The 55,141-nt window shown below is 65.6% G+C and carries 58 protein-coding genes (2 of these 58 running past the window's edge); 25 read left to right on the plus strand and 33 right to left on the minus strand.

What is annotated here, in order from left to right:
* Both truA and LDH66_RS09100 read left to right on the plus strand, forming a co-directional pair.
* Nucleotides 1-437 carry the 3' portion of a tRNA pseudouridine(38-40) synthase TruA gene (truA, locus tag LDH66_RS09095; RefSeq protein WP_226480736.1) on the plus strand. Its footprint begins 427 nt before the window's first position, so 437 of the gene's 864 nt are visible here — the last part of the coding sequence; its start codon lies beyond the left edge, outside the window; the stop codon is at nt 435-437.
* 84 nt (nt 438-521) lie between these two features.
* Nucleotides 522-758, plus strand: a complete 237-nt coding sequence (locus LDH66_RS09100; protein WP_226480737.1) for a hypothetical protein — start codon at nt 522-524, stop codon at nt 756-758.
* Nucleotides 759-778: 20 nt separating this feature from the next.
* On the opposite strand, the gene LDH66_RS09105 is transcribed toward LDH66_RS09100, so the two are convergent.
* Both LDH66_RS09105 and LDH66_RS09110 read right to left on the minus strand, forming a co-directional pair.
* On the minus strand, nt 779-2,206 hold the full coding sequence (locus tag LDH66_RS09105; protein WP_226480738.1) for a M28 family metallopeptidase: 1,428 nt from the start codon (nt 2,204-2,206) through the stop codon (nt 779-781).
* A gap of 72 nt (nt 2,207-2,278) precedes the next feature.
* Entirely contained in the window at nt 2,279-3,388 is a 1,110-nt protein-coding gene (locus LDH66_RS09110; protein WP_226480739.1) for an oxidoreductase, read from the minus strand.
* A gap of 234 nt (nt 3,389-3,622) precedes the next feature.
* Here LDH66_RS09110 and pepF point away from each other — a divergent pair, with 234 nt between their 5' ends.
* On the plus strand, nt 3,623-5,425 hold the full coding sequence (gene pepF / locus LDH66_RS09115) for an oligoendopeptidase F (protein WP_226480740.1): 1,803 nt from the start codon (nt 3,623-3,625) through the stop codon (nt 5,423-5,425).
* Between the two features lie 163 nt (nt 5,426-5,588).
* Entirely contained in the window at nt 5,589-6,821 is a 1,233-nt protein-coding gene (gene pan2, locus LDH66_RS09120) for a proteasome-activating nucleotidase Pan2 (protein WP_226480741.1), read from the plus strand.
* A gap of 111 nt (nt 6,822-6,932) precedes the next feature.
* Here pan2 and LDH66_RS09125 read toward each other — a convergent pair whose 3' ends face one another.
* Nucleotides 6,933-8,102: an outer membrane protein assembly factor BamB family protein gene (locus LDH66_RS09125; protein ID WP_226480742.1), complete on the minus strand. Its 1,170-nt coding sequence runs from the start codon at nt 8,100-8,102 to the stop codon at nt 6,933-6,935.
* Between the two features lie 145 nt (nt 8,103-8,247).
* On the opposite strand from LDH66_RS09125, the gene LDH66_RS09130 reads away from it, so the two are divergent.
* On the plus strand, nt 8,248-8,733 hold the full coding sequence (locus LDH66_RS09130; RefSeq protein ID WP_226480743.1) for a pyruvoyl-dependent arginine decarboxylase: 486 nt from the start codon (nt 8,248-8,250) through the stop codon (nt 8,731-8,733).
* 54 nt (nt 8,734-8,787) lie between these two features.
* Nucleotides 8,788-9,186, plus strand: a complete 399-nt coding sequence (locus LDH66_RS09135; RefSeq protein WP_226480744.1) for a DUF5811 family protein — start codon at nt 8,788-8,790, stop codon at nt 9,184-9,186.
* Nucleotides 9,187-9,275: 89 nt separating this feature from the next.
* Here the strand turns inward: LDH66_RS09135 and LDH66_RS09140 are convergent, their stop codons facing one another.
* From LDH66_RS09140 to LDH66_RS09150, 3 genes are all read right to left on the minus strand, one after another.
* Nucleotides 9,276-9,698: a DUF6276 family protein gene (locus LDH66_RS09140; protein ID WP_226480745.1), complete on the minus strand. Its 423-nt coding sequence runs from the start codon at nt 9,696-9,698 to the stop codon at nt 9,276-9,278.
* Nucleotides 9,699-9,756: 58 nt separating this feature from the next.
* Nucleotides 9,757-10,503 carry a V-type ATP synthase subunit D gene (locus tag LDH66_RS09145; RefSeq protein ID WP_226480746.1) on the minus strand — a complete coding sequence of 249 codons (747 nt, stop codon included), beginning with the start codon at nt 10,501-10,503 and terminating at the stop codon, nt 9,757-9,759.
* Nucleotides 10,504-10,613: 110 nt separating this feature from the next.
* A complete protein-coding gene (locus LDH66_RS09150; protein WP_226480747.1) occupies nt 10,614-10,817 on the minus strand; it encodes a zinc ribbon domain-containing protein in 204 nt (67 codons plus the stop codon).
* A 63-nt stretch (nt 10,818-10,880) separates the two neighbouring features.
* Here LDH66_RS09150 and LDH66_RS09155 point away from each other — a divergent pair, with 63 nt between their 5' ends.
* Nucleotides 10,881-11,171: a DUF8143 family protein gene (locus tag LDH66_RS09155; protein WP_226480748.1), complete on the plus strand. Its 291-nt coding sequence runs from the start codon at nt 10,881-10,883 to the stop codon at nt 11,169-11,171.
* 41 nt (nt 11,172-11,212) lie between these two features.
* Here the strand turns inward: LDH66_RS09155 and LDH66_RS09160 are convergent, their stop codons facing one another.
* The 14 genes from LDH66_RS09160 to ahaH all read right to left on the minus strand — a co-directional run bounded on the left by LDH66_RS09160 (nt 11,213) and on the right by ahaH (nt 25,831).
* Nucleotides 11,213-12,232, minus strand: coding sequence for an ABC transporter ATP-binding protein (locus tag LDH66_RS09160; protein ID WP_226480749.1), 1,020 nt, complete (start codon nt 12,230-12,232; stop codon nt 11,213-11,215).
* 88 nt (nt 12,233-12,320) lie between these two features.
* Complete coding sequence (locus LDH66_RS09165; protein WP_226480750.1) at nt 12,321-13,364, minus strand: ABC transporter permease; 1,044 nt, start codon at nt 13,362-13,364, stop codon at nt 12,321-12,323.
* 1 nt (nt 13,365) lies between these two features.
* Complete coding sequence (locus LDH66_RS09170) at nt 13,366-14,286, minus strand: ABC transporter permease (protein ID WP_226480751.1); 921 nt, start codon at nt 14,284-14,286, stop codon at nt 13,366-13,368.
* Nucleotides 14,287-14,295: 9 nt separating this feature from the next.
* Nucleotides 14,296-15,441 (minus strand): extracellular solute-binding protein, encoded by a 1,146-nt coding sequence (locus LDH66_RS09175; protein WP_226480752.1) that lies wholly within the window; start codon nt 15,439-15,441, stop codon nt 14,296-14,298.
* Nucleotides 15,442-15,600: 159 nt separating this feature from the next.
* Nucleotides 15,601-17,265 carry an AMP-binding protein gene (locus LDH66_RS09180; protein WP_226480753.1) on the minus strand — a complete coding sequence of 555 codons (1,665 nt, stop codon included), beginning with the start codon at nt 17,263-17,265 and terminating at the stop codon, nt 15,601-15,603.
* A 103-nt stretch (nt 17,266-17,368) separates the two neighbouring features.
* Nucleotides 17,369-17,623, minus strand: a complete 255-nt coding sequence (locus LDH66_RS09185; protein ID WP_226480754.1) for a hypothetical protein — start codon at nt 17,621-17,623, stop codon at nt 17,369-17,371.
* Between the two features lie 190 nt (nt 17,624-17,813).
* A complete protein-coding gene (locus LDH66_RS09190) occupies nt 17,814-19,223 on the minus strand; it encodes an ATP synthase subunit B (RefSeq protein WP_226480755.1) in 1,410 nt (469 codons plus the stop codon).
* A 2-nt stretch (nt 19,224-19,225) separates the two neighbouring features.
* Nucleotides 19,226-20,989 (minus strand): ATP synthase subunit A, encoded by a 1,764-nt coding sequence (locus tag LDH66_RS09195; RefSeq protein WP_226480756.1) that lies wholly within the window; start codon nt 20,987-20,989, stop codon nt 19,226-19,228.
* 3 nt (nt 20,990-20,992) lie between these two features.
* Entirely contained in the window at nt 20,993-21,325 is a 333-nt protein-coding gene (locus LDH66_RS09200; RefSeq protein ID WP_207271565.1) for a V-type ATP synthase subunit F, read from the minus strand.
* Nucleotides 21,322-22,374 (minus strand): V-type ATP synthase subunit C, encoded by a 1,053-nt coding sequence (locus LDH66_RS09205; protein WP_226480757.1) that lies wholly within the window; start codon nt 22,372-22,374, stop codon nt 21,322-21,324. Before LDH66_RS09205 ends, LDH66_RS09200 begins: the two co-directional genes overlap by 4 nt.
* Nucleotides 22,371-22,952: a V-type ATP synthase subunit E gene (locus tag LDH66_RS09210; protein ID WP_226480758.1), complete on the minus strand. Its 582-nt coding sequence runs from the start codon at nt 22,950-22,952 to the stop codon at nt 22,371-22,373. Before LDH66_RS09210 ends, LDH66_RS09205 begins: the two co-directional genes overlap by 4 nt.
* Before the next feature lie 22 nt (nt 22,953-22,974).
* Nucleotides 22,975-23,244: a hypothetical protein gene (locus LDH66_RS09215; protein ID WP_425492911.1), complete on the minus strand. Its 270-nt coding sequence runs from the start codon at nt 23,242-23,244 to the stop codon at nt 22,975-22,977.
* A 9-nt stretch (nt 23,245-23,253) separates the two neighbouring features.
* The gene (locus tag LDH66_RS09220) at nt 23,254-25,512 is read right to left on the minus strand and encodes a V-type ATP synthase subunit I (RefSeq protein WP_226480759.1); all 2,259 of its coding nucleotides are present in this window, start codon (nt 25,510-25,512) and stop codon (nt 23,254-23,256) included.
* Nucleotides 25,499-25,831, minus strand: a complete 333-nt coding sequence (gene ahaH / locus LDH66_RS09225; protein WP_226480760.1) for an ATP synthase archaeal subunit H — start codon at nt 25,829-25,831, stop codon at nt 25,499-25,501. Before ahaH ends, LDH66_RS09220 begins: the two co-directional genes overlap by 14 nt.
* A 157-nt stretch (nt 25,832-25,988) precedes the next feature.
* Here ahaH and LDH66_RS09230 point away from each other — a divergent pair, with 157 nt between their 5' ends.
* The gene (locus LDH66_RS09230; protein ID WP_226480761.1) at nt 25,989-26,612 is read left to right on the plus strand and encodes a methyltransferase domain-containing protein; all 624 of its coding nucleotides are present in this window, start codon (nt 25,989-25,991) and stop codon (nt 26,610-26,612) included.
* Between the two features lie 51 nt (nt 26,613-26,663).
* On the opposite strand, the gene LDH66_RS09235 is transcribed toward LDH66_RS09230, so the two are convergent.
* Both LDH66_RS09235 and LDH66_RS09240 read right to left on the minus strand, forming a co-directional pair.
* The gene (locus LDH66_RS09235) at nt 26,664-27,173 is read right to left on the minus strand and encodes a type IV pilin domain-containing protein (RefSeq protein ID WP_226480762.1); all 510 of its coding nucleotides are present in this window, start codon (nt 27,171-27,173) and stop codon (nt 26,664-26,666) included.
* A 102-nt stretch (nt 27,174-27,275) separates the two neighbouring features.
* A complete protein-coding gene (locus LDH66_RS09240; protein ID WP_425492912.1) occupies nt 27,276-28,502 on the minus strand; it encodes a DUF7096 domain-containing protein in 1,227 nt (408 codons plus the stop codon).
* A 169-nt stretch (nt 28,503-28,671) separates the two neighbouring features.
* Between LDH66_RS09240 and LDH66_RS09245 the strand changes: the two genes are divergently transcribed.
* Complete coding sequence (locus LDH66_RS09245; RefSeq protein ID WP_226480764.1) at nt 28,672-29,979, plus strand: DUF7345 domain-containing protein; 1,308 nt, start codon at nt 28,672-28,674, stop codon at nt 29,977-29,979.
* Between the two features lie 37 nt (nt 29,980-30,016).
* Here LDH66_RS09245 and LDH66_RS09250 read toward each other — a convergent pair whose 3' ends face one another.
* Together LDH66_RS09250 and LDH66_RS09255 are read right to left on the minus strand one after the other, a co-directional pair.
* Nucleotides 30,017-30,796, minus strand: a complete 780-nt coding sequence (locus tag LDH66_RS09250) for a hypothetical protein (RefSeq protein WP_226480765.1) — start codon at nt 30,794-30,796, stop codon at nt 30,017-30,019.
* A 295-nt stretch (nt 30,797-31,091) separates the two neighbouring features.
* Complete coding sequence (locus tag LDH66_RS09255; RefSeq protein ID WP_226480766.1) at nt 31,092-32,087, minus strand: radical SAM protein; 996 nt, start codon at nt 32,085-32,087, stop codon at nt 31,092-31,094.
* Between the two features lie 126 nt (nt 32,088-32,213).
* Between LDH66_RS09255 and LDH66_RS09260 the strand changes: the two genes are divergently transcribed.
* Together LDH66_RS09260 and LDH66_RS09265 are read left to right on the plus strand one after the other, a co-directional pair.
* Nucleotides 32,214-34,121 (plus strand): PAS domain S-box protein, encoded by a 1,908-nt coding sequence (locus tag LDH66_RS09260; protein ID WP_226480767.1) that lies wholly within the window; start codon nt 32,214-32,216, stop codon nt 34,119-34,121.
* Nucleotides 34,122-34,327: 206 nt separating this feature from the next.
* Complete coding sequence (locus LDH66_RS09265; protein ID WP_226480768.1) at nt 34,328-35,443, plus strand: DUF373 family protein; 1,116 nt, start codon at nt 34,328-34,330, stop codon at nt 35,441-35,443.
* Between the two features lie 109 nt (nt 35,444-35,552).
* On the opposite strand, the gene LDH66_RS09270 is transcribed toward LDH66_RS09265, so the two are convergent.
* The 3 genes from LDH66_RS09270 to LDH66_RS09280 all read right to left on the minus strand — a co-directional run bounded on the left by LDH66_RS09270 (nt 35,553) and on the right by LDH66_RS09280 (nt 38,275).
* The gene (locus tag LDH66_RS09270) at nt 35,553-36,395 is read right to left on the minus strand and encodes a polyprenyl synthetase family protein (protein WP_226480769.1); all 843 of its coding nucleotides are present in this window, start codon (nt 36,393-36,395) and stop codon (nt 35,553-35,555) included.
* Between the two features lie 135 nt (nt 36,396-36,530).
* Nucleotides 36,531-37,487: an electron transfer flavoprotein subunit alpha/FixB family protein gene (locus tag LDH66_RS09275; protein WP_226480770.1), complete on the minus strand. Its 957-nt coding sequence runs from the start codon at nt 37,485-37,487 to the stop codon at nt 36,531-36,533.
* The gene (locus LDH66_RS09280) at nt 37,484-38,275 is read right to left on the minus strand and encodes an electron transfer flavoprotein subunit beta/FixA family protein (RefSeq protein ID WP_226480771.1); all 792 of its coding nucleotides are present in this window, start codon (nt 38,273-38,275) and stop codon (nt 37,484-37,486) included. Before LDH66_RS09280 ends, LDH66_RS09275 begins: the two co-directional genes overlap by 4 nt.
* A gap of 203 nt (nt 38,276-38,478) precedes the next feature.
* Here LDH66_RS09280 and LDH66_RS09285 point away from each other — a divergent pair, with 203 nt between their 5' ends.
* The 4 genes from LDH66_RS09285 (at nt 38,479) to LDH66_RS09300 (ending at nt 41,340) form a co-directional block, all read left to right on the plus strand.
* Nucleotides 38,479-38,964 carry a TRAM domain-containing protein gene (locus LDH66_RS09285; RefSeq protein WP_226480772.1) on the plus strand — a complete coding sequence of 162 codons (486 nt, stop codon included), beginning with the start codon at nt 38,479-38,481 and terminating at the stop codon, nt 38,962-38,964.
* 178 nt (nt 38,965-39,142) lie between these two features.
* On the plus strand, nt 39,143-40,135 hold the full coding sequence (locus LDH66_RS09290; protein ID WP_226480773.1) for an MBL fold metallo-hydrolase: 993 nt from the start codon (nt 39,143-39,145) through the stop codon (nt 40,133-40,135).
* A 127-nt stretch (nt 40,136-40,262) separates the two neighbouring features.
* Nucleotides 40,263-40,616 carry a hypothetical protein gene (locus LDH66_RS09295; protein ID WP_226480960.1) on the plus strand — a complete coding sequence of 118 codons (354 nt, stop codon included), beginning with the start codon at nt 40,263-40,265 and terminating at the stop codon, nt 40,614-40,616.
* A 265-nt stretch (nt 40,617-40,881) separates the two neighbouring features.
* Nucleotides 40,882-41,340 (plus strand): Tfx family DNA-binding protein, encoded by a 459-nt coding sequence (locus LDH66_RS09300; RefSeq protein WP_226480774.1) that lies wholly within the window; start codon nt 40,882-40,884, stop codon nt 41,338-41,340.
* 29 nt (nt 41,341-41,369) lie between these two features.
* Here the strand turns inward: LDH66_RS09300 and sugE are convergent, their stop codons facing one another.
* The gene (gene sugE / locus LDH66_RS09305; RefSeq protein WP_226480775.1) at nt 41,370-41,693 is read right to left on the minus strand and encodes a quaternary ammonium compound efflux SMR transporter SugE; all 324 of its coding nucleotides are present in this window, start codon (nt 41,691-41,693) and stop codon (nt 41,370-41,372) included.
* A gap of 117 nt (nt 41,694-41,810) precedes the next feature.
* Here sugE and LDH66_RS09310 point away from each other — a divergent pair, with 117 nt between their 5' ends.
* Complete coding sequence (locus tag LDH66_RS09310) at nt 41,811-42,596, plus strand: SDR family oxidoreductase (protein ID WP_226480776.1); 786 nt, start codon at nt 41,811-41,813, stop codon at nt 42,594-42,596.
* Between the two features lie 192 nt (nt 42,597-42,788).
* Nucleotides 42,789-43,691 (plus strand): DUF5518 domain-containing protein, encoded by a 903-nt coding sequence (locus tag LDH66_RS09315; protein ID WP_226480777.1) that lies wholly within the window; start codon nt 42,789-42,791, stop codon nt 43,689-43,691.
* A 51-nt stretch (nt 43,692-43,742) separates the two neighbouring features.
* Here the strand turns inward: LDH66_RS09315 and ubaA are convergent, their stop codons facing one another.
* On the minus strand, nt 43,743-44,585 hold the full coding sequence (ubaA, locus tag LDH66_RS09320; RefSeq protein ID WP_226480778.1) for an SAMP-activating enzyme E1: 843 nt from the start codon (nt 44,583-44,585) through the stop codon (nt 43,743-43,745).
* 182 nt (nt 44,586-44,767) lie between these two features.
* Here ubaA and LDH66_RS09325 point away from each other — a divergent pair, with 182 nt between their 5' ends.
* The 4 genes from LDH66_RS09325 to LDH66_RS09340 all read left to right on the plus strand — a co-directional run bounded on the left by LDH66_RS09325 (nt 44,768) and on the right by LDH66_RS09340 (nt 48,362).
* A complete protein-coding gene (locus tag LDH66_RS09325) occupies nt 44,768-44,953 on the plus strand; it encodes an HVO_0416 family zinc finger protein (protein WP_226480779.1) in 186 nt (61 codons plus the stop codon).
* Between the two features lie 150 nt (nt 44,954-45,103).
* Nucleotides 45,104-45,262 (plus strand): DUF7563 family protein, encoded by a 159-nt coding sequence (locus LDH66_RS09330; protein WP_222916395.1) that lies wholly within the window; start codon nt 45,104-45,106, stop codon nt 45,260-45,262.
* 62 nt (nt 45,263-45,324) lie between these two features.
* Complete coding sequence (locus tag LDH66_RS09335) at nt 45,325-47,202, plus strand: UvrD-helicase domain-containing protein (protein WP_226480780.1); 1,878 nt, start codon at nt 45,325-45,327, stop codon at nt 47,200-47,202.
* Nucleotides 47,199-48,362, plus strand: a complete 1,164-nt coding sequence (locus tag LDH66_RS09340) for a M24 family metallopeptidase (RefSeq protein ID WP_226480781.1) — start codon at nt 47,199-47,201, stop codon at nt 48,360-48,362. Before LDH66_RS09335 ends, LDH66_RS09340 begins: the two co-directional genes overlap by 4 nt.
* 218 nt (nt 48,363-48,580) lie before the next feature.
* Here LDH66_RS09340 and LDH66_RS09345 read toward each other — a convergent pair whose 3' ends face one another.
* The 3 genes from LDH66_RS09345 to LDH66_RS09355 form a co-directional block, all read right to left on the minus strand.
* Nucleotides 48,581-49,654 carry a DUF7972 family membrane protein gene (locus LDH66_RS09345; RefSeq protein ID WP_226480782.1) on the minus strand — a complete coding sequence of 358 codons (1,074 nt, stop codon included), beginning with the start codon at nt 49,652-49,654 and terminating at the stop codon, nt 48,581-48,583.
* 121 nt (nt 49,655-49,775) lie between these two features.
* Nucleotides 49,776-49,961, minus strand: coding sequence for a hypothetical protein (locus LDH66_RS09350; protein ID WP_226480783.1), 186 nt, complete (start codon nt 49,959-49,961; stop codon nt 49,776-49,778).
* Nucleotides 49,962-50,068: 107 nt separating this feature from the next.
* Nucleotides 50,069-50,320, minus strand: coding sequence for a DUF7533 family protein (locus LDH66_RS09355; protein ID WP_226480961.1), 252 nt, complete (start codon nt 50,318-50,320; stop codon nt 50,069-50,071).
* Between the two features lie 121 nt (nt 50,321-50,441).
* Here LDH66_RS09355 and LDH66_RS09360 point away from each other — a divergent pair, with 121 nt between their 5' ends.
* Both LDH66_RS09360 and LDH66_RS09365 read left to right on the plus strand, forming a co-directional pair.
* The gene (locus LDH66_RS09360) at nt 50,442-51,047 is read left to right on the plus strand and encodes a riboflavin synthase (RefSeq protein WP_226480784.1); all 606 of its coding nucleotides are present in this window, start codon (nt 50,442-50,444) and stop codon (nt 51,045-51,047) included.
* A gap of 85 nt (nt 51,048-51,132) precedes the next feature.
* The gene (locus LDH66_RS09365) at nt 51,133-52,056 is read left to right on the plus strand and encodes an NAD-dependent epimerase/dehydratase family protein (RefSeq protein ID WP_226480785.1); all 924 of its coding nucleotides are present in this window, start codon (nt 51,133-51,135) and stop codon (nt 52,054-52,056) included.
* 43 nt (nt 52,057-52,099) lie between these two features.
* On the opposite strand, the gene LDH66_RS09370 is transcribed toward LDH66_RS09365, so the two are convergent.
* On the minus strand, nt 52,100-53,122 hold the full coding sequence (locus LDH66_RS09370) for a PrsW family intramembrane metalloprotease (RefSeq protein WP_226480786.1): 1,023 nt from the start codon (nt 53,120-53,122) through the stop codon (nt 52,100-52,102).
* A gap of 424 nt (nt 53,123-53,546) precedes the next feature.
* Between LDH66_RS09370 and LDH66_RS09375 the strand changes: the two genes are divergently transcribed.
* Together LDH66_RS09375 and LDH66_RS09380 are read left to right on the plus strand one after the other, a co-directional pair.
* Entirely contained in the window at nt 53,547-53,924 is a 378-nt protein-coding gene (locus tag LDH66_RS09375; RefSeq protein ID WP_226480787.1) for a DUF7532 family protein, read from the plus strand.
* An 82-nt stretch (nt 53,925-54,006) separates the two neighbouring features.
* On the plus strand, nt 54,007-55,141 hold the 5' portion of the coding sequence (locus LDH66_RS09380; RefSeq protein WP_226480788.1) for a ribonuclease FAU-1 family protein. It continues 305 nt past the right edge of the window; only the first 1,135 of its 1,440 coding nucleotides appear in the window; the start codon lies at nt 54,007-54,009; its stop codon lies beyond the right edge, outside the window.

The following is a 55,141-nucleotide window of genomic DNA, read 5'->3' on the forward strand; positions in this document are numbered from 1 at the left end:
GGTTCCGCGCGGCCTGCGAGGCGCTGTCGGGCACCCACGACGTCCACAACCTGACGCCGGACGACCGCAACACGGAGCGCTCGCTGACGCTCGCGGCCGAGCGCGACGGCGATTACCTCGTCGTCACCGTCAGCGCGGGCGGCTTCGCTCGGGAACTCGTCCGCCGACTCGTTTCGCTCGCTCGCGCGGTCGGTGCCGGCGAGTCGCCGCTCGCGAAGATCGATCGCGTCCTCGAGCCCGAGCCGTTGCCCGGCCACGAGGGGATCGCCCCCGCGCCGCCCGAGCCGCTCGTCCTGACCGACGTGGTCTACCCCGATCTCGCCTTCGAGATCGACGCGGACGCGGCCGAGAGCGCTCGAGCCGTGTTCGACCGCCGCCGCATCGACCGACGGACGGGAGCGCGCGTCGCCGGACAGGTGGCCGACGGGATGCGCTGATCGGGGAGCCGGGCCGACTCGAGCCGACCCCGTCGCCACTTGAGCGGACGAGCGTTTTTCAGCGCCGGGCACACACGTCGGCGTATGGAACTGTCACCGGAAGAGTACGGTGCCTACTGGCGCGCCTCGGTCCGCGTCGCCGCGGGGCTGCTCGTGATCTTCTTCGGACTGCGTCTCACGTCGCCGCTCCGGACCCATCCCGAGGTCGGCGCGTCCGCGCTCGGCGTCGTCCTGCTCGCCCTACTCGTGGTCGTCGGTACGTTCGTCGCGACGCTCGGTCTCGCCCGCGTCGTTCGAACGGCAGTCGACGCGGAGACCTGAACCCCGCCGACGGCACCCGCTCACGACCATACGTCGGGCCACATCTCCGCGGCGCGCATTCCGGACTCGTACTCCTGCTCCCGCAGCCGTTCGCGAAGCTCGCCCTCGTCGATCCGCGGCACGTCTCGCCCAGCGAGTTCCCGGACGAGCAGCGCCGTCAGAATCGCGTGCTCCCGGAGATTCCGCGGGTCGACCTTGTCGCGCGTGTCCGCCGTCGTGTGTCCCCAGCCGCGGCCCCGTTCGCCGCCCTCCGGGGGCTCGCTGTGGAGTTGCAGCGCCGGAACGCCGGCTCGCAGGAACGGCCAGTGGTCGCTGAACGGATGTGGGTCCAGCTCGTGGACGACCGACTGGCCGAACGCGTCCGTCACCTCGTCCGCGATCTCAGCGAGCGGCTCGGAGCCGTGAGACAGCGCCCGCAGGTTCCGGAACCGCCCCGCGCCGTCGACGTTGACGACCGCCCGAATCGACTCTAGGGCCAACTCGTCGGCGAGCGCCTCGGCACCGAGCAGGCCGATCTCCTCGCAGCCGACGGCGGCGACCCGGACCGAACACGCGAGGTCGTCCTCGATCGCTGCGAGGACCGCCGTCGCGCCGGCGACGGTCGCGATTCCGCAGCCGTTGTCGAGCGCGCCCTCCCCGATGTCGTGGGCGTCGTAGTGAGCGAGGACGAGCACCTCCTCGTCGGTCTCTCGCGGACTCCCTCCGCTCGACCCCCCCGAGGCGCTCGGCGCCTCGCCACCGAGCGTTCCGTGGACGTTCTGGCTCGAGCCGTCCCGCGTGGTGGCGTCGACGCGGAGGCGGGCCCGCGCGCCGCGATCGGCGTAGTCCGTGAGCCAGTCGTGCGTTTCGGCGCTGACGCCGATCCCCGGCACGGCGGCCTCGGCGTCGAACTTCAGCGCGCCCGTCGGCGGCAACTGTCCGGGGACGTGGTTGCCGAAGACGAACGCCTCCGCCCCCGCCGCCGCGGCGTGGCCGAACTTCTCCATCCGGTGGACGAACCGCCGGTCCGGCGGCGTCGTCGTACTCGCGACGGCGATCGCGCCCTGCAGGGCCGCGTCGTCGATCTCCTCAGGGGTGCCGTAGCCGACGTCGACCAGCGGGCCCTCGACGTCGGCCGCCGGGGAGTACGGCAGCGCGATCGCCTCGAACGAGCGACCGGTTCCTGCGTCCTCCGAATCCGGGGCCGTCTCGGACGACGTCTCGTTCCCGAGCACTGCGAACTCGGTCGTGCCGCGCTCCCAGTAGCGCATCGGGAACTCGTCGGTTCGAACGTCCGCGAGCCCGGCATCGGAGAGGGTCTCACGGACGATTTCCGCGGCTCGGCGCTCGCCGCCGGAGCCGCCCATCCGATGGGGGAGTTCGGTCAGTCGGGTCAGCAGCTCCCACGGTCGATCGTCGGTCCACGCTCGGCCGATCGCGCGCTCGAGGGCTCGATCGCCGTCGTCCATAGCCGTTCTTCGGCGGCGATCGAAAAAAGTGGCCGGGCGCGTTCCTCGCACGGGAACCGCATTTCGGCTTCTTCAGTCGTCCGACGGCGTCGGCACTTCGGACTCGTCGATCGTGGCGTCCGGCTGGAGGATACGGCCGAAATCGAACTCCTCGAGCGAGCGGCCCTCGGCGACGCGCTGTGGCCAATCGGGGTTGGCGAGCGCACCTTTGGCGAGGGTGATCAGGTCCGCACCGGCCTCGACGGTCGCTCGCGCCGCGTCGGGATCCTCGAGCGCGCCGTTTGCGATCACGGGTGCGTCGCCGTACTCGTCGGCGAGGTCAGCGAGCGTCGGTCCCTCACCGAACGCGGGGGCGGTGACGTTCTCTTCGGTGACGTGGAGGTAGTCGGCACCGGCGTCGGAGACCGTCTCGAAGATGACTGCGGCGTCGTCCTCGCCGCCGGGCCAGCGGTAGTCGGGGTCGTTGACCTTGCTCTGGGAGAGGCGGACGCCGACGACGAAATCGTCCGGCGTCGCGTCCCGAACCGCCTCGATCACGTCCGCAGTCAGGCGGATCCGGTTCTGGACGTCGCCGCCGTACTCGTCGTCGCGCTCGTTCGTATACGTCGTCAGGAACTGATCGAGGACGTAGCCGTTCGCGCCGTGAACCTCGACGCCGTCGAAATCCGCATCGACCGCGCGCTCGGCGGCGGCGACGAAGTTCTCGATCAGCTCGTCGATCCCCTCGGTCGTCAGCTCGGTCGGCTCGGGGAACTCGCCCTCGCCGCCGTACATCTCGAGTTGCTCGCTCTTTGGCCGCACTGCGGAGGGGCCGACCGTCTCGTCGGTGTAGCGGTTCCCCTGCGAGAGCGCGCCGGCGTGCATCAACTGGGCGAAGATCGGCGTGTTTTCCTCGTGAACGGCGTCGGTCACTCGCTGCCACGCGTCGACGTGGTCGCCGTTTGCGAGTCCGGGCTGGTCATAGTAGCCCTGGCTGTACGCCTCGTCGGGGTAGGTCCCCTCGGTGATGAGAAACGAGAAGCCGCCCCGGGAGAACTTCGCGTAATATCGCGCCATCTCTGCCGTAGCGCGGCCGTCCTCGGTAGCGCTGGTTCTGGTCATCGGCGCGAGACCGACCCGATTCGTCAGCGTTTCGTCGCCGAGATCGACCGAGTCGAACAAGATATCGTCTGCATCTGTCATCGGAAACGGTAGCGCTCGTATCGAAAAAAGGAGCAGCCAGTCGTGTGCTCGCGACGAATTATCGATAATAGACCACCATAGTTGGAGCGTCCGTCCCGGTCGCTGCAAACGTCAGCCACCCGTAACCGAGCGAAGAGAGGCGGCCGGAACGACGCGTTCCCCTCGCCGTTCGACCGACGGCCCGTAAAGTCCGGAAAGATAAGCCTTACCTCCGGGGATCGACTTACACGGAGTATGAGTTCGGTATCCGAGCGCTCGGAGGTAGACACCGAGTACAAGTGGGACCTCGAGAGCATCTACGCGACCGACGACGACTGGGAAGACGCCTACGAAGCCGTCTCCGAGCGCGTCGATGAGCTCGCCGACTACGAGGGACGCACGACCGAGGACGCCGAGACCCTTCTCGAAGTGCTCGAGCTCCGCGACGAGATCATGCGCGAGGTCTCGACGGTCGCGGCCTACGCCCGCATGCGTCGCGACGAGGACACGACGAACCAGCAGTATCAGGCGCTGACGGCCCGGTCGCAGTCGCTCGCGGCCGACGCCCAGTCCGCCGCCTCCTTCATCGACCCCGAACTCCAAGAACTGACCCGCGAGGAGTTCGACGCGATGATCGATGACGAGCCGACCCTCGAGACCTACGACCACTACGTCGACGACGTGCTCCGGATGAAACCGCACACGCGCTCAGCCGAGGTCGAAGAGCTGCTGGCCGACCTGAGCGAGGTGACGGGCGCGACGGGGGAAGTGTACAACATGCTCTCGAACGCGGACATGGCGTTCCCGACGGTCGAGGCACCCGAGGGCGACGAGGAGGACGCGATCGAGATCACCCAGAGCAACTTCACCAACCTGCTCAAGCGGCCCGACCGCGACTTTCGCCGGCGCGTCTACGAGGCCTACTTCGACGAGTGGGAGTCGGTCCGGAACACGGTCGCGGCCAGCTACAAGAACAGCGTCAAGGCCGACGTGAAGACCGCTCGAGCGCGTAACTACGATACCGCGCGCGAAGCGGCCCTCGACGGCCCGAACGTCCCCGTCGACGTCTACGACACGCTCGTCGATACCGTCCACGACAACATCGACAAGCTCCATCACCACGCGGAACTCAAGGAGCGGGCGCTTGGCGTCGACGACCTGCAGATGTGGGACGTCTACATGCCACTGACCGGCGACGAGGGCCCCGACCTCGAGTACGATCAGGCGACCGAACACGTCGTCGACGCGCTCGCGCCGCTGGGCGAGGAGTATCAGTCCCGCGTCGCAGAGGGACTCGACTCTCGCTGGGTCGACGTCTACGAGAACGAAGGCAAACAGTCCGGCGCGTACTCCGGCGGGACCTACGACACCCAGCCGTTCATCCTGCTGAACTACCAGAACGACATCTCCTCGATGTACACGCTGGCCCACGAGCTCGGCCACTCGATGCACTCCGAGCTCACCAAAGACGAACAGCCCTACATCTACTCGAATTACGAAATCTTCGTCGCCGAGGTCGCCAGCACGGTCAACGAGGCGCTGTTGACCAACCACCTCCTCGAGACCGTCGACGATCCCGAATTCCGGAAGCACGTCCTGAACGAGTTCCTCGAGCGCGTGCGATCGACGCTGTACCGCCAGACCCTCTTCGCGGAGTTCGAACACGAGGCTCACCGTCTCGAGGAAGCGGGCGAGCCGCTCACCGCCGACCGGCTGGACGAGCTCTACCGCGGCCTGAAAGCGGACTACTACGAGCCCGCCGTGATCGACGACCGCATCGCCCGCGAGTGGATGCGCATCCCCCACTTCTACCGGGCCTTCTACGTCTACCAGTACGCGACCGGCATCTCCGCCGCGCTCGCGATCGTCGACGACGTCCTCGAGAACGGCCAGTCCGCCGCCGACGACTACCTCGAGTTCCTCCGTCACGGCTCCCGTGAGTACCCGCTCGACCTCCTGCGGATCGCCGGCGTCGACATGAGCTCCTCGGGGCCGATCGACCGCGCGCTCGAGAGCTACGGCCAGCGCTTGGCGGAGTTCGAGTCGCTGCTCGACTGATCGAGTCCCCGTCGACCGTCGCCCTTTTAACGGTTCGCTCGCGGTCGTCGGCCGTCGCCGTTCGCCCCTGCGATTGCAGCGTGGGCAGTGATCCCATTCGACAGAAATCCCTCCGGGACCCAAAGGCACATTTACCATCGAAATCCTATCGGCGTACAACAGGATGTCTCGAAGCCCGTCTATTCCCGACCGACCTCACCGCGATATCGATTCAGAGCTCCCCGACGACGAGCGGCTCGAGGCGCTCCGCGGGCACTACGAGGATCTGGTCGACGTCAACGACCAGCTCTCCGATCAGCTCGACGACGCCGAGGACCGCCGCGAACGCCTCCGGGAGAAAGTCGATCGCGTCGAACGCGAAAACGAGACGCTCAAGAGCTCCTCGCTGTACATCGCCACCGTCGAGGATGTCCTTGAGGACGAGCAGGTCATCGTCAAACAGCACGGCAACAATCAGGAAGTGATGACCGACGTCTCCTCGCGCATCATCGACCGCATCGAGCCCGGCGACCGCGTCGCGGTCAACGACTCCTTCGCGATCCAGACGGTCCTGGACACCGAGACTGACGCGCGCGCCCAGTCGATGGAGATCACGGAGAAGCCGGAAGTCACCTACGCCGACATCGGCGGTATCGACGAGCAGGTCCGCGAGGTCCGCGAGGCCGTCGAACAGCCGCTGACCGAGCCCGAAATCTTCAACGAGGTCGGCATCGACCCGCCGAGCGGCGTCCTCCTCTACGGGCCGCCGGGCACGGGGAAGACGATGCTCGCGAAAGCCGTCGCCAACGAGACCGACGCCACCTTCATCAAGATGGCCGGCTCCGAGCTCGTCCGCAAGTTCATCGGCGAGGGGTCGCGGCTCGTCCGCGACCTCTTCGAGATGGCCCGCGAACGCCAGCCCGCTATCATCTTCATCGACGAGATCGACGCCATCGCGACTCGCCGAACGGAGTCCAAGACCTCCGGCGACGCCGAGGTCCAGCGGACCATGATGCAACTCCTGAGCGAAATGGACGGCTTCGAGGCCCGCGGCGAGATCCGCATCATCGCCGCCACCAACCGCTTCGACATGCTCGATCGGGCCATTCTTCGACCCGGCCGGTTCGACCGTCTGATCGAAGTCCCCGAACCCGACCGCGACGGCCGCGAGCAGATCCTCTCGATCCATACCCGCAACATGAACATCGCCGACGGCGTCGACTTCGGCACGCTCGCCGACGACACCGACGGCTACTCCGGTGCCGACATCGAGAGTCTCGCCACCGAAGCCGGCATGTTCGCCATCCGCAACGACCGCGACGAGGTCTCCCATCAGGACTTCGCCGACGCCTTAGAGAAGATCGAGGAAGACGACTCGAGCGACGTCGTGTCCTCGGCCGGCTACTTCTACCAGTAGCGCGACGAGCGTCCGCTCGTCGAACCGTTCGTACGATTTCGAAACGCGTGAGTGAATTATGCTTCGACCGCGAACGAACGACGTAGTCGCGACCACCGCGACCGTCGCTCGTTACTCCGTTTTCGAGACTGCGTGGACAGTACCCTCGTTGTCGCCGACGTACACCGTGTCGTTGACGACTGCGGGCGACGATTGCATTCCTCCCGCCGCGTCCGCTTGCAGCTTCTCGCGGTGCTCGCCCGTGTCGCGATCGACGGCGTGCAATCCGTCATCGGACCCAAAGTAGACGCGATCGCCGGCGATGACCGGAGCCGTCACGTACACGATCTGCTCGAGATCGTCCGCCCGCCACTGTTCTCGTCCCGAGTGCGGATCGAACGCTCGAACCTCGCCCGTGTTCCACGTTCCGACCACCAGTAGGTCGTCGTCGACCGCGGGTGACGGGTACAGCATTCCCAGTCCGTCGGTCCCAGTGTTCCACTCCTCCGTCCCGGTTTCCCGGTCGAGCGCGTGGACGAGGCCGCTCTGGGTCCCGACGTACACGGTCCCGTGGCGAACGGTCGGCGCTGCGACGACGCCACCGCTCGCGTCGAATCGCCAGCGTTCAGTACCGTCATCAGCATCTAACGCGAGCACCCGGCTGTTCGTCGAGCCGGCGTAGACGGTTCCGTCGACGATCGCTGGCGGCCCGAAGAGTTCGCTACCGACGTCGACCGACCACCGCTCTCGCCCGGTCTCGGCCTCGAGAGCAATGAGCGCCCTGCCCTCGTCGTTGCTGCCGACGAAGACGGTCTCGTCGGCAGACGCGATCGAACGAGACCCGTGTGCGGTCGAAAAGGTCCACTCCGTGTCACCCGTCTCCGCGTCCAGCGCGAGCACCGTCCGGTCACCGCTGCCGTTCAGGTACACGCGCTCGTCGTCGAGTGCTGGCGCTGCGAGATGGTTTCTTCCACCGGTGGGGCGCTTCCAGAGCACTTCTCCGGTGTGCTCGTCGAGGGAAGCCGTTTTCCCCGCGCCCCTGTCGTGGACGTACACCCGTCCGTCGACGACGATCGGCGTGGACCGTATCTCGCTGCCGATCTCGACCGACCAGCGCCGATCCGACGAGAGCGAAACCGGGTCGGACTGTGGACTCACGCCCGTCCGCGCCAGGTCGTATCCGTCGGTGGGCCACTCGTCCGTCCCGACGAACGTCGGAGCGGCGTCGTCCGTCTCGGCGAGTGACGTCCATCCGGCCGTCAAGAGAGGGACCGTTCCCGCTAGGTACGCCCTTCGTTTCATTACGTTGTGGTATACAGGTAATACGTATGAAACTACTGAACAATAGTGCTGATTTCCAACAGTACAGTCGAGTGAATAGACTCCCGACGATGCAGAGCTGCTGGTGAATCGCAACTCCTTACGCCGCTCGTCCCCGAGAACGGATATGAGCACGATTCGAGTCGTCTGGGGGGCCGCGTCGGCGCCCACGGCGATGGCCTCCTACGACGCGGCCCTCGCGGAGGCCGGCGTCGAGAACTACAACCTCGTCTCGGTCTCCTCCGTGATCCCGGCCGGCGTCGACGTCGAGGCCGTCGGTACCGCGCCCGATCTCGGCCCCGCCGGCGAGCGACTGACGGTCGTCGAGGCTCGAGCGACCACTGCCGGTCCCGGCCGCGTGAGCGCGGCGCTGGCGTGGGCGCAGTCCGTCGACGACGGCCCGGGCCTGTTCTACGAGACGGCGGGCGAGATGGATCGCGCAGACGTCGAACGCCGGGTCCGCGAGGGCCTGGCCGCGGGTCGGGACCTTCGCGACTGGACGTTCGCCGACCCGCGAGTCGCCGTCGAGAGCCGGCAGGCCGAGTCGGGAGTGCACACGACGGCGGTCGTGCTCGCGGTCTACGGCGAGAGCGAACCGATCCTCTCAGATTGACCCAAAGCGAACCCTTTTGAACCGGCGACCCTTTGATACGGGTACACACTTCTCATGAACGGAAATACGCCGTACGCAGGGCTACCGGGCGAGACTGGTGCTGGGCAGCGTGCAGCGGCGGACGTTCCTGACCTCTCGAATACCCAGAAACGACTGCTTCACCGCGACGTCTCGCGGATCGCCGCCCGCACGCGCGAGTTCCTCCCCAACGAATACGTCGTCGACGCCGACGTCTCGAGCGGCATGACCGGCCCGGAGGTCATCGTCGCCGTCCGACCGCCGGTCGGCCACGCCGTCTCCGCCGGCTTCACGCCCGACTTGGAGGAGGCGGCGGCCGCCGAGGAGGTCATCACCGCCGACGAACGCGACGAAGTCGCTCGCGGGCTCGCGGCGAGTGCGGCCCTGCAGGTGAAACAGGCGATCAGCAACAACGTGCGGCCGACCGGGAAGTAGTCGGACCGCTCGGACTGCTCGGGGCGCTCGCATTCGACCACCCCGCGCGATCGATACCGACGACCCGCTTTTCGACGCCTCGGTGCGCTTCAGTAGAGCAACTGCTCGAGCTGATGGATCCGTCGCTCGAGGTCGATCGCCGGCTCGACCGACGGATCGTCGTCGAGTCGCTCGAGTATCAGGAGCGGGTCGCCGCCGGCCCCTTCGACCTCCCTGAGCAGGAGCTCGATCGCGGTGCGGTTCGTCGCGAGCGACGAGCATAGGCCGAGCGCGAGCGCGAGCGGAACCGCGCGCTCGGGCCGGGTAGGGAAGGCGTCGCTGACGCGCGAGAAATCGGGATCGGTGGGTGCCGTCGCCTCGTCGGTACCGTCGCGGTCCGCTCGCGGGGCCGGCTCGAGGGTCAGACAGTGCGTACAGAACGAAACGACGGCGGCCGCCGACGGCGCGTCCGTGCGGTACCCCTCCGGAACGGCAAACGAGATCGCGGGCGAACCGCACTCGGAGCAGGCCATCGGGATCGAATTCGTGGATGGACGGCCGGTCGATCGACGGCGAGGCAGTCGGCGCGCCTTACTGGTTGGCCGCGGGCGACTGTGCGGCGGTGTCCGGCTGAATGTCCTCGAGTTCCTCCTGTTTCGCTTCGGCCTCCTCGGCCTCGGCGGCTTGCTCGGCCTCTCGCTCCGCCTTCTCCTCGGCTTCCTTCTTCTCCTTGATCTTCTTCAGGCGGAACGTCTCCTCGCGTTCCTGTTCCTCGAGTTTCTGCTCGATGTACTCCTGATTGTCGTACAGGTCCGGCAGGAGCTTGAACTCGAGGGCGTTGACGCGGCGCTTGGTTGTCTCGATCTCTCGGAGCATCTTCTTCATCGCCGTCTCGACCTCGGCGGCGAGGATGATGCTCTCCAAGAGATCCTCGTAGGCCTCGGCGGCCTCGTCGATGCGGGCGGAGGTGCCCATGATCCCGTAGCCGCGCTGATCGAGGCTCTTGGAGACTCGAGAGGACTCGATCTGCGGGACGACGACACCCATGATGTTCTTGGACTCGGTGGTGATCTCGGGGTGTTCCTGCAGCGCCGATGCGGCACCGCGGACCGCGACGTCGCCCTCCATCGCGCGGGCCATGTTGATCTTCTTCTGGGCGTCCTCGTAGTCCTCTGCGAGGTCGCCGCGGACGTCTTGGGCCTTGTCCAGAATGTCCATGAACTCCATGATCAGCCCGTCGCGTTTCTTCTCGAGCGTGCTGTGTCCCCGCTCGGAGAGCTCGATGCGATCCTCGATCGCCATCAAGTTCTTGCGGGTGGGCTTGACGTCGTTGGCCATCTTGTGGAAGGATAGCGGCCCCAGTCGGATAACTGTTTACAGTTTCCGCGCTCCGCTCGCGCTCGAGCCGCGGGAAATCGACGCCAGCGGGTCGCTCTCGGGGCGGATACTCAGCCGAGAAACAGGTCGACCATGTCGCCCGACGACTGCCCCTTGTAGAGTTCCGAGTAGCCACAGTTCGTACAGCTGACGACGTGGAAACGCCGGTTTTGGATGTCGAACATCTTGGACAGCCCGCTTCCAGTCGTCGAGATCTCGTCGATTTCGGTCTCCGTGTGGTCGCACTTCGGACAGCCGCGATCATCGTCTCTCATAATCGGACCATTCGTGTCAATTCAAAAAATTGTTGTGTTCGGCTCCTCGAGTAACGGACAGGAATGTCCGTCGTTCTCGGCCTCTTCCTTCTGGCGTCGCTCGCGATTCCGCTCGTCCTCTGGCTGGCGATCAGTCGTGAAACCGCGGATCCGACCGTGGTCGATCGAGCGGAGGCGGAACGGATCGCGAAAGAGCGCGGCGGCCGCGATCCCGCCCGCTCGGCTGACGGACCGAACCGTTCCGCCGCCGACGATACCACGGCCACCGGACGGGGAGATCACCGCGAGAACGACCACCGGGACGACCGAACGACAGGAGACGAGCGCGACGAGTGGGGCGATCGACGCACGTAGCGCGATCGCTCGCCGCAGCCGTTGCGACGCGTCGCCGGCGCTCAGTCCGACTCGAGGACGTGGACCCGGTCCTCGTCGATCGAGAGCGAGACGGCGTCGCCGGCGCGATATCCGTCGATTCCGTCGGCGTACAGCGTCACGGTCGTCTCATCCGGGAGCGTCGCCGAGAGGTGGGTCCGATCGCCGAGATAGGTCACATCCGCCACTTCGGCGCGGATCGGTCCCGACCCGACCTCGAACGCTTCGGGTCGGACCGCGACCGTCACGTCGCCGTCCGTTCGGGTCGCGACCGGCAGGGCCGCGAACCCGAGGTCGACGCGGCCGTTCGTCGCCGTCCCCGCGAGCAGGTTCGAACTCCCGACGAAGTTCGCGACGAACTCGTTCGCGGGACGGCGGTAGATCTCCGCTGGCGTCCCGACCTGTTCGACGGTCCCGTTCTCGAGGACGGCGATCCGGTCGCACATCGCCATGGCTTCCTCCTGATCGTGCGTGACGTAGAGGGCAGTGACGCCGAGGTCGGCGAGCAGGTCGCCGATCTCGTCGCGCAGGCGCGTCTTGAGCTTCGCGTCCAACCCCGTCATTGGCTCGTCGAGCAGGAGGACGTGGGGTTCGATCGCGAGCGCCCGCGCGAGGCCGACCCGCTGTTGCTGGCCGCCCGACAGCGTCGCCGGCCGCCGGTCGGCGAGTTCGGCGATGTCGAGCATGGCGAGCAGTTCGTCGGCCCGCTCGCGGCGCTCGGCCTTCGGGACCCCCTGCATCTTCGGCCCGAATGCGACGTTCGCGCGGACGCTCATGGTGTCGAACAGCGCGTACGACTGGAAGACCAGCCCGACGTGTCGTTCCTCGGGCGGGACGTGGGTGACGTCGACTCCGTCGAACAATATCCGACCCCGCGTGGGCGTCTCGAACCCTGCGATAGTCCGCAGCGTCGTCGTCTTGCCACAGCCCGATGGGCCGACGACCCCGAGGATTTCGCCGTCGCGAATCGTCAGATCGACCCCGTCGACGGCCACCTCGTCGCCGTAGGCTTTGGTGAGCGACTCGAGCGTGACCTCGCTCACAACCGATCACCGCCGTCGACCGCGGCGCTGGGCGAGCGTCGTCTGCGGGCGATTCGCCTCGGTTTTCGGGAATCGGTGAGTATCGATCTCATCGTTGTCGTACGGTCGTAAACCCGCTGTTGCCGATCATCTGCAGAACGAGAATGGCGGCGACGACGATCAGGAAGTAGACCGACACGGCCGCCGCGGACTGCAGGTGCGTCGCGTTCGAGATGTTCCGGTAGAGGAAGATCGCGAACGGGTCCGGGCTCCCGCTCGCGACCATGTACGTGAAGTTGAACTCCGCGGCCGCCAGCGTCCAGGTGATGATCGAGCCCGCGACGATCCCTTGCTTCGCGTGGGGAACGACGATCGTCAGAAACGTTCGAGGCCACGACGCGCCGAGCGATCGCGCGCTCTCCTCGAGTCGGACGAGGTCCATCGACTGGAACGAGCTCTGGACCGTCAGGACCATGTACGGCGATTTGAGCAGGCAGTAGCCCGCGATCAGCCCGAACGCGGACCGGCCGTGCTCGGGATACGTCTGGACGAAGGCGATGCCGAGGATCAACCCTGGCACGAGCGGCAGGATCGCGAACGTGTTCACCCAGTCCCGCGCGAAGAAGTCGTACCGCGTGAGCGCGTACGCGACCGGGACGCCGATGAGCACGTTCAACACCATCCCGCCGGTCGCGATCGCAAGGCTGAACGCGAGTCCCGGGATTGCGTTCGTCTGCACGCCGTAGTCCCCGAAGCCGAGCACCTGTCGCCAGTGCTCGAGGGTGACGAACCCCCGGGGCACGACGCCGGTCGCCGACTGCGCGAACGAGGAGACGAACGTCACGACGACCGGGAGGGTCAGGAAGGCGACGACGATCGAGACGACGCCGACGACGATCGGACGACCGACCAGTGTCGAGAGGGCCGTTTCGGACCGCGACCACTCCCCGGTCGCGGCGGCCGGCGAAGTGCCACCGTCGGGGCGCGGCTCGCCGTGCTCGGACCCAGCCACGGCGTCAGGTTCGCTGTTCAGTTCGCCGTCCGCAGTCGGTTCGCTATCCGATTCGTCGCTCACGTTCGGTTCGCCGTCCACAGCCGGTTCCGCGTGCAGGTCGCCGCTCGCGTCCGCCGTCGGATCCGTGTGCCCGGTCATTTCAGATCTCCACCGCGTCGCTCTCGACGAACCGCAGCCCGACGAACGTGAACGCGACGATGAAAGCCACGTAGACGAGCCCGATCGCGGCCGCAACGTCGGGATCGTACGAGCCGACGCTGGTCTCGTCGTGTATCTGCAGCGTGATCACGCGGTGACTCTGCAAGACCAGTACCGTCCCGAAGATCGCGAGCCCGGAGCGGAAGGTCAGAATCGCCGCGACGATTCCCGGACGGATCTCGGGCAGCGTCACGTGATAGAACGTCTCCCAGCGGCTCGCGCCGAGCGCGCGCGCCGCCTCCTCGGCCCGGACGTTGACCTCGGCGTAGGTTCCCCGTAACACCATCGTCGCCCGCGGCAGCAGCGAGTAGACGTAACCGAGGAACAGCCCGGTGATCGCCGTCGCGCTCGCCAGATCGAGGGCGCTCTGTCCCGTCGCGACCGCGATCGCGTTCGTCACCAGTCCCTGTCGGCCGAGCAGGACGATAATCAGGTACGCGACGATGATCCCCGGGAGCGCGATCGGGAACGAGACAGCCGCGACGACGGCCCGTTCGAGCGGCAGGTCGTACTTCTCGAGGACGTGGGAGACGGCCACGCCGAGCGCGACGCTGACCAGCGTCGCCAGCCCGACGAACCACAGCGTGTTCCAGGCGACCCACCGGTACTCGGCGGTCGTCGCGAGGGTCCGCCAGGCCTCGAGCGACCAGCCCTCGATCCAGACCGCGTCCTCGGCGAGGCTGAGCCGCACCAGCGTCGCGAGCGGGACGAACCCTGCGACGGTCGCGAGGGCGAAGAAGGGTAGACACATGATCGCGATCCGCCGGCGCTCGCGGTCGCGTTCGGTCGTCGGTCGGGCGGTCGCGGCGGCGAGCGTCGCGACTCGACGCGCCGACGACGTCGCCGATTTCCGGACGGACATGCCGCGGTCTCACTGGGCCCCCTGCAGGGGGGTTCGCTCGACGAGTTCGTCCTGGATGTCCGCCTGCTTCGAGACGAGTTCCTCCTGATCGACGGTGAACTGTGCCTCGTCGTAGGCCGACTGGGCCGGAAACTCGTCGGGCTGGTCGAGTTCGTCAGCCCGGATCGGACGGACGTAGGCGTCGAAGAACAGCTCCTGGCAGTCTTCGGTCAGCACGAAGTCCATGAACAGCTTCGCCGCCTCGGGGTTGGGCGCGTTCCGGAGGAGGGCGTAGCCGTAGGGGACGTTCATCGCGCCCGGCTCGCCGTCGGGCCCGGGGAGGACCGCCACGTCGATCTGGTCCTCGTCGAACTCGTCGTTGTTGTACTTCAGGTTCAGACCCGTGTAATCGTACTCGACGACCGTCGAGATCTCGCCGCTCGTCATCGGCCCCTCGACGTTGCGCCGGAAGTCGGCGCCGTGCTCGGCGATCTCCTCGTGGTACTCGATGACGGGATCGAGGTCGTCCAGATCACCGCCGTAGGCCCTGTTGACCGACAGCGCGGAGGCCTGTCCGTTGGCTGTATGCGGCGGCGTAAAGGCCAGATCCTTCGCGATATCGGGGTGTTTCAGGTCCTCCCACGTCTCGGGCGCGTCGAGACCCCGCTCCTCGTAGACGTCCGTCCGGTAGGTTACCGATGTCGTCATCTGGCGGGTCGCGGTCACGTGCCCGTCGTCCGTTTTGAGGTCGTCGGGCACCACGTCCCAGTTCTCCGGCTTGTACTCGGCCGTCAGGTCGTCGCTCATCGCCTCGAGACCGAACGAGTAGCCCCCGTTGTACGCCGAATGCGTCGGGTTCCGCGCGTTCGCCCGCATGTCCTCGAGCGCCTCGCCCGACGAACCCTGTGCGTCGTACAGCGAAACCCCGTACTCGTCTTCGAACGCCTCCATGACGGCCCCCCAGTTCGACCACCCGGTCTGGACGCAGTAGATGTGCAGTTCTTCGGGGAACGCCCCGGCGTCGACGTCCATCTCGTGGTCGCCGTGTCCGACGGTGTACGTCTGACCGCTTCCCCCTCCGGTGAAATCGCTCAGACAGCCCGCGACCGCGAGCGTCCCCGCGGTCGCGCCACTCGTGAGCACCGATCGTCGCGTCGTCCCTGTCGGTTCGGACATACCTGAGCAAGCCGTCAAAACACACTAATCCGTTGCTATGTTCAGAACACTAACCTATATAGCACATCAGAGCGGACCCGATCGGTTCGTGGGACCCTCGAACAGCGGAAACGGACGGTCCGGTCGTCGCGACTCTCGACAGGACGGCCGTCGGCGTCCCTATCCCTGTCCGACCATCCGCTCTTCGTCACCCCACTCCTCCTGCCGGAGTTCGTACTTCTGAACCTTCCCCGTCGCGGTCGTCGGCAGTTCCTCGACGAACTCGATCCGTCGGACGGTCTTGTAGCCCGCGAGGTTCTCGCGAGTGAAGGCCTCGAGGTCGCTCTCGGTCACGCCCGGATCGTCGGGGTCGCCGCTGGCCGGGACGACGAACGCCTTCGGCGTCTCGCCCCACTCGTCGCTGGGCGAGGGGATGACCGCCACGTCCGACACCTCGGGGTGGTCGAAGAGCGTGTCCTCGAGTTCGATGCTCGAGATGTTCTCGCCGCCCGAGATGATAATGTCCTTCTTCCGGTCCTGAATCGCGATCATGCCGTTCTCGTCGATCGTCGCGAGGTCGCCGGTGTGGTAGTAGCCCTCGACGCGGTCGGAAAAGGCCTCTTCGGTCGCCTCCGGCTTCTCCCAGTACTTCTTCATGATCTGGTTGCCCCGGACGACGACCTCGCCGAGGGTTTCGTCGTCGCGCGGGACGTCCTCGCCGTCCTCGTCGACGACGCGGATTTCGGTCCCGAGATAGGCCAGTCCCTGCCGTTTCTTGATCCGGAACCGGTCGTCGCTGTCGTCCTCGAAGTGTCGGCGGGCGTCGGAGGTCGTGATCAGCGGCCCCGTCTCGGTCGCCCCGTAGACGTGTTTCAGGTACCAGCCGAACTCGTCCTCGACGGTCCGGATGGTCGCCTCCGGCGGCGCGCTGCCCGCGGTCGCCAGCCGAACGGCCGCGTCGCCGGTCGTCTCCGGCTCGTTCGCTCCGGCGGTTTCACCGCCTTCGCCTCGCTGCCCCTCTGGGGCAGCGCGCTCCTCGTAGTAATCGATCAGCATATTCAACACCGTCGGCGCACCGCACATGTAGGAAACGTCCTCCGAACGCACGGCCTCGAAGATGGCCGCGGCGTCGACCCCGCGCGTGCAAACGTGTTTCGCGCCGATCCCCGTCACCGCGAAGATGTGCCCCCAGCCGTTGGCGTGGAACATCGGCAGCGTCCACAGGTAGACATCGTCGTCGGTGATCTCCTGATGAGCGACCAGCAGGTAGGCGTGGATCGTCTCGCAGCGATGGGTGCGACAGACGCCCTTCGGATCCCCCGTCGTCCCCGAGGTGTAGTTGATCGTGATGATCTCGTCTTCCGCCATCTCGGGGCGGTCGTACTCGGTACCAGCGTCCTCGAGCACGCCGTCGAAGCTTTCCCAGTCACCGTCGACGGCGTCGGCGTCGTTCGTGATGAACGTCTCCGTCGGGACCTCGTCGCGAATTTCCTCGATCCTGTCGGCGAAGTCGTAGTCGGCGTAGATCGCGTCGACGCCCGCGTCCGACAGAATGTATTCGAAGTCGTCGGGCGTGAGCCGGTAGTTCAGCGGCGTGTGGACCGCGCCGATCTGCATGATTCCGTAGGCGGCCTCGAGATGGTAATGGGTATTCGGATCGAGCACGGCGACCCGGTCACCCTTCTCGATGCCGCGCTCCTGCAGCGCCGCCGAAAACCGATCGGCGCGTTCGCCGAGTTCGTCGTACGTGAACCGTTCCCCCGTGGTGGCAACCACCGCCTCGTCGTCGCCGTAGTGCGTTCGCGCCCGATCGAGGAACTCCGGCACGAGCAATGGTTTGTGCATACATACCAGGATTCATTAGCGGAGCATACGGTTGTTTCGATTTGTTGCATTTACTGATAGTTCCTCGAGTTGAACGCCTTTACTCCATGGCCAGCTAAGCTGTTCACCATCGCTGACCGATAACAACTACAATAAGCACGAGGACGACTCCGGCGAGACCGTATACGAACGATGAGAAATAGCTGTCTGTTAGCCAGACCATCACTCCTGACCCACCACCGATAACCAGTATATTTAGAACGGTTATAATACGCTCATTTATGTGAGTTTCAACACATGATGATAAAACAAAATCGTAAATATGTAACATGATCCCACAGAGAACACCGATACAAAGAGCGACTGCTGGGTCAGGCATTACCAATAGACGGTGTATTCCTTGCATATTTGTTTTCGTCTTTTTACAGTATTAAATACAATAGAATTCAAATATTTATAACTCATTCACTCGTTCACTGTTCTGAGATGGCCGGCGCTCGAGGTGTCGGCGAGTCGGAATAGGTCACCTGAACGAACAGCAAAAACTGAAAGTGAGCGATCCGCGACGGTCAGTCGGCCTGCACGGCTTCGGCCGTCTCGTCCTCGCGGTAGTGCTCCTCGATGAGCTCCTCGTCGATGCGGTTGAGCTCCGTCTTCGGCAGATCCGAGAGCAGGTCCCAGCCGAGCTCGAGCGTGTCGTCGATCGAGCGGTTGGTGTCGTACCCCTGCTGGACGAACTCCGCTTCGAAGCGGTCGGCGAAGTCGAGGAACTTATTGTCACGCTCGGAGAGCGCTTCACGACCGACAATGTTCACGAGGTCGCGCAGGTCCTCACCCTCTGCGTACGCGGCGTACATCTGGTCGGAGACGTCGCCGTGGTCGCCGCGGGTCAGGCCCTCGCCGATCCCGTCGTCCATCAGCCGGGAGAGGCTGGGCAGGACGTTGACCGGCGGCTCGATCCCCTGACTGTTGAGGTCCCGATCCATCATGATCTGGCCCTCGGTAATGTAGCCGGTCAGGTCCGGAATCGGGTGCGTGTCGTCGTCGCCGGGCATCGTCAGGATCGGGATCTGCGTGACCGACCCCTCCTTGCCCTCGATTCGACCCGCGCGCTCGTAGAGCTGCGCCAGGTCGGTGTACATGTATCCGGGGTAGCCACGTCGGCCCGGGACCTCTTCACGTGCGGCACCGATCTCTCGCAGCGCCTCACAGTAGTTGGTCATGTCCGTCAGGATGACCAGCACGTGGTAGTCCTTCTCGAAGGCCAGGTACTCGGCCGTGGTGAGCGCGAGTCGCGGCGTGACCTGCCGCTCGACTGCGGGGTCGTCCGCGAGGTTCATGAAGACGACCGAGCGCTCGAGCGCGCCGGTGCGCTCGAAGTCGTCCATGAACTCGTTGGCCTCTTCGGCGGTGATTCCCATCGCACCGAAGATGACGGCGAACTCCGAGTCCTCGCCCGATTCGTCTTCCTCTGGCACCGTCGCCTGTCGCGCGATCTGGAGCGCGAGTTCGTTGTGGGGCAGTCCCGAACCGGAGAAGATCGGGAGCTTCTGGCCCCGGACCAGCGTGTTCATGCCGTCGATGGCGGAGACGCCGGTCTGGATGAACTCCTCGGGGTACTCCCGGGAGTAGGGGTTGATCGCTTTCCCGACGATGTCTTGCCGTTCGTCGGGGACGATCTCCGGACCGCCGTCGATCGGGTTCCCGGAGCCGTCGAGCACCCGTCCGAGCAGATCCTCGGTGACGGGCATCTTCATCGTCTCGCCCAGGAAGCGAACGGAGGCGTTGCGGTCGATCCCGCCCGTGCCTTCGAACACCTGGATCGAGACGATCCCTTCGCTCGATTCCAGCACCTGGCCGCGCAGCGTTCGCCCGTCCTCGGTCTCGATCTCGACGATCTCGTCGTAGCCGACCGGTTCGTCGACCTCGGCGAACACCAGCGGACCGCTGATTTCCGTGATTGTCTGGTACTCTTTCATTGTTAGTACAGTGCGCGCAGTTGGTCTGCGAGGTCGCTCTCGATCTCGTCGATGAACTCGTCCCACTCCTCGGCCGTGCCCATCCGGTTGAGTCGCGGGGCGGCGTCGACGTCCTGAATCTCCTCGACCGGGACGCCGGCCTCCAGCGCCTCGAAGGCCTCGTCGTTGAACGTCTTGATGGCCTCGAGCATCCGGTAGGTCTTCTCGGGTTCGCAGTAGGTGTCGACGTCGTGGAGCGCGTTCTGCTGGAGCCAAGCCTCACGGATGTAGCGTGCGACCTCCATGGTGAGCTGCTGGTCCTCCGGCAGCGCGTCCTTCCCGACGAGCTGAACGATCTCCTGGAGTTCGTCCTCCTCGTCTAACACGTCGACCGCCCACTGGCGGGTCTCCGCCCAGTCGCCGGCGACGTTGCTCTCCCACCACGGGTCGAGCTGGTCCTTGTACAGCGAGTAGGACTCGTTCCAGTTGATCGAGGGGAAGTGCCGACGTTCCGCGAGGTCGGCGTCCAGCGCCCAGAACGTCTTGACGATACGCAGCGTGTTCTGGGTGACCGGCTCGGAGAAGTCGCCGCCCGGCGGGGAAACCGCCCCGACGACCGAAATCGACCCTTCGCCGCCGTTCATCAGCTGGAACTTGCCGGCGCGCTCGTAGAACTCCGAGAGCGCAGCCGCCAGATATGCGGGGTATCCCTCCTCGCCGGGCATCTCCTCGAGTCGGCTCGAGATCTCCCGCATGGCCTCTGCCCACCGCGAGGTGGAGTCGGCCATCAGCGCGACGTCGTAGCCCATGTCGCGGTAGTACTCCGCGATCGTGATTCCCGTGTAGATACAGGATTCGCGGGCCGCGACGGGCATGTTCGACGTGTTTGCGATGAGGCAGGTCCGGGCCATCAGCGGGTTCCCGGTCTGTGGGTCCGGCAGTTCCGGGAAGTCCTCGATGACCTCGGTCATCTCGTTACCGCGCTCGCCGCAGCCGATGTAGACGACGATGTCCGCGTCGGACCACTTGGCGAGTTGCTGCTGGGTGACGGTCTTCCCGGAGCCGAACGGACCGGGAATCGCCGCCGTCCCGCCCTTCGCGAGCGGGAAGAGGCCGTCCTGGACGCGCTGGCCCGTCACCAGCGGCTCGGTCGGCGTCTCCTTGTCACCGGCGGGCCGGGCTTCGCGGACCGGCCACTCTTGGTGCATCTGGATCTCTTCGCCGTTGTCGAGTTCGACGACGGTCTCCTCGACCGTGAACTCGCCGTCCCCGATGGTGGTGACTTCGCCACCCTCGTAGTCCGGGGGTACCATGACCTTGTGGTCGATGGTGACGGTCTCCTCGACGATCCCGACGATGTCGCCGGGTTCGACGGTATCGCCCGTTTCGACCTCGGGGGAGAACTCCCACTTTTTCTCGAGGTCGATCCCAGGGGCGTCGACCCCGCGGTCGAGGAACGCGGTCCCCATCTTGTCCTCGAGGACGTCGAGGGGGCGCTGGACGCCGTCGTAGATGGAGTCCATCATGCCCGGTCCGAGGTCGACGCTCAGGGGCTCGCCCGTGTTCTGGACGGGCTCGCCCGGGCCGACGCCGGAGGTTTCCTCGTACACCTGAATGGTGGTCAGGTTCCCTTCGATCTCGATGACCTCGCCCATCAGTCCTTCGTCGCCGACGTAGACGACGTCGTTCATCCGGGCGTCGAGGTCCGTGGCGGTCACGACGGGACCGCTCACGCTTTCGATTACACCGTCTTCGTCGACGGATTCGATGTCTTCTGCCTGGCTCATAGTTTAGCTGTCTTCGTCCTCGTCCATCAGGTCGATCCCGATCGCGCGTTTGATCTGGTCGCGCAGTCCGCCGCCACCGGTTCCGCTCCCGATCGTGACGACGACCGGCTCGACGCTCGTCTCGACTTCCTGGCGGACGTTTCGCGACAGGTGCTCGAGGTCGTCGTCGTGCATGACGACGATTCCGACGCCCTCGTCCTCGAGGGCTGCCGTTGCAGCGTCGTCCAGCCGTTCGTCTTTCTCGTCGTCCGGGACGTTCTCGAACCGACGGACGCCCGCGAGACGGAAGCCGGTGGTGAACTCCGGACTGCCGACGACTGCGATTTCCTGGCTCATAGGATCACCAGCTCCTCTTCGATCTCGTTTTCGTCGAGTCCGACCTCGCGACCGCGCGCGATAGCGCGGATGTTCTCGACCTCGCGTTCCTTCGCGAGGATGTACGACAACACGGCCGAGACCGAGGCCGGATAGATGCTCGAGAGCGTGTCCGCGTACTCGAGCAACGCAGCGTCTAGTGCGTGCTCGAACTGGATAAGGCTGTCAGCATCGCGCAGCCGACCCAGTGCACTCGAGAGTCGGTCGCCGTAGCGTCTGCTGTCGGCGATGTGGTCGACGAGCGCGTCGTAGTCGCCGACGAGCCGGTTGAGATCCGACGCGTCGAACAGGACGCCGCCGTCGATGTAGTAGGTCGCGGGATCGAGGTCGGCACCACTGCGTGCGAGTCGCAGCGCGTTCCGGGCGTTCCGGAAGTCGATCTCGGCCTCGAGAAACTCGACGTACTTCGCTTCCGGTCCCTCCTGGGGCCGGCCGAGGTCCGCGAGCAGGTTCTCGTAGAACTCTCGGTCGAGCGCGTTTTCGAGCGGAACGAGCGCACCGGTCTCCTCGAACTCCTCGTAGGCGACCGTCAGTGGCTCGTAGTAGCTCGTCCCGTACAGCACTTCGATCGCGTCCTCGATCTCGTCGGCCTCGAGCAGCCGGTCGATCGTCCGATCCTCGAGTTCGCCGGCGCGGATGAGGTCGGTCTGGATGTCTTCGGGATCGGTGTCGGTGTAGATCCCGCGGATGATCGTCTTCAGGTTCCAGACGTCGAACTTCCGCAGGTAGCGGGCGATTAGGTCGTAGAGCCGCCCCTGCGACCAGTCTAACAGATCGTCGAAGTGCTTCGCGAGGTTGCGGTTCAGGGCGTACTCGATCAAGTCGACGCCAGAGAACCGCGTTCCGAGCTCGTTGATCTCGCGTTCGTACTCCGTCTCTTCCATGAACCGCGCGATCTCGCTCGGCCCCATCCGGATCAGCTTGCGGTAGTCTTCGTCCGAGAACAGCGAGGCTCGGCGCGACCGAACGCGAGCGTTCACGTATTCCGGATTCGAGGCACCTGCGCTCATTGCTCGAAGAGTCGGTTGCTGATCTGCTGAAGGTTGTCCTCCCATACGTCCTCGAGCACCGAGTCGAACGTGTTGTTGACTCGGACGCGGGACTGCTCGCTCTCGACGACGACGCCGCCGAGGCAGTCGAACTCGCCCGCGTACTCGTAGCCGTCGTAGTCGTCGAGGATCGACTCGAGCAGCTCCCGGTCGTCGCTCCGACCGTAGACGGAGACGTCGTTGCCTTCGTCGAACTCGTCGCTCGCGGCTTCGAGCAGGTCGCGAGTGAGGTCTTCGCGGGTGTCGCCCTCGAGGGATGCGAGTTCGTCCTCGACTGCCTCGCGGACCTCCCCGAGCACGTCGCGGCGGGCCTCCAGTCGCTGTTGTTTCGCCTCCAGTTTCGCACTGGAGAGGCGCTGTTCGCGGAGCTGGTCGATTTCGCGCTCGACCTCGGCCTCCGCGTCGGCGAGGATCTCCTCGGCGTCGGCCTCGGCTGCCGATTCGATCTCCTCGGCGCGCGTCTCGCCCTCAGAGCGGATGTCCTCCGCACGCGCGTGGGCTTCTTCTCGAATGTCTTCTACGACTGTGTCCAAACTCATTGGTGAGAGAAAGGGGGTGTGGTTATCCGACGATGAAGACGACGACCAGCGCAAGGATCACGAGCGTCTCCGGAAGGACGGTCATGATCAGGCCCGGAACGAACATGTCGTCGTCCTCGGCGATCGCGCCGACGGCTGCTGCGCCGATACCACGTTCGGCGTATCCTGCTGCGAGTGCGGCGAGACCGACGGCGATTGCCGCGGCACCCGCGTCATTGAGAGTCGGTCCACCCTGAGCCGCGCCTTCTCCTGATTGCAGTACAACGTCCGTGAGCTGAAGTGCTAGGTCCATCATGTTTGACTAATTCTCGCTGTGATTTCGATCGGTTCCGAACGGTTCGTAGTTCTCCCCACCGCCTTCATAAAACTTGTTAAAGAATTCGACGTACTCGAGGCGCACAGCCTGTAAGCCGGCGCTTGTCACGCCAAGCACTAACACGACGATGTGTCCGAGTACGAGAATAACAAGTCCACCGATAAGAGCTGCGGTCCCCGAATGCATGAGGCCGCCGAAGATAACTTCGGCACCCTCGCCGTAGTGTTCGGCGACGTAGCTCGGTTCGTGATTTCGAAGGAAGTGGAACGCGCCGTCGGGATCCTCGTATCCGCCGAAGAACAGCAGGTTGACCACGAAGGCCATGCCGGCCTTCGCGAGCAACACTGCGCCCATCCGGGTGTACGAGAAGACGTTGACGACGACGTCGAGCGCTTCAACTGCTTCGACGGGCTCGCTGACGATCAGCATGACGAGCCCGATCAGGAAGACGAGCAGCGGTGCCGTGATCAGGATGTCGATCCCTGGAATCGTAAAGAGTCCCCACTCCGGGAACCCGGAGAATCCGATCGGGAACGGTCCCTCGCTCGAGAACGTATCGAACAGGAACGACGGTTTGCTGCTCTCCTCGGGATTCTGGGGATCGTATCCCTGCTGCGAGAAGATCCAGATCCAGATGCCGTTGAGCATCAGGAGCCACGAGCCGCTGTGGAAGAGGGCGTCCTTGACGCCGTGGCTGAGATTCTCGTAGAAGTCCAGGATGTACCCGATGTTGAGGTGGAGAATCCCGGCCAGCACGCTGACGACCATCCAGCCGAGGGCGAAGTCGGCGGCCGCCGGCTCGAGGCCCTTATTGAGTGGCAGTAGCTCGACGTGCAGCATGTCGTGCCAGAGCACTTCTCCGAGCACGTGCAGGCCGAAGATTTCGCCGTACACGATCCCGAAGAGGATCGTGAACAGGCCCGCCCAGATGGCGACGCCGCCGAGACTGGTGACGCCCTTGCTGTCGAACTGCGTCGCCATGTAGGCCCCGATGGCCACGTACATGATCCCGTAACCGACGTCACCGATCATGAATCCAAAGAACAGCGGGAACGTCAGGAACAGGAAGATCGTCGGATCCAGTTCGCTGTACTTCGGTCGGTTGACCGCCTGCACCAGCAGCTCGAACGGTTTGGCGATGGACGGGTTGTTCTGGACCACTGGCGGCTCGTCGTCCATCGTCACGGTCGAGCCACCGTCCGTGACCGCCTTCTGTTGCTGCTCGTCCGCCTCGGCAGCGCCTTCGTCTTCTTCGTCTGCTCCGGCGGGCGTTCCCTTCTGGACCTCTTCCGTATGGGAGTGTGCGCCGTGCCGGTCGTAGTCCGCCCGCTCGAGCTCTTCGACCTCGACGCTGTCGCCGACGGCGTCTTCCAGGGTGGCGACGAGCCGGTCGTACTCGGCGGTCGGGATCCAGCCCTCCGCGACGAAGGCGTGTTCCGTCGTCGCGAACTGCAGCGGCGCTTCCGCCTGCTGGACCTCGATCGTCAGCTCTTCTTCGACTCGCAGGAGGAAACTCGCTTCCTCCCGTTTGATCTCGTCGAGTTCGGTGTCGATCTCGTCGAGCTGAGTCTCGAGTTCCCGTTTCCGGTTCTCGAGATCGGAAACGTACTCCTCGGGACTCTGCTCGGTGTCGGGCACCTCGTAGCGGGTAAACTCGACGCCGACCAGTGCGTCGTCGATCGGCGCTTCGTCGGCGTCCTCGGTCGGCGCGGCCACGATAGCTACGACGTCGCCGCCGGTGAACGTCTCGAACGCCCGAATGTCGTCGGACGCGGCGACGGCCGCCTCGACGTCGTCGAGGGGACCCTCACCGACGAGGACGTCGACCGTCTCGTACCCCGACAGCAGGTCGAGGTCGATACCGAGCGCCGCGAACGGAGCGACGCGGTCGATCTTTTCGTTGATTTCCCGCAGTTCGTTGTTGACCTCACTGTGCCGGTCATCGAGTTCGTTGACCCGCGTTCGGATCTCCTCGAGCCGCGCTTCCCAGTCGTCCTCGAGCCGCCCCGGCTCGGCCTCGTCGGCCGACAGCTCCAGGGTGCTCTCGAGGGCGCGGACGGTGACCAGCTTCTCGGAGGCGTCGTCGGCACCCTCCATGGGGTTGCCGTTGTCGAACCCCTCCCAGGAGCCGTCGTAGTCCGACAGATGCACCAGACTCAGCTCGTGAACCGTCTCGATGACCGTGGGCATGACGCCCCGCGAACCGGTCACCGAGACCTTGCTCATTCGCTCAGGTCTGAGCATGGACGTCCTCCTGGAACAGTTCGACGACCTGGTCGGTCACGTCGTCGACCCGCCTCCGGGCGCGCTCGGCGAGTTCCTCGCGCTCCTGTTCGCCTTCTTCGAGGACCCGCTCGCATTCCGCATCGATCTCCTCGCGAGCTTCCTCCAGACGGCGCTCCTTCAACTCCTGCGCCTCCTGTTCCGCTTCCGTGCGAATCTCCTCGGCACGTTCCCGGGCCTCGGCTATTCGCTCGTCGCGGTCGTTCTCTGCCAATGCGACGATCTCGTCGGCCTCGTCTTCCGCCGACTTAATTCGTTCGAGAACCTCTGGCCTCGGCATACTCTAAGCAGTCGGACGTTTGCCAGAGCGCGTATATGGTAGTTGCGAAAGTGGCTCAGTACGAACCGGTGGCAAACGGCCGATAATCACGTCTTACTCCCTCGGCCAGGACACGGGAACAGTAGACATATGCCGGTCGGACCGAAACTCGTCGCTAATGGGACTTCTCGAGAACAAGGCCCGCGCCCGACTGTTCTACAAGTACCTCTCGCGGGTCTACGATCAGGTGAACCCCTTCATCTGGACCGAGGAGATGCGCACCGAGGCCCTCTCCCTGCTCGATATCGAGGACGACATGACGGTCCTCGACGTCGGCTGCGGGACCGGCTTCGCGACCGAGGGCCTGCTCGAGCACGTCGACGAGGTGTACGCCCTCGATCAGAGCGAACACCAGCTCGAACAGGCCTACGAAAAGCTCGGGAAACGGGCGCCACCGGTCCACTTCCACCGCGGCGACGCCGAACGCCTCCCGTTCGCGACGGACACGTTCGACATCGTCTGGTCGTCGGGCTCGATCGAGTACTGGCCCGATCCGATCCTCGCGCTCCGGGAGTTCCGCCGCGTTCTCAAACCCGGCGGGCAGGTGCTCGTCGTCGGCCCGAACTATCCCGACAACGTCGTCAGTCAGCTGCTGGCCGACTCCATCATGCTCTTTTACGACGAGTACGAGGCCGATCAGATGTTCAAGACCGCCGGCTTCGAAGACGTCAAACACGCGTTTATGGGACCGTCTTACGACCCCGAGGTCGCCATCACGACGATCGGACGCGCGCCCGAATAATCGTCGATCGTCGGCCACGCCTCGAGAGCGGTAACGGAAGGAGCCACCGTTTCAGGTCGCCGTCGTCTCGAGTTCTCCGATCCGTCGTCCGTCGACGGCGAGCGTCACGGTGACCGAATCACCGGCCGCGAGCGTCGGTGCGTTGGTGTCGGCGACCGAGAGGCCGGCCCGTTCTCCCGTTGACCAGTCCGAATCAGCTCTCGAATTGAACGGGCCGTCCGGCGTACCATCGAACCCGCTCGCACCGACGAACGGAACCGGTGGCTGTTCGCTCAGTTCCCGCCCGTTTACCGCGATCGTCACCGACAGCGACTCGACGTCGATGCGATCACCGGCGACGTGCTCGATCTCGATCGCCGAGCGATCGCCGTCGGCCGAGAGCGCGAAGGTCGCCGTCGGTCCGGGCGACTCGAGCGACAACGCGCCGGCACCGACGGCGACGACCGCCGCGAGCGCGACGGTGAGCGCTAGCAACAGGACGACGCCGATGATCGGACTGACGGCGCGTTCGTCCCTCGACACTGCCGTCCGCGTGTCGCGACGGTCCCGAGTTCCGTTCACGGCCCGCTCTGGGCGCGCTCTCCCGTAAAAATCTCAGGTCGTAATCGGCGAATCCCCGCCGACCGGTTCGGGTCATCTGTCGTCCGCTACCGATATCTCGCCTCAGGAGCGGTCCGACATCCTCGCCTCGACGCTTCCGGACTCCGTTTCCGCCGTAATCCTTCCGTCGCCGAGCGGCCGAGCGATCCAGCGGGTCCCGTCCTCATCGGTCTGTCCGACCTCGACGCCGTTGACCGTGACGGTCGCCTGGACCGGCTCGCCGGTCCCCGCGTCGGTCACCGTTACTTTCACCGGCCCGCTCGCGGCCGTCTCAGCGGTCGTTATCTCGAGTTCGTTGCTGATCCAAGTCTCGCTCTCCTCGGTGGGAAGCGACGAGACGGATAGTTCCTGAACCTCGCGGTAGACGTCTCCCGTTCCGCTGTCGAAGTAGAACTCGAGGCGGCCGTGATCGTGCCCCACTTCCGCCCAGTAGTAGCCGGGACTGTTATCCTGGAATGACGGGCCGAACTGGCTCGCCCACGGGTAGAGTTCGGAGATGTGATCGTACGCCTCGCCGCTCTCGAACCGATCCGGTGCCGTTTCGTCGCGGTTATCGAACCGGCTCGTTTCGACGACGTACTGACTGCCGTCCATCACTGCGACGCTATAGCCGGTCTGTGAGGTCGAGACGACGACATCGCGATGAACGTTGCCGGTCGGCCGTTCGGACAGTCGGCTGAGAGTCGCTCGGATCGACGTTCGGTGGTAGTCGAGCGTCTTTTTATCGGCACGCGTCTCGCTTCCCGACAGCGAATATCCCGGCACCTGATCCGCTCGATCCTCCAGGTCCTCGAGGTCACGCGACAGCATCGCCGCCTCGTTGTGGTTTCGTAACAGCGCCTGAAGGAATGCCGTCGACGAACGCTCGCCGGCCGCGTGTGCTCTCGTCGCGTTCCGTTCGCGTTGCTCGAGTTCGGTTATCCGTTGGCTGAGTCGCTCGTAGCCCGCCTGAATCATCGCTGCACGTTCCTCGTCCGTCGCACTGTCGAACTCACTGTCGACGATGGTATACTTGTCGTGGTCGACTCGGAGTCGGTCGTCCGCGCTCGTCAGCGCCATTCCGAGGTCCGATCCGTACTCGGTGTACTCGCTTCTGACCTCGCCGCTGAGTTGGAGCCTGTTGGTCGAGTTGTCGACCGGCGTCGGCGCCGTTTGCGAGGGGGACTCTTGCAGACGAACCGTCTCGGCGACGCTGTTACTCCCGTCGGCAGGCCCCGCCGCGACGATCGTTATCGCGGGCAGGGAGAGGACGAGAAGCAACGCGAGGAGGACAGGGGTCGCGTTGTTCATCGCCGCACCGTACGGCCTCTTGATACAAAAGCTGGTCGTCTCCCAATGAAGCGTCATTACCGCTTTTAACGAGACTCTCACGGGCCAGTAAACCGTTTACGGCCGTCAGTAACGTTTTATTTTCCGATGGAAAGTGTTTTTTCCCCCGGGAAACCACCGATTGGTACGCATGCGGATGTCCACTGCCGCCACACTCGCCCTCACGGTCCTCCTTGCTACAACCACGCTGGGGGCAGTGGCCGCCACACCGTCGGGACAGTCCCAGCCGACGGCCGAGCGGTCCCCACCAGCGCCCTCGCCGTCCACCGCCGTCATCGAGCCGTCGAACGCCGTCTCGTCCGCGGCGGCTCCGCCGCCGCTCGAGCGACCCGATACTCGGCAGGTCATCAGGATTCGAGTCACTGATACCGGGAACGCGGAATGGACGATCGAGAGCCGATTCCGCATAACGAACGAGACGGAGGCCGACACGTTCTCCGAGTACGCCGATGCGGTCGTCTCGGGTCAGCGAGACGTCCGGTACGACCCTCGGTTGTTCACGCGGTACGCGAGTCTCGCGGCCGAGTCGACCGGCCGCGAGATGGCCATCGAGAACGAAGGATGGGGCGAATCCCGAATCGAGGAGCGCGAGCGCGAGAACGACCAGCCGTCGGACGGAGAGCCCGTTCGGATCGGCGTCATCTCGTACACGTTTACGTGGACGAACTTCGCCGTCGTCGACGGCGACCGGATTCACGTCGGTGATTCGTTCCAGAGCGATGACTGGACGATGCTTCGGACGGTGAGTTCCGGTCAGCGGCTCGTCATCAAGCCGCCGTCAAACTACGGCTTCGTCGATGCGCCGACGGGGACGGAAAACGGTGCGCTCGTCTGGGACGGTCCCCACGAGTTCGACGAGAACGGACTCCAGATCACCATTCTGGCGGGCGCTGGTCCGGCTTCGCAGTCACCCCGCTTTCCGGGCGGCGGATGGCTGCTCGCTGCCGTGCTGGGCCTCGTGATTATCGTCGGTGCCGTGGCATATCTGCTCACGCGGCGGGGTCTCGAGATCCCCGTCTCGTCCGACCGGCTTTCGTCGCTCGAGATCGCCACGAGACTCGATCGCGACGGGGGCGTCGACGACGGCGAGACCGCCACGACCAACGGAAACGACGGTTCCGAAGCGGACACGCCCCCGACGGCCGACTCGGCCGCCGCTGGCGACCCCGGCAGGGGGACCCACCTCGAGTTCGAGGAACCGGTCGAAGACGAGATCGACCCCGAACTGTTGAGCGACGAGGAACGCGTCCTGCGACTACTCAAAGAAAACGGCGGTCGGATGAAACAGGGCTCGATCGTCTCTGAGACCGGGTGGTCGAACGCCAAGGTGTCCCAGTTGCTCTCGAAGATGGCCGACGACGACGAGATCGAGAAGCTCCGAATCGGTCGGGAGAACCTCATCACCTTACCGGGCGTCGATCCGACCGAGGTCGATTGATTTTCGCGCACTACACGCTCGATCACGTGGCCGTCGACTAGTTCTCGCTCGGTTCCGATTCGTCGGTGGTCGAATTCGAGCCGTCAGCGCTCCCGTCCGGGTTGTACTGGATTTCCCTGCCCACGGAGTCGTAGATATCGTCCCACTCCTTGTCCTCGTCCATCAGGAAGACCTCGACGGTCAGTGGGCCCGCGCCGAACTCTTCGATACCGGCCGGCCGAACGTCGATGTGATACGTCCCGTTCTCGTCCATGCGAACCTGTCCAGTGCGCTCGACGAGTTTCTGCTCGTCCTCGTTGATCTTGACGAAGAAGTACGGTTCGCCGATCACGTCGCCGTGTTCCGGCGGATCGACGTTCTCCATGCTGGTGTTGGCGGTGACCTCGAGATTGAAGTTCGAGTAGCCGTCGCCGCGTTCCGCGGGCGTTTTGTCGACGAACTCGACGGATTCGATCCGGTCTTCGCGCTTGTCTTCGAGCCCCCCACCGTCTTTCCGGTTCGGTTCCTCCGGTGGAGTCCACTCCGCGTTCGCGGTGTCGTCTTCGACGGATCCGTCGTCAGTGTTCGCGTCTCCATCGTCAGTGTTCGAATTTCCGTCGTCAGTGTTCGCATCGTCCTCGGTTCCGTTCGAGTCGACAGTGTCGTCGGGCTCGGTTTCCCCGTCGTCGGAGCCGTTCGTTCCCGTTTCGTTTTCAGTCAGTGACTCTGTATCACTCTCGCTCGACGGCTCATCCGCTTGTGATCCCCCGAGGGCGCTACACCCGGAGAGTGCCACGAGCAGTGCGACAGCGATGACAGCGACGGTTCGGAATTGCATCGTACTCCGACGTACCGGACTGATCGTCATTATTACAACCCGAATAAGCGATCGCAGCTCGTTCGCCGATGGACGGAACGGAACCGGTTTGAAACGGCCGCTTTCGAACGTTGTACGCCGCGGGAGGATCGTTATACTATACAAAAATCGTCACCCGTCCGATTCCCGTCTTCGCGCGGGTAACCGTGCGAACGGTCCGCGGGACCGAAGATCCCGCGCTACTTACCCTCTCCAAAAATCTCTCCTGCGAGAGCGTCGTCCTCGCCGGTCCTTCGCTTACTCACGGTCAACCGACTTACGCCAGCGGCGTCCGCTCGACGACCTGTCCGTCGTAGGTCGGATACTGCTCGACGATCTCGCCGTCCTCGAGGTCGCCGTCCTCGATCATCTCCTCTAAGAGCCACCAGGCGACCTCGACGTGGTCGGTCTTGACGGTGTAGAACTCCTCGGGGACGCCGAGAGCGTCGAACTCCTCGGGGTCAGCGCGGGTCTTGCCGTAGACGAGCGTGCCGTCGTCGGTGACGTCGTCGAACTCGCGGCGGATGTTTCGTGCCATCCGTTTGAGGCGACGGCGGTGTTGGGCCGCGTCTTTGAACACGGAGGTACAGAAGTAGACCTTCTCGTGATCGCCCATCACGTCGAGGATCTCCTCGCGGGAGCCGTCGACGGCGCTCATGTGGTCTTCCTTGAGTTCGTACCCCTGTTCTTGCATCCGGCGGTAGTTCCCGTCGCTCATCTCGAACTCGTTGACGTTACAGAACTCGGCCGCGCCCTCGTCCAAGAACTCGAGGAACTCCTCCTCGGCGCGGATGCCGGGAATTTCGAAGGCAGGGGTCAGCCCCTCCTCGCGGGCGATGTGGAGGATCTCCTCCCACTCGGTGCCGTGGAGGTCGCCCCATTGTTCGTAGGGCGGGTGGAAGCGAATCTCGTCGAGCCCGGCCTCGGAGAGGCGGCGCATGTTCTCGCGGCCGCCGGTGATGCCGGTGTAGAGGTGGGTGTGGTGGTCCTCACCGAACTCGTCTTTGAGAAGCTCGAGGTAGTGACAGGTCCGCCCGAGCGCTTCCTGGGGTTCGCCGCCGGTGATCGAGGTGCCCAGCGCGTCCATCCGGTGGGCTTCGGTCAGCACGTCCTCGTCGCTCTCGACGAGTCGTTCGTTGGCGTAGATGTCCGTGACGTTCTTGCGGTTCTCACCGAGCGGGCAGTAAAAGCAGTCGCGCTGGTCGCAGTATCCGTAGACGAACAGCACCATCTTGCCACCTTTCGCGCACTGCTCACAGCCCTTCGAGATCATTCGAGGGAACATACCCACCCAAGCCTCAAAAGCAGTGCGGAACTGAGGGAGCCTGCGTGGGTATCCCAACCGTCTGTGCGACGGCCACATACTATTATACGGTGGGGGCGGAACGTAGCGTATCCGATGGCCCCGGGGATTCACGTCTTGTACGTTGACGACGACCCGGACACGTGCGAACTGGTAGCGACGGTTCTCGAGCGAACGAGCGAGGCGTTCGACGTGACGACCGCCGACGGCGGTCGCGAGGGACTGACGATTCTCGACGGCGGGAGTGGCAGCGACGTTGACTGTATTCTGAGCGACTACGACATGCCCAGGATGGACGGACTCGAGTTCTTCGACGCGGTCCGCGACCGCGATCCGGCGGTTCCGTTTTTCCTCGTCACCGGGACGGAGCCGGGCGCGATCGCGACTGACGCTATCGAGGCGGGGATCACCGACTACGTGCGAAAGAGAAAGCTGTCCGAAAGCGCGCAGTCCACGATCCTCGCGAATCGAATCGAGAACGCCGTCGAGAAACGCCGTGCCGAACGCGCTCGAGCCGAGACCGACCGCCGACTCGAGCGATACCGGACGCTGGTCGAGAACGCCGCCGATCCCATGTACGCGCTCGATGAGACCGGGTCGATCACGGCGGTCAACGACGCGATGGTCGACTGCGTGGGCGACGATCGAGACGAGTTGCTCGGATCGTCCGCCGAGGCCCTCTTTACCGAGGAAACGGTCGAGCGGGCGACCGATGCGCTCCGAGGCGCACTCGAGGCGGATCCGACCGACGGATCGCGCTTCGAATCCGCGTTCGAAACCGGTGACGGGAATCGGCGGATCAGCGAGACGAACGTCACGCCGCTGGTCGACGACGACGGTTCGTTCGCCGGCTCGGTCGGCGTCGTTCGGGAGATCACGAGCCGCAAGGAGCGCGAACGCGAACTCTCGGAGTACGAGACGATCCTCGAGACCGCGCCCTTCGGCCTGTTCGTACTCGACGCGGACGCCACCCTCGTCTGGGCGAACGACGAATACGCGTCCGGCTTCGAGGAGAGCACGGACGAACTCCTCGGGATCGAGTTTCCGAAACTCGTCGACCGCGGCTACTATCGGGACGCATCGACCGACCAGTATGTCGAGAACGTCCGGACACTCCTGTCCTCGGACAACGACTGCGAGACGGCCACGTACAACGTCCGATTTCGCCCGGCCACCGGTGACGAGCGAATCTACGACGTTCACACGAAGCTCCTTCCGCTCGAGGACGGCGAGTTCGCCGGGACGGTCCACGCGCTCCGAGATATCACCCAGCAACAGCGCTACCGGCGCGAACTCGAGCGCCAGAACGAGCGACTCGAGGAGTTCGCCAGCCTCGTGAGCCACGATCTGCGGAACCCACTGAACGTCGCCCACGGGCATCTCGACATGCTCGACGAGCGACTCGACGACCAACACGTCGACGAACTCCGGTGGTCGCTGTCGCGAATGACGGAACTCGTCGACGGGCTCTTGCAACTGGCCCGTCAGGGGAAGATGATCGGCGAGCAGGAGCGACTGTCCCTCCCATCGGTGGCTCGCGAAGCGTGGGCGACCGTCGAAAGCACCGGTGCCCGCCTCGAGATCGACACCGCCGCCGAGATCTACGGCGACGAGTCCCGGGTACGGGAATTGCTCGAGAACCTGTTCCGAAACGCCGTGGAGCACGGAACCGATGGCGGCGGAGGCGACGACGCTGATCCGCTGGTCGTTACGATCGGCACGATCGACGGGACCCACCAGTCGGCCGACGACTCTCCTCATTCGGGCGGGTTTTACGTCGAGGATACCGGGCCGGGACTGCCGGCCGACCGCGAGTCGCTGTTCGAATTCGGCTATACGACGGTCGAAGACGGTACCGGGTTCGGTCTGGCGATCGTCGAGCAGATCGCCGAGGCCCACGACTGGACCGTCACCGCGCGCGACCGCGACGGCGGCGGTGCCCGCTTCGAGATCGGGGACGTGACCGTTCCGACGGACGCTCCCCGTTCCTCGAGTTCGCTGTGAGAGACGGACCTGCGAGAGGCGGGTAGTCGTCGGGAATTCAAGGGTGTCGGGTATGCCGAAGCGGGACGAGCGATTCCCCGTCGAGTGCGACTCGAGTATCAACGATCGACGCCGATCCGGACGAGCCGGTATTCCGCTCGTCCTCGTGGCCGGCAATTCTTTCGTCCCCAGAAGATGGAAATACCTCGCGCTCGAACGTTCGATCGATGCTGCTGGTCCTCTGTGTCGATCTCGACGACGATCTCGGTCGCAAGACCGGGTTCTCGACCCCGGTCATCGGTCGCGATCCGGTCGAGGAGGCGGCCGTCGCGCTCGCGACCGCAGACCCGGAGGACTCCGACGTCAACGTCATTTTTCAAGGGGTAAATATCTACGACGACCTCACCGAACGCGACGAGAGCGTCGAGGTCGCCGTCGTCACCGGGAACGACGAGGGCGACGTCAGCGCCAACCGCGAGGTCGGTGACGAAGTCGATACCGTCCTCGCGAGCCTCTCGACCGCGGAGGACGTCACCGCGCTGGTCGTCACCGACGGCGCACAGGACGAATCCGTCATCCCGATCATCCGCTCGCGCGTCCCCATCGACGGCGTCCGGCGGGTCGTCGTCCGACAGGCACAGAACTTGGAGTCGATGTACTACACGATCAAGCAGGTGTTAAACGACCCCGAAACGCGCGGGACGGTGCTCATTCCGCTGGGGATCCTCCTGTTGATCTACCCGCTCGCACTGGTCGGTTCTGTACTGGAGATGCCCGGCTTCGTGCTGGGGACGACGTCGGCGCTGCTCGGCTTCTATCTCATTTCGCGGGGACTGGGCCTCGGCGACCGACTGGATGCGGCCGTCGAACGCGCTCGCCGCTCGCTGTACGCCGGCCGAACGACGCTGCTGGCGTACGTCGTCGCCGCGGCGCTGTTCGTCCTCGGCGGGGTCAGCGGGATGGACACCCTCGAGTCAGTTCGTGCGTCGACCGACGGCACGCTCGAAGCGCCCGTCATGCTCGCGGCGCTGGTCAACGGGGCAATCCGCTGGTTCGCCGCCGCGGGGCTGACCACCAGCCTCGGACAGATCACCGACGAGTACATCGCCGGCTCGCTCGAGTGGCGCTATCTGAACGCGCCCTTCTACGTGCTCTCGATCGCGGTCGTCCTCCACGCGGTGAGCGCGTTCTTCCTCGAGGATGTGGGGATCACCTATCTCGCGGCGGCGCTGACGGCAGGGACGCTGCTCGGAATCTCGAGTACGCTCACCTTCGCCGTCGCCGAGTCGCGGTTCTCGGACGCGGATCGGGACGAGGGCCGGCGCGGGGCCGAACGGGTCTGATCGGCTATTTGCGTCGCGAGCGCCCGAACCGCTTCTCTCGCTTTCGGCGTCGCTCACTCGCTCGAGTGCGGAGTCTCTTTCGACCGCCAGAACGGTGTCCACTCCCCAGCTATCGTTCCCGCTCGACGACGAATTCGGCGAGATCGAGGAGGTACTGCCGCGCTTCGGGGTCGGCGACCTCGACCCGATCGAGGGCGTCGATCGCCCGATCGGCTTCCCGCCGAGCGTGGGCGTTCGCCTCGTCGGGCGTGAGATCCGTCACCTGGACGACCGACGGGCGCTCTAAGGCGGCGTCGTGACCGGTGGGTTTGCCGAGTTCTTCGGGATCGGCGACGGCGTCTAACACGTCGTCCCTGATCTGGAAGGCGACCCCGACCCGTTCGGCGTACTCGCCGAGTGCCTCGACGGTGACGGGATCGGAGTCGGTGGCGATCGCCCCGAGTTCGGCCGCGGCCCGGAACAGCGCGCCGGTCTTGCGCCGTGCCAGCGTCATATACTCCTCCTCGTTCGCGGGCTCGGCCGAGAGCTCGGTCGCCTCGCCGATGCCGAGTTCGACCATCGCCTCGGCGACGACGCGCGTGGCGTCCGGATTCGCCGAAAAGAGTGCGAACGCCTCGCCTAATAGCCCGTCGCTGGTAATGATCGCCGGCCCGTGGCCGAACTCGGCCCAGGCGCTGGTCGTCCCGCGCCGGAGTTCCGAGCGGTCGATGATGTCGTCGACGACGAGCGAGGCGCTGTGGACGAGTTCGATGCCGACGCCGAACTCGACCGCGTCCTCGGCCCGTCCGCCGACCGTCTCGCAGGCCAGTAGCGTCACCATCGGTCGGACGCGTTTCCCGCCCGAGAGCGCGACGTGGCGAACCTCCTCGCTGAGCGTCTCGGGTTCGACCCCCTCGACTACCTCGACGAGACGCTCCTCGATCAGCGCCCGTCGGCGCTCCAGCAGTTCCATCACCCGCGCTTAGGATGGGGTGGAAAAGTAGCTAACGGATTGACTGCTTTCCGCTCGAGGCGAGAGCGACCACTCTCGCAAAAAATCTGGACCAAAAAAGCCCACGAGCGTCCGTGACGCTCGCGGTACTCTCGCTTACCCTTCGAACTCTTCGATGAGTTCCGGCACGACGTCGAAGAGGTCATCGACGATCGCGTAGTCGGCGATGTCCATGATCGGCGCGTTGGGGTCGGTGTTGATCGCGACGATCGTGTCCGAGCCCTTCATTCCGGCGACGTGCTGGACCGCGCCGGAGATACCGATGGCGATGTAGACGTCGGGGGTGACGACCTTTCCGGACTGACCGACCTGTCGGTTCTTGGGCAGCCAGCCGTTGTCGACGATCGGCCGCGACGAGGACAGCGTCGCGCCGAGCGCGTCCGCCAGATCACGGATCAGGTCGAGGTTCTCCTCCTCTTCGATCCCGCGGCCGATCGAGACGAGGAGTTCGGCCTCGCTGATGTCGACGTCGCCGCCGCCGACTTCCTCGAAGCCGTTGACGGTCGAGCCGATCGCGTCCTCGTCGATCTCCGCGTCGAATGCCTCGATCGCGGCGTCGCCGGTGCCCTCTGCAGCGGGCCACTCGGCACCGCGGATCGTGACGACCGCGTCGCCCTCAAGTCGGTTGGTCGTCTCGACCTTGCCGCCGTACATCTCGCGGGTCGCGACGAGCGTCTCGCCGTCGTTGTCGAGGTCGATCGTGTCGGTGACGACCGGCAGATCGAGTTCGTTGGCGACCGCGGGCGCGTAGTCGAGTCCGTTGACGCTGTTGGGCGTCAGGACGTACTGGGGGGCGACCTCGTCGTAGAGCTGCGTGATCGCCTGCGTGTAGACGTCGTGGTTGAACTCCTCGCCGTGGTCGACGGTGTGGATCGCGTCGACGCCGTCGCGGTTGAGCTTGTCGGCGAAGTCGTCGACGGTGCCGCTGATGACCGCGAGGTGGAGGTCGCCGCCGGTCTCGTCCGCGAGCTGGCGGCCGGCCGTGATGAGCTCGTAGCTGACGTCGCGCAGTTCGCCGCGGCGGTGGTCCGCGACCGCGAGGACGTCCGTCATTGTGCCACCCCCTTGTCGCGGAGCAGGTCACCCAGCTCCGAGGCGGTCTCTTCGGGGCTTCCCTCCCAGAACGTCGCGTCGCTCTCGCTTTCCGGCTCGTACATGTCCGTCAGCTCGAGTTCGGTTTCGATAGTGCTCTCGTCGACGCCGATGTCGGCCAGAGCCTTGACGTCCATCGGTTTCTTCTGCGCCTGCCGGATGCCCCGGAGGCTGGCGTAGCGCGGCTCGTTGATCCCCGTCTGGATCGTCAGGACCGCCGGCAGCTCGATGTCGGTCAGCTCCTCGACGCCGCCCTCGAGTTCGCGTCGGACGGAGGCGATCCCGTCGTCGAGGTCGTGCTCGAGGTGGTTGACGACGGCCCCCCACTGGAAGCCGAGGTTCTCGGCGACGGAGACGCCGGTCGCGGCGAAGCTGTCGTCGCCGGCCTGGACGCCCGAGAGCACGAGATCCGGGTCCTCTTCCTCGATGACGGCGCTCAGAATCTCCGTCTTCGCGTTGACGTCGAGCAGGTCGACGCCCTCGAGGGAGTCGTCCCAAACGCGAACGGCGCGGTCGGCACCCTTCGCGAGGGCCTGTCGGATGGTCTGTTCGCACTCTTCCGGACCGATGGTGACCGTCACGACTTCGTCGGCGATGCCGTCCTCTTGAAGCTGAACGGCCTCTTCGATCGCGTAATCGTCCCACTCGTTGAGATCGGCACCGAGGTACTGCTCCGCGATTTCGGTTCCCTCGATTTCGAACTCGTCTTCGACGGTCGCCACCTCTTTGACCGTAACGAGAATTTTCATCATCTATCACTGCTACGTCCATACCGTAAACCTTTTCGAAACCGCCAGTCGTATGGAAGTCGTTCAGTTACCATATTTTTCAGATCCTGTCGCTGACGTTATGGTTGCTATCTGCACCTTCGCTGTTCGCTACCAGCGTTTCGTTCTGTGGCCCCGATCCCCAAGACGGAAACGGTTTAACGCCACCGCTGGTAGTGGCGATCATGGCAGACTGTCCACTCGCCGACGACTGCCCGGAATTCTCCGAACGGATTTCGGGAATGGGATGTCAACACTACGGCGACCGGGGTGGCAAGGAGTGGTGTAACCACTACGGCCAGCCGATCGAGGATCTCAAGACGCAGCCGGTCAAGTCGGGCGAGGAAGTCGTCATCGACGTCGTCGACATGCACGAAAGCGGTGCCGGCGTCGGCCGCACCGAGGACGGGTTCATCGTGATGGTCGACGGCGTCCTGCCGGAAGCCCGTGCGCGAGTCGAGATCACGCGGGTCCACAGCAATCACGCACGCGCCGAGGAACTGGAACTCCTGCCGATGGACGCCGACGGTGAGGACGTGGACGCGGACGGAGACGAGGCGGCCGACACGGGTGTGGACGGCGACGTCACGGCCGACGACGAAACGGACGACGGCGACGACGGCCCCGAGCGCGAGCGACTCGGCAGCCGCGATAACTTCTGGGGCTCGTAACGCGCCCTCGAGTGGACAGGCAGGCGGAGCGGTCGCGGTCGGTTTCTGACGATTTCGTCTCGGTAGCGACACCTCGGCCGGTTCCAGCCGAGAGCAGCGATCGGCGTCCCGTCCGCCCTCCGCTTCGCGACGTGCCGCTTCACACAACGTTTTCTCGGTTCCCGTGAGATGTGGGTGCATGGAACGCATTTCGCTCTCGAACTCGGCGTTCGAAGGCGACAACAACGCCTACCTCTTCGCCGACGGTTCGGAGACGGTACTGATCGATACCGGCGACTGGATGGCGACGACTCGCGAGCAACTCGAGGCGGCCCTGTCCGAGCGCGGACTCGAGTTCGCCGACGTCGACCGGATCTTTCTGACTCACTGGCACCACGACCACTGCGGACTGGCCGGCGAAATCCAGGCCGAGAGCGGTGCCGAGGTGTACGTCCACGCCGACGACGCGGCGCTCGTTGAGGGCGACGAGGACGCCTGGGACGCGATGTACGACCGCCAGAAGCGGTACTTCGAGGAATGGGGGATGCCCGAAGACCGGCAGGACGTCCTGCTCGAGCGGATGGCCGACGGCGAGACGACGGTCGAGACGCCGACCGTGACGGCGTTCGAAGACGGCGACACCTTCGCAGTCGGCGATACCGAACTCGAGGTCGTCCATACCTCCGGTCACGCCGCCGGTCTCAGCATGTTCGAAGCGGTCATCGACGGGGAACGGCAGGTCTTCTCCGGCGATGCCTTGCTGCCCGTCTACACGCCCAACGTCGGCGGCGCTGACGTCCGCGTCGAGCGCCCGCTCGAGAAGTACCTCCGCGCGCTGCAGGGGATCGTCGACGCCGACTACGCCCGCGCGTGGCCGGGCCATCGCGACCCGATCGACGATCCCGCCGGGCGAGCCCAGTATATCATCGACCACCACGAAGAGCGTTCCTGGCGAGTTCTCGACGCGCTGGACCGACTCGGTCCCTGCGATACGTGGACCGTCAGCGCTGAGCTGTTCGGTGACCTCGACGGCATCCACATCCTCCACGGTCCCGGCGAGTCCTACGCGCACTTAGAACACCTCGAGCGAGCGGGGACCGTCGTCCGCGAGGGCACCGAGTATCGACTCGCCGACGGCGTTTCGGACGAACTGGCCGCGACCGACGGGGAGCGCTGGGACCTCGAGTACTGAGTCGCGACGCGTCGGTCCGTCGCGGCCGGTCTCCGACCCGCTCGAACCCGCCCGCGATTCGGTCACTGTCGCGGCCGGATCTAATACCGAGAAGTATTTACTCGAGTCCGAGTTAGGAATGTGTATGATGTGGCAAGACCTGATATTCCTCGCCGGAAGCGTCCTCTCGATCGTGTTCCTCGCGCCGACAGTCCGCGACGCGACGGCGAACATCCCCCTCGGCTCGAGCGTCCCGTCGATGACCATCGGTGCGATCTATGCAGTCACGTACGCGACGATGGGAATGCAGTTCTCGGCGCTCGGCTCGCTCGGCGTCGCGGTGATGTGGTCGCTGATCGTTTCCTACCGCTCGCCCGGCCCCCACGACGGCCCCGCAAACGTCGGTCGGTTCTACCGGTCGCTGCTCCGACAGGCGCGACAGACCGTGAGCGGAACGCCGACCGACGACGAGTACGTCGCGCCCAGTCAATCAGCGGACTGAGACCGACTCGCGCGTTCGCTCCTCGAGATCCCTCGTTCTCCGGTTCGGTTTCGGCCGACGGCCGATCGGTTTCGCTCCGCCGACCGTGTGAAACCGGTGTCTTTGCGGGCAGCGTCTCCGAACACACAGCCACTGGTGCCGCGATCGACCGCCGGTATCGAAGGCGGAGAGCGGCGGTGCCGGGACCGTGGAAGCTTTGATCCCGCCGAAAGCTAGTTCACACTATGTACACGCGAGCCCGCGAATTCGGTGGGGGGGAGTCGCCGTGATCGACGACGTCGAGGAACTCCTCGAGGAGATCGGCTTCGATCCGGAGACGAGCGTGTTGACCTATCGGCAGGCGCAGGTGCTCGCGTTGCGCGAGCGCGACGTCTCGCAGGCCGACATCGCCGATGCCCTCGGTACCTCGCGGGCGAACGTCTCCTCGATCGAGTCCAGCGCCCGCGAGAACGTGGCGAAGGCCCGCGAGACGGTCGCGTTCGCGGAGGCACTCCGCGCGCCGGTCCGGGTTCGCGTCTCGTCCGGAACCGACCTCTACGACGTTCCACAGATGGTCTACGACGCCTGTGACGAGGCCGGCGTCAAGGTCGACCACACCGCACCGGACCTGATGAAGATCGTCAGCGACGCCGCGGGATCGGCGGTCACCGGCCGTCAGGTATCGACGCCGCTGATCGTCGGCGTGACGTCGGAGGGCATGGTCCGGGTTCGACATCAAGAGTGATCGAAGCGGTGGCGGGGAGGGCGACGTCGTCAGTGACCGCCCGAGACGAGATTGAGGCCGACGATTCCGACGACGATGAGCGACAGAAACGCGAGCCGGGCGAGGGTCGCGGGTTCGTCGAGCAGGACGATCCCGAGCGTCGCCGTTCCGACCGCGCCGATTCCGGTCCAGACCGCGTACGCGGTTCCGATGGGCAGGTCCCGGACCGCCCGTGCGAGGAGGACCATGCTCAGGAGGAGCGCGACGGCCGTCCCGACCGTCGGTACCGGTCTCGAGAGCCCGTCGGAGTAGTGGAGTCCGATCGCCCACGCGATTTCGAACAGTCCCGCGACGAACAGGAGCAGCCAAGACATCGTGGTATCCCGTCCGGCCTCGTCCGTCTATAGTACGGCGATATTCGATCGGCAGTCCGGGCGCGACCGCGCTCCGAATCCCCGAGTGATTTGTATCCCCCCGCCGTCGCTCCGGATATGGACTTCGAACTCGACGGCAACAGCGCACTGGTGACCGCCTCCTCGAGCGGCCTCGGCTTCGCGAGCGCACAGGCGCTCGCCGAGGAGGGCGCGAACGTCGCGATCTGCGGCCGCGACGCGGAGCGGCTCGAAGCGGCCCGCGAGGACCTCGAAGAGACGGCGACCGGCGAGGTGCTCGCCGTCCAAACGGATCTCACGGACCCCGACGACGTCTCACACCTCGTGAGCGAGACGGTCGACGCCTTCGGCGGGATCGATCACCTCGTCACGTCCTCGGGCGGCCCGCCGAGTACCACCTTCCTCGAGACCGACGAGCAGGACTGGTACCAGGCCTACGACCTGCTGGTGATGAGCGTCGTCTGGACGATCGAGGAGACCTACGACCACCTCCTCGACTCCGAGTACGGGACGATCACCTGCATCACCTCTCGCACGGTCCGGGAGGTGGCGGACGGCTTGCTACTCTCGAACTCGGTGCGCCGGGGCGTGATCGGCCTCGTCAAGACGGTCTCACGCGAGTTCGCGCCGGAGATCCGGGCTAACGCCGTCCTCCCGGGAACGATCGAGACGTCCCGAATCGAGGAACTACTCGAGGCCAGAGTCGAACGGGGGACCTACGACGATTACGAGGAAGGACTGACGGCGATGGCAGACGACATTCCGATGGACCGCATCGGCGATCCGCGAGAGCTCGGCGACGTCGTCGCCTTCCTCTCGAGCCCGCACGCGAGTTTCGTCACCGGAGCGGAGATCCCGATCGACGGCGGGCTGCTCCGGAGCTAACGCCGTTTTTTACAGTATCGGACGGAGCCTCATCGCCGCTGCCGCCGTAACGCTACTGTCACCGCCGCTGCCGTAACTTGCCCGCAGTTCCCGCCTGGTTCCGACCGCGAACCGGGTCAGGGCGGTGGCGTGAACTATCCGCTCGAACGACACTTTCAATGCGAAGCGAGTAGTGACAATAAACTAATCACAATGCCCCCGCTTCGAAACACCCTCGCGGACCTGACCGACGAGCGGTTCCGAACGGCGGTCCTCCTCGGAATCGCGTCGATTCCGTTCACGGTCGCCCTCTCGTGGGAGTCCGCGCCGACGTCGTTTTCGGTGACGGCCGTCGTCGCCGCCGGGCTGCTCGCCGGCCTCCGCTACGCCGACCGCTCGGCCGAGAACGGGGACGTCGGCCTGCTCGAGGGGTACCGCTACGGCAAGCGACCGGCCGTGAGCCGCCGGGCCGGTGTGGTCGTCGGGGTCGTCGGGTCCGTCCCGGCGGTCGGCTGGGCGACCGTTCGCGTGCTCGAACTCGCGTGGACAGTGTCGGGGTGGCGGACCGCGGCCACCGCCGTCGTGCTGCCGGTCGTCGTCCCGTTCGTTGCCGTGCTCTTCGCGCTGTCGGGCGGGGTCGGCGCGGCCGTCGGGGACTGGCTGGTCGCCCGGATCGATCGGGCTCGAGACGAGGTGGCGTCGCGAGCGAATTCGGACTCGGAGGGCGACGTCTCCGGCTGGTGGCGGTGGGTCGCCGCGTACATCGTCTTCGTCCCGACCGTATTGGGCTACGCCTTCGGCGTCGAGCCCGAGCGCGGTGCCGGACTCGTCCTCTCGGTGCTGGCGCTATTCGTGCTGGTACCGTTCTCCGTCTTCGTCGCCGTCGCGCTCTTCAAGGACGCGATCACCCTCGGCGAAGTGGGACGAGGCTGGGCGCCCAACTACTGGGCGTACGTCGGCGTGCCGCTCGGCGCCTACGCGGTCGCGTATCTGGCGGCGACGATCGGCCAGTCGACGAACCCGTCCGGAGTCGGCGTCTACGCGTTCCTGATCGCGCTCTGGCTCTCGTCGGTCGTCTATCTCGATCACCGGCGGCGGTACGTCGACGCGTCGTAGTTCGGTATTCCCGCGCCGCTGCTCTCGCGCCGTCGACCGCCGCGCCGAGGCTCAGTCGGCCGAGATCTCGCAGGTCCCCTCGTAGGCCACGTCCGAGACGGACTCGATCTCGGGATCGTCGCCACAGACCGGACACGCCGGGTTCGGCTGGACGGGGACTTCCTCGAAGCTCATGTCCATCGCGTCGTACATGAGGAGCCGCCCCTCGAGCAGCTCGCCCTTCCCGAGGAGGTACTTGACGACCTCGGTGGCCTGGATGCAGCCGACGGTGCCGGGGAGGACGCCGAGGACGCCGGTCGTGGCGCAGTCGGGGACGGTGCCCGGCTCGGGCGCTTCCGGGAAGACACAGCGGTAGCAGGGCGGTGAGCGGTCGCTGTCCTCCCCGCGCTCATTGGTGAAGGACGTGATCTGTCCTTCGAAGCGGTAGATCGCACCGTGGAACAGCGGCGTCTCGGTGAGGACGCAGTGGTCGTTGAGCAGGTAGCGGGTGGCGAAGTTGTCGCTGGCGTCGAGAACGACGTCGTATTCGGTGACGAGGTCGTCGACGGTGTCGGCCGTGACGCGGGTCTCGTGGGTCTCGACGTCGATGTCGGGATTTAGTGCCGCGACGTAATCGGCCGCGCTGTCGACCTTCGGTCGCCCCACGTCGGCGTCGCCGTGGACGATCTGGCGTTGCAGGTTCGACCGCTCGACCACGTCGTCGTCGACGATTCCCAATCGGCCCACCCCGGCCGCGGCGAGATACTGGATCGCCGGCGATCCCAGACCGCCCGCGCCGACGACCAGGACCGAGCCCTCGAGCAACCGTTGCTGGCCCTCGGGGCCGATCTCGTCCATGATGACGTGCCTCGAGTACCGATCGAGTTGGGTCGCGTTCAGGCGCAGGTCGCTCATACCTGCCCGTTCGTGCGAGAGCGAGAAAAGTCCGCGGGTCGAACCGATCCGTCGACTGGTTTGGTGGGGGAACGCGACGACGGATCGATTCCGTGGTCGCCGGAACGACGCGTGGCTGCGGAGAGGTGGCAGGATCTTCACTGACCCAACGATTTAATAGTGTGGTGTACGTTCACACACCTATGGCAACCTCACCCAATGATGCCGGTGACGACGTCATCGATCAATTCCTGGCCGATCGCGGTCACTCGGTCGAACGAGTAGGGTGGGAGCAGGAGTATAATAAGAAGCAATGTCCCGACTGTGGCGGTCTCCACGACACGTCGGCCAGCTCCTGTACCGTCTGCGGGTGGGAACCAGCGCCCTGACGCGCGGTCGTTGCGGAGGCGACTCCCGACGGCCCGTCCCTGACCTTTGCGGCCCGTTCTGAACGAGACACCGTCCCCTCGAGCGATTTGTATCTATACTGATCCGACACAATTATAATGCATTACTGACCATATCCGGGTGAGAAGAACATGCCGGAATGCCAGAACTGCGGCGCGTTCGTCACGGACGCGTACGCCCGGGTATTTACCCCCCGCGATGTCGACGAACCGCGCGTCTGTCCGGACTGTCAGGACAAGATTCGCGACGGTGCTGACGTCAGAGACGCCCGCTCTCCACGCGATCCCTGACCCCGATTTCTGTCGACGAAAACCCACGTCACTTATGGGTGTCGCGCTCTTGTTCAGCTACAATGACTACGACGGACACGACGGTTACCCGCCTATTTGGTGGTCCGGGAAGCGGGAAGACGACCGCCCTTCTCGACCGCGTCGAGGAAATCCTCGAGCAGGACGGCGTCACCTTTCGCGACATTCTCGTCGTCTCGTACACGCGAGCGGCGGCCCAGGAGGTTCGGGAACGCCTCGCCGAACGACTCGACGAGAGCCCGCGTGCGCTGCAGGGCAACGTCTGTACGATGCACGCCAAGGCCTACGAGCTGCTCGATCTCTCTCGAAGCGACGTCATCGGCGAATCCGACAAAGAGGAGTTCTGCGACGAGTACGGCATCGAGTACGAGGACGAGTATTCGGGTGCCGGCCGCCGGACCGCCCGGTCGACGACCATCGGCAACAAGGTCATCGCGACCAGCCAGTGGCTTCAGCGGACCAGCCGTGAGGTAACCGACTGGTACGACGTCCCCTTCCAGTGGGACGAAGAGGAAGTCCGTCTCCCGCCCGAAATCGACCCCAACGCCCAGGAGGGCAACAAGTACACGCCGACCTGGCCCAGCGACGACGACCGGATCGATGTCCCCGAAGCGATCCGCGCGTGGCGCTCCTACAAGGGCGAACACGGCAAGATCGGCTTCGCCGACATGCTCGAGCGAGTCGAGCAGCGCTCGCTGCTGCCGAGCGTCGACTATCTGGTGATCGACGAGTTTCAGGACATCACCACGCTGCAGTACGACGTTTACGAGGAGTGGAAGCCCCACATGGAGCAGGTCCTGATCGCCGGCGACGACGACCAGGTCGTCTACTCCTGGCAGGGTGCCGATCCCGCACTCCTGCTCGAGGAGGAGGTCGACGAGGACGTCATTCTCCCGAACTCCTATCGGCTGCCGTCGAACGTGCTCAACGCGGTCAACAAGGAGATCCGCCACATCGATCAGCGCCAGGACAAGGACCTCAAGCCGCGCACGGAGGGCGGTGCCGTCGAGGCCCAGACGAACGGATCGATGCTCGACGTGGTCCGGATGGTTCGCCGCACGCTCGTCGGAGGCGACGGCACCGTGATGGTGCTGTTCCGAGCACGGTACCAGATGTTCCAGTTCATCGATGAGTTCATCACCGAGGGCGTTCCGTTCACGTCGCTGACCGACCAGCGGATGTGGACCGACCGGCTCACGCAGTACGTCCGCGCCGTCGAGGCCATCGACGCCGGCGATGACGTCACCGGCCTGCAGGCCCGGCGACTCGCCGACATGCTTCAGGAGTCGGCCTTCGGCACCGAGGACCGCGACGATCTCTTCGACGAGATCGACGACCGACAGGAGGAAACCGGCATCGAGGACTTAGAAGACCTCATGATCCCCGCCGAGGTCGTCGAGGATCACGCCCCGTTCATGCCCGGCCCCGAGTCGGCCGCCGACATGCTCCGGAAGGTCACTAACTTCCAGAAGAAGAGCGTCCGCTCCTACTTTGCGATCGGCGAGTATCAGGGGATGGACACCGACCGCGTCCGCGTCGGCACGATCCACTCCGCGAAGGGCCGCGAGGCCGACCACGTCCTCGTCGGCACGGATCTCACCGAAAAGGTCGTCGAGCAGATGGTCGCTACCGTCGACGACCCCGAGGACATTCCCGGCTGCGAGGAGTTCACCAAGACCACCTCGCCGGTCCCGGTGCTGACTGACAACGAACGCCGCGTCTTCTACGTCGGAATGTCTCGGGCCCGCGAACGACTCGTTCTCCTCGAGAACCTCGTCGACGGCGCGCCGACGCTGCCGATCGACGTCCTGCTCAAGAATCGGCTCACCGATTCGACCCTCGAGGAACTGATCGAGCAGGCCCAGGAACCCGTCCCCGACGCGGACGCGGACGAGGTCGAACCCGAAGCCGAAGCGCCGTGACCGGTGGGAACGGCGGTGTTACGGACGGGGACCGAGTCGATGACAACGCTTCGTTTCACCGCGAGCGACGCGACCACGCGGCCGGCGTCGTGTCGGCCGTCCTCGACGAACGCGGTGCGACCGCGTTCGTCCACGTCGGGGCCGATCGCGATCCGGGGATCCGGTACGGTCGCCCGACGGACTCGTCCGGCCTCACTGCGATCGCGTACGACGGCGCCGAAAGCGAGTGGCTCGTCCGATCGGCGGGCGACGACGCGAGCGGCCACCCCGCCGAGCGCCTCGCGTCGGCTCTCGTCGACCGCGGGCTCGAGGGCACAGTTTTGACCCCGCCGCGAGTCCCACACGACGCCGCGCTCTACCTCGAGGGGGCGGGCTTCGAACTGGCGTCGACGGACGCCCTCGAGCGGGCGCGAGCGACGAAGACGGACGGCGAACGGGAGCGGATCGCGGCCGCCCAGCGAGCAGCGAGCGCCGGGATTCGGCAAGCGGCGTCGATCCTCGCCGGCGCGACGGTCGTCGACGGGCGGCTCGCGGTCGGCGGCGGAGACGGGACCGAGAGCGAGCCGCTGACGCCCGCTCGACTCCGGACCGCGATCGACGAGGCGATCGTCGGCGCGGGCGCGTTTCCGGCCGGCAACACCGCCGTCGATCCCGACTCGAGCCGGGACTCCGAGACGGACGCCCCGCTCCGGCCGGGCGAACCGATCGTTCTCGAGGCCGTCCCCCGCGGGCCGGCCGGCTACTACGGCGGCCTCGTTCGGACGCTCGTCGTCGACAGCGACGGCGGCCGGGAGCGGCGAGTCCACGTCGCCGTCACGCAGTCGTTCCGATCCGCGCGATCGATGCTGACCGCCGGGACGGAATCGGTGACCGCCGTCGAAGCCGACCTCGAGGCGGAGGTCCGCTCGTTCGGCTTCGCCGAGGGCGACGCGATCGAAACCGAGGTATCAGGTGTCGGACTCGAGCCCCGCGAGCGACCGATCGACGGCGGCGACGACGTCGGTCCCGGAGCCGTGGTGCGACTCGACGTGGCCGGCCAGGTCGAGGCGGACACCCGGATCCGGATCGCCGACGTGCTGGCGATAAACGACGCGGGCGAGCGCCCCGACCGGCTCGCTGCGCCGTCGCAATCGCTCGAGCCGACCGCGCTGCTCGACTGATTTTTCGGAGAATACTCGAGTACCGATAGAGTGGCCACTGAGCCGCACAAATACTACCAAAGACGGGGATTGCTTGTGCTGACAGCAGGGAATCGCCACGCCGTCCCCAACCGATTCGCTCGCACGGAATCGGACCGTAGTTCGCTATCGGCTCACTGCGGCCCAGCGCGCGCAACTGCACGCGATCCAATGGCGAGAGTACCACACCTCTTCTCGCCTCAGTCGTCGCTCGCCCCCGCATCGTACGCCGTCTCGCGGTCGGCGTCGAGCACGAACGGCCCCTCCTCGGGGGTCCGTTTCGTCACGTTCGCGGCCCGGAGCACGTACGACGTGAGGACGGCGTAGGGCGCGAGCGCGATCGTGTACGCGAGGCTGATGAAGACCGTCAGCGGCGTGTAGCCGAGGACAGTGACGTTCGGGAAGAGGCCGGAATCGAGCGCGAGCAGCACGTACGTGATGAAGACGATCGCCGGGAGCGAGACGGTCAGCAGCGTCGTCGAGAGGTCCGAGAGCTCGAGCTTGTAGTAGAGCGTCTTGAAGTACTCCCGACAGACCATGAGCGTGTGGAGCGTGTCCATGATGTCCTCGATGACGCGCTTCTCGGCAGCGGTGAGCTGGTCGCCGTACTCCGTGAGAATCCGCCGCGACTGGTAGAGCTGCCACGAGGAGTCGTAGTTCAGTCCCGTCAGTAGTTCATCGGTCGAGCCGTTCGGAACTCGAGAGAGCGTCGTCAGTACCTCCTCGGTGTTCGCATGAATGTCCGCCTGCAGTCGATCGACCGCGTCGCGGTACTCCCGACCCGCGGCCCCCTCGAGGCGCTGTAGCTCGTCCGCTCGCTCCTTGATCGATCGGAGGACGACCGCGGTGAACTGGCCCGGTCGCGCCGGGCTCACGTCGACGATGTCTCGGTCCTCGAGTCCCCCCTGGAAGTCGATCGTCGTATCGACGCGTTCGGACTGATCGCCCAGCGACGTGAGTTCCTGGGAGATCCCGACCGCGGCGATCGAGACGACGATCGAGACCAGCAGGATCGTCCCCGACAGCAGCGTGTTGAACACGGTCTGGACCATCGTCGTCTCGCTCAGCAGGTCCTGGTACTCGATCGGCCAGATCCCGCCCAGCACGAGCAAGACGGCGAAGACGGCGCCGAGCAACGCGGTCGCGACCCGCTCGCGGTCCCCGTCGAACAGGATCCATCGCTTGACCCGATTCTCGCTCGAGCGGTCGAGCCGCCCCCTCGAGGTCCCGACGCGGTCACGGGCGGACCGGAGCAGTGACTCGCCATCGATCATCGGTAGATGGCCGACAGCCTCGACGGGTAAATAGCCACCACCGGTCGGCGGTCGCCGCGCTCGGAGAGGGACCGTTCGGACGCGCCTCGCTCGACGAGCGATCGCCGCGGTACCGGACGATTCAGGACTGTGGGTTCCACTCGCAGGCGGAACCGGCCGTCAGGTTCTCGTCGTCGATGTACTCGCTCAGACAGGCGTAGTTACAGAACTTCCTCGCCCGATCGGCGCTGTCGTTCTCGCCTTCGGTCACGTACACGGGATCGTGTCGCTCGACGTCACTGCCGCAGTACGTGCATGCGGTTCCCATATCGGCCCTTCCGTCCGGAGTCGGGAAGGCGTTGTGCCGGTGGTGTCGTCCCGTCGAACGACGTTCGTCGCGAGTCGATCGCGGGATCGAGTCGAGTCGGTACAGCGCTATCGATCGTCGTCCGACTCGGACTCCGGCTCTTTCGCGACCGTTCCGACGACCCGTTTCGCTAGCATTTCGGGAATATCGGTGGGCATCGTCAGCCAGTGCTGGACGGCCACGAGCCCGATCGCGAGCCCGATGAGCGCCCCACCGAACGCGGTCTGTCCCTCCGTGAGGAGTCCGATTCCGGCGATTGCGGCGGGAAGTGCGAAGACGAGCGTGCCCGCGAGTTTGATCGTATCGATGATGCCGGCCATTGCGGGGAGATAGTGGGGGTACTGCCAAAAGCACGACGACAAGTCGCGCGGATCGACGCGTCCCGGTTCGATCGCGGTCGGACCCGGAACGGCTTTCCCCCGTCGCCCGTCAGTTCCGGACATGTTCACGGGGATCGTCGAGGAGACCGGCGAGATCGTCGCTCGAGAGCGAACCGACGACGGCCTCCGACTGCGGATCGGGGCCGACGAGGTCGCGACGGGGCTCGAACACGGCCAGAGCATCAGCGTCAGCGGCGCGTGTCTCACGGTCGAGCAGTTCGCTGCTGACGAGTGGTTCGAGGTCTTCCTGGCGACGGAGACCGTCGAGCGGACGTATCTGGGCGACCTCGCCGAGGGCGACGCGGTCAATCTCGAGCGGGCGATGCCGGCGGACGGCCGGTTCGATGGCCACGTGGTGCAGGGCCACGTCGACGCGGTCGCGACCGTTTCGAACGTAGAGTCGGTCGAGGAAGACTGGTTCTTCGAGTTCGAACTCCCCGAGGGGTACGATCGCTACGTCGTCGAGAAGGGGTCGATCACGCTCGACGGGATCAGCCTGACCGTCGCGGAGCTGGACGCGGAACGCGGCCGGGTGACCGTTGCGATCATCCCGACGACATACGAACTGACGACGCTCGCCGACAAGGAGCCCGGCGATCCGATCCACCTCGAGGTCGACGTGCTCGCGAAGTACGTCGAACGGCTGCTCGAGGCGCGGTTCGACTGACGGCCTGCGGTTCCCTCTCCTCCTCTCGCTCTCTCCTGGCGACGGTCGCAACCACGGTTTAGTGGATGGGTGTGGGAGGGTCGATATGACCGAATCACGGACGCCGGAGTTCGACCACGACGTAGAGACTGCCGTCGTCACGGGCGCGACCGGCGACGTGGGATCGTGGGTCGTCGACCGACTGGCGGACCGGGGCGTCAGCGTCGTCGGCCTCGATCTCGAGCGGCCCGACGGCGTGCGGGCGAACGCCGAGTTTCGAGCCGTCGACCTGACCGAACAGGGGCCGACCTGGGAGACCATCGCCGAGGTCGACCCCGACGCTGTCGTCCACCTGGCGGCGATGTCGGATCCCAACTCCAACCCCGGAACGCGACTCTTCGAGAACAACGTCACGAGCGCGTACAACGTGCTGGTCGCGGCCGGCCGGGCCGAAACGGACGTCGTCTGGACCTCCTCGCAGGCGGCCTACGGCGCGCTGTTTTCGGAGAGCGAGTGGACGCCCGACTTCCTCCCGATCGACGAGACCCACGACCGCCGGCCCGAGGATCCCTACGGACTGTCGAAGCTCTGCGGGGAAGAGAGCGCTCGAGCGATCGCGCGCCGGTACGGCATCTCCGTCACCACGATCCGGCCGGCGACCGTCTTCTCGCCGGACGGCACCCGGGCGCGGCCGTCGGAGGACGGCTCGGATCTCGCGGACGAGGCGTCGGGCGGGAACTTCGGCGCCTATGTCGACGTCCGCGACATCGCGCGCCTGATCGAGGCGGCGCTCGCGAGCGACCACGACGGCCACGAGGCGGTGCTGGCGGTCGCCGACGAGAACTACCTCGGCCGGCCCACGAGAGAGTTGGTCGAAGCGGTTTGCGGCGACCTGCCGGCCGACTGCGATCTCGAGGGGAAGGAGTCCGCGCTCTCGAACGCGAAGGCCGCCGCCCTCCTCGACTGGACGCCCGCTCACTCGTGGCACGACGGCGACGGGGGAGACGCGTCCGGCCCGACGTGGCTGTGATGGAACTCGCCTCGAGCGGACGGCGGTCGGACGATGCGAGCGGTCAGCGCTGTGGCGGCTCGAACTCGGTCAGCTCCGGCCGCGAGTCACCGTCGATGTCGCTCGTCGCGGTCTGGTAGGTCCGACGGTAGCGAGCGATCTTGCGGTAGAGGTAGTAACCGATCGCGAGGTCGTAGAGCACCACGTACCCCACGAACGCCAGTCCGAAGCCGATCGGGAGGAGCTCGGTGAGGATCCCGGGAACGATTCCGACCGTGACGTTGTACGTTCCGTGGACAAAGGCGGCGACGAGCAGCCCCTTGAGGACGATCGGACCGGCGTAGTCACGGTTGAACTTCGCCAGTCCGAGGTAGTAGCCCGCGATCGCAGAGTAGATGACGTGGCCGGGACCGGCCAGCGCGCGGACCGTCGCGATTCCGCCCGCGGTGAAGAGCACGCTGGCCTCGGGTTCGGCCTCGCCGACGACCCGGCCGATGTAGATCGCGTTCTCGATGGCCGCAAAGCCCAGTCCCGCGACGGCACCGTAGACCGCCCCGTCGATGACCGCGTTGAAACTGGTACTTCGGTAGGCGAACACCTGGACGGCGAGTAACTTGACCGTCTCCTCGATCGGACCGACGATCAGGTAGAAAAAGAAGAGGCTGCCGAGAAACCCGGCACCGAACAGCGGCCGCGTGAACGAGTTGACGACCGCGGCGAACGTCGCGAACAGGATCGCCAGCAGGAAGGTCACGACGAGCAGGCGGAGCGGTTCGCTCGTCGTGATATCTGCATACCAGATGTACGCTGCGAGCAGTCCCGCGGGGACGACCGAGAGTGCGAAGAAGATCCCGATGAACGGATCCTCGAGGACGAGCGCGGCCGGCGAAACGAGCAGGGAGAGCGTGATCGCGATCGCGACCAACAGGACGATCGCTCGAAACCCGTAGCTGATCGCGTTGTAGAGTGTGTACGCGAACAAGTCCGGTATCGATCGCGGTTCCCACGTGGAGACGTCGTAGAGGTCCGTCGACCCGTCTCCACTTCGCTCTTCGGCTCGTTCGACCGGGTCGCGCCTTCGCTGCATGGTCGTGTCTCTAGCGGCCGGGCCAGTATAGGTTCGGCAACCGGCGACTCGGGAACGAGGGGACCGCTCCGGCAGTCACGGGCGAACTTCGGGCCCTCCGTTCAGTGGACGGAACCGGTCGGCACGGGGACCGTGACCCTCGCCGCGTCGAAATTCGAGTCAGTCAGCGCTGTGGAGCGGTACGAGTCCGCAGTTCGGGCAGCCGTTATGTTTCGTCGTTTGATAGTGTAATTCGGAGTCACAGTTCTCGCACTGGTAGTGGGATTCTGCCATTACGTATCGGCAGGCCAGAGAGGCTCATATGCTTTGCGTGGGAGGTGTTGACGAAAGTAGTCGTCCGGCGAGCACCGCCGTCCGTGCCCGCCAACGCGACGGATGGTCCGGACTCGGAATCATCAAAGGGCTCCCGGCCCAACCGGCGGGTATGCACTTCGATCAGCGAACCCAGCGGGCGCTTCGCGACGTCGGCCTCGAGACCGAGGACCTCCGGGCTGCCTCGGAGGCGGTCGTCGAGGCCGTCGCCGAGGACGCGGCGGCGCTCGAGGCCTTCTTCGACGAGCACGACACTGTCTACTCCGACATGGAGATGGCTCACTCGAGCTCGGCGTATCCCGAGCACGACGTCGAGTACGCCGATCTCACGACCCACGCCGACGAGATGCGGGGCTGGCTCCGATTCGAGACGTGGGGCATCTACGTCGAGGACGGGCGGATCCTGGACGAGGGGTACGTCGAACTCTCTCTCGGGCCGACGATTAACGACCGCGTTCGGTTCGCGGCCGACCGCGAGACGCTGCGGTGATTCCCGTGCGCGAGACAGGGCTCAGCGCGCTCGAGCGGTCTCTACAACGACGGACTGCCCGCACACTCGCGGAGAGAGATCGATGACGACGGCTCGAGTCCGCGGTATCTACACGACGGCAGTGACGCAACTCCTGAGCGAAGCCGACTGCGAGGTCGTCCAGGCCTCCGAACCGATCCGGGAGCGCTTCGAGCGGTCGTTCGACGCAGCCCCGGCCGACGTCTCGATCGAGACGACCCGCGATCGACTGGGCGTTGCGGTCTCGGGCGATCCCGACGCGGTCGAGACGGTCGCGGGCGAACTCGCGGGGCTCGCCGTCGATACCTTCCGCTGGGACGACGACGTCCCCCGCGGCGCGGTCTTCGACGCGGAAGTGCTCGAGGCCGGCGGCGGCAGCGGCGCGGTCGTCGACCTCGGAGACGGCCGGCGGGGGTTCCTCAAATACGACGACGCCGATAGCTACGTCGACGCCGGCAACCGGTACCGGGTGCAGGTTCACGAGCCCGCACCGCCGTGGGACGACGACCGCCCGCTCGTGCGGCCGACGCTCGAGGTCGGGGGCGGGCTCTGTACCCTCTCGCGGGATCGGACCGGCGTCTCGGCGGCGCTGCGCGGCGAGCGCGGGGAGGAACTCGTCGGCATGACCGATCTGCTCTCCGTCGACGTCCCCGAGGGATGGGGGCTGCGCTGGCAACACGCCGCCGCCGACGCCGACCTCGAGGCGATGGGCACCGCCCTCGAGGACGCCGCGAGGCGAGTGCGAGCGCTCGAGGACGCCCTCGCCGACGCACCGGACGACCCGGACGAGCCGGGGCTGCTCGCCGCGCCCCGGACGACGGAGTGGTGCTGGTTCGGCCGCGAGTCCCGGTTCGCGCTGGACGGCGTTCGACGCCGAGTCGAGACCACGATGCCGGGCCACCATCGAACGAAAGCGGCCGATCGGGCCGCGAGCGCGGCGGTCGACTTCGCCGAGGCCGTCTGCGGTTCGATGGGGGACGACGCCGGCGTCGAGGGCGACGCGTTCCCCTTCGCCGCGGTCGCTCGCCAGTTCGGCCCGACCGGGGGCGACCGCCTCGAGATCGGCCACGGCAAGCCCGACGGCCGGCTCATCTCGCTGGGCCGCGGCGAGGTCACCGACTGGGACCCCGAAGGGAAGATAACTCTCGAGCGCTCCATGAGCGGCGGCGGGAGCTACGACGCGCTCGGCGTCCCGAAGG

The organism is Natrinema amylolyticum (assembly GCF_020515625.1).
GTDB lineage: Archaea > Halobacteriota > Halobacteria > Halobacteriales > Natrialbaceae > Natrinema > Natrinema amylolyticum.

Bases quoted from the DNA above. Each gene is read 5' to 3' on its own strand.
- LDH66_RS09100 (WP_226480737.1), top strand. From the start codon at position 522: ATGGAACTGTCACCGGAAGAGTACGGTGCCTACTGGCGCGCCTCGGTC.
- LDH66_RS09105 (WP_226480738.1), bottom strand. From the start codon at position 2,206: ATGGACGACGGCGATCGAGCCCTCGAGCGCGCGATCGGCCGAGCGTGG.
- LDH66_RS09110 (WP_226480739.1), bottom strand. From the start codon at position 3,388: ATGACAGATGCAGACGATATCTTGTTCGACTCGGTCGATCTCGGCGAC.
- pepF (WP_226480740.1), top strand. From the start codon at position 3,623: ATGAGTTCGGTATCCGAGCGCTCGGAGGTAGACACCGAGTACAAGTGG.
- pan2 (WP_226480741.1), top strand. From the start codon at position 5,589: ATGTCTCGAAGCCCGTCTATTCCCGACCGACCTCACCGCGATATCGAT.
- LDH66_RS09125 (WP_226480742.1), bottom strand. From the start codon at position 8,102: ATGAAACGAAGGGCGTACCTAGCGGGAACGGTCCCTCTCTTGACGGCC.
- LDH66_RS09130 (WP_226480743.1), top strand. From the start codon at position 8,248: ATGAGCACGATTCGAGTCGTCTGGGGGGCCGCGTCGGCGCCCACGGCG.
- LDH66_RS09135 (WP_226480744.1), top strand. From the start codon at position 8,788: ATGAACGGAAATACGCCGTACGCAGGGCTACCGGGCGAGACTGGTGCT.
- LDH66_RS09140 (WP_226480745.1), bottom strand. From the start codon at position 9,698: ATGGCCTGCTCCGAGTGCGGTTCGCCCGCGATCTCGTTTGCCGTTCCG.
- LDH66_RS09145 (WP_226480746.1), bottom strand. From the start codon at position 10,503: ATGGCCAACGACGTCAAGCCCACCCGCAAGAACTTGATGGCGATCGAG.
- LDH66_RS09150 (WP_226480747.1), bottom strand. From the start codon at position 10,817: ATGAGAGACGATGATCGCGGCTGTCCGAAGTGCGACCACACGGAGACC.
- LDH66_RS09155 (WP_226480748.1), top strand. From the start codon at position 10,881: ATGTCCGTCGTTCTCGGCCTCTTCCTTCTGGCGTCGCTCGCGATTCCG.
- LDH66_RS09165 (WP_226480750.1), bottom strand. From the start codon at position 13,364: ATGACCGGGCACACGGATCCGACGGCGGACGCGAGCGGCGACCTGCAC.
- LDH66_RS09170 (WP_226480751.1), bottom strand. From the start codon at position 14,286: ATGTCCGTCCGGAAATCGGCGACGTCGTCGGCGCGTCGAGTCGCGACG.
- LDH66_RS09175 (WP_226480752.1), bottom strand. From the start codon at position 15,441: ATGTCCGAACCGACAGGGACGACGCGACGATCGGTGCTCACGAGTGGC.
- LDH66_RS09180 (WP_226480753.1), bottom strand. From the start codon at position 17,265: ATGCACAAACCATTGCTCGTGCCGGAGTTCCTCGATCGGGCGCGAACG.
- LDH66_RS09185 (WP_226480754.1), bottom strand. From the start codon at position 17,623: ATGCCTGACCCAGCAGTCGCTCTTTGTATCGGTGTTCTCTGTGGGATC.
- LDH66_RS09190 (WP_226480755.1), bottom strand. From the start codon at position 19,223: ATGAAAGAGTACCAGACAATCACGGAAATCAGCGGTCCGCTGGTGTTC.
- LDH66_RS09195 (WP_226480756.1), bottom strand. From the start codon at position 20,989: ATGAGCCAGGCAGAAGACATCGAATCCGTCGACGAAGACGGTGTAATC.
- LDH66_RS09200 (WP_207271565.1), bottom strand. From the start codon at position 21,325: ATGAGCCAGGAAATCGCAGTCGTCGGCAGTCCGGAGTTCACCACCGGC.
- LDH66_RS09205 (WP_226480757.1), bottom strand. From the start codon at position 22,374: ATGAGCGCAGGTGCCTCGAATCCGGAATACGTGAACGCTCGCGTTCGG.
- LDH66_RS09210 (WP_226480758.1), bottom strand. From the start codon at position 22,952: ATGAGTTTGGACACAGTCGTAGAAGACATTCGAGAAGAAGCCCACGCG.
- LDH66_RS09215 (WP_425492911.1), bottom strand. From the start codon at position 23,244: ATGGACCTAGCACTTCAGCTCACGGACGTTGTACTGCAATCAGGAGAA.
- LDH66_RS09220 (WP_226480759.1), bottom strand. From the start codon at position 25,512: ATGCTCAGACCTGAGCGAATGAGCAAGGTCTCGGTGACCGGTTCGCGG.
- ahaH (WP_226480760.1), bottom strand. From the start codon at position 25,831: ATGCCGAGGCCAGAGGTTCTCGAACGAATTAAGTCGGCGGAAGACGAG.
- LDH66_RS09230 (WP_226480761.1), top strand. From the start codon at position 25,989: ATGGGACTTCTCGAGAACAAGGCCCGCGCCCGACTGTTCTACAAGTAC.
- LDH66_RS09240 (WP_425492912.1), bottom strand. From the start codon at position 28,502: ATGAACAACGCGACCCCTGTCCTCCTCGCGTTGCTTCTCGTCCTCTCC.
- LDH66_RS09245 (WP_226480764.1), top strand. From the start codon at position 28,672: ATGCGGATGTCCACTGCCGCCACACTCGCCCTCACGGTCCTCCTTGCT.
- LDH66_RS09250 (WP_226480765.1), bottom strand. From the start codon at position 30,796: ATGCAATTCCGAACCGTCGCTGTCATCGCTGTCGCACTGCTCGTGGCA.
- LDH66_RS09255 (WP_226480766.1), bottom strand. From the start codon at position 32,087: ATGATCTCGAAGGGCTGTGAGCAGTGCGCGAAAGGTGGCAAGATGGTG.
- LDH66_RS09260 (WP_226480767.1), top strand. From the start codon at position 32,214: ATGGCCCCGGGGATTCACGTCTTGTACGTTGACGACGACCCGGACACG.
- LDH66_RS09265 (WP_226480768.1), top strand. From the start codon at position 34,328: ATGCTGCTGGTCCTCTGTGTCGATCTCGACGACGATCTCGGTCGCAAG.
- LDH66_RS09270 (WP_226480769.1), bottom strand. From the start codon at position 36,395: ATGGAACTGCTGGAGCGCCGACGGGCGCTGATCGAGGAGCGTCTCGTC.
- LDH66_RS09275 (WP_226480770.1), bottom strand. From the start codon at position 37,487: ATGACGGACGTCCTCGCGGTCGCGGACCACCGCCGCGGCGAACTGCGC.
- LDH66_RS09280 (WP_226480771.1), bottom strand. From the start codon at position 38,275: ATGAAAATTCTCGTTACGGTCAAAGAGGTGGCGACCGTCGAAGACGAG.
- LDH66_RS09285 (WP_226480772.1), top strand. From the start codon at position 38,479: ATGGCAGACTGTCCACTCGCCGACGACTGCCCGGAATTCTCCGAACGG.
- LDH66_RS09290 (WP_226480773.1), top strand. From the start codon at position 39,143: ATGGAACGCATTTCGCTCTCGAACTCGGCGTTCGAAGGCGACAACAAC.
- LDH66_RS09295 (WP_226480960.1), top strand. From the start codon at position 40,263: ATGTGGCAAGACCTGATATTCCTCGCCGGAAGCGTCCTCTCGATCGTG.
- sugE (WP_226480775.1), bottom strand. From the start codon at position 41,693: ATGTCTTGGCTGCTCCTGTTCGTCGCGGGACTGTTCGAAATCGCGTGG.
- LDH66_RS09310 (WP_226480776.1), top strand. From the start codon at position 41,811: ATGGACTTCGAACTCGACGGCAACAGCGCACTGGTGACCGCCTCCTCG.
- LDH66_RS09315 (WP_226480777.1), top strand. From the start codon at position 42,789: ATGCCCCCGCTTCGAAACACCCTCGCGGACCTGACCGACGAGCGGTTC.
- ubaA (WP_226480778.1), bottom strand. From the start codon at position 44,585: ATGAGCGACCTGCGCCTGAACGCGACCCAACTCGATCGGTACTCGAGG.
- LDH66_RS09325 (WP_226480779.1), top strand. From the start codon at position 44,768: ATGGCAACCTCACCCAATGATGCCGGTGACGACGTCATCGATCAATTC.
- LDH66_RS09330 (WP_222916395.1), top strand. From the start codon at position 45,104: ATGCCGGAATGCCAGAACTGCGGCGCGTTCGTCACGGACGCGTACGCC.
- LDH66_RS09335 (WP_226480780.1), top strand. From the start codon at position 45,325: ATGACTACGACGGACACGACGGTTACCCGCCTATTTGGTGGTCCGGGA.
- LDH66_RS09345 (WP_226480782.1), bottom strand. From the start codon at position 49,654: ATGATCGATGGCGAGTCACTGCTCCGGTCCGCCCGTGACCGCGTCGGG.
- LDH66_RS09350 (WP_226480783.1), bottom strand. From the start codon at position 49,961: ATGGGAACCGCATGCACGTACTGCGGCAGTGACGTCGAGCGACACGAT.
- LDH66_RS09355 (WP_226480961.1), bottom strand. From the start codon at position 50,320: ATGGCCGGCATCATCGATACGATCAAACTCGCGGGCACGCTCGTCTTC.
- LDH66_RS09360 (WP_226480784.1), top strand. From the start codon at position 50,442: ATGTTCACGGGGATCGTCGAGGAGACCGGCGAGATCGTCGCTCGAGAG.
- LDH66_RS09365 (WP_226480785.1), top strand. From the start codon at position 51,133: ATGACCGAATCACGGACGCCGGAGTTCGACCACGACGTAGAGACTGCC.
- LDH66_RS09370 (WP_226480786.1), bottom strand. From the start codon at position 53,122: ATGCAGCGAAGGCGCGACCCGGTCGAACGAGCCGAAGAGCGAAGTGGA.
- LDH66_RS09375 (WP_226480787.1), top strand. From the start codon at position 53,547: ATGCACTTCGATCAGCGAACCCAGCGGGCGCTTCGCGACGTCGGCCTC.